The 55,529-nt window shown below is 66.5% G+C and carries 52 protein-coding genes (1 of these 52 cut by a window edge); 27 read left to right on the top strand and 25 right to left on the bottom strand.

The window, feature by feature from the left end; genetic code table 11:
- The first annotated feature begins 107 nt into the window (after nt 1-107).
- From ACTPOI_RS14980 to ACTPOI_RS14935, 10 genes are all read left to right on the top strand, one after another.
- Complete coding sequence (locus ACTPOI_RS14980; protein ID WP_440110158.1) at nt 108-971, top strand: segregation and condensation protein A; 864 nt, start codon at nt 108-110, stop codon at nt 969-971.
- 65 nt (nt 972-1,036) lie between these two features.
- Nucleotides 1,037-2,626, top strand: coding sequence for an L-aspartate oxidase (gene nadB, locus ACTPOI_RS14975; protein ID WP_440110156.1), 1,590 nt, complete (start codon nt 1,037-1,039; stop codon nt 2,624-2,626).
- Entirely contained in the window at nt 2,623-3,258 is a 636-nt protein-coding gene (gene queE / locus ACTPOI_RS14970) for a 7-carboxy-7-deazaguanine synthase (RefSeq protein ID WP_440110154.1), read from the top strand. The genes nadB and queE overlap by 4 nt, the downstream gene beginning before the upstream one ends.
- A gap of 133 nt (nt 3,259-3,391) precedes the next feature.
- A complete protein-coding gene (locus ACTPOI_RS14965; RefSeq protein ID WP_440110152.1) occupies nt 3,392-3,766 on the top strand; it encodes a 6-pyruvoyl trahydropterin synthase family protein in 375 nt (124 codons plus the stop codon).
- 172 nt (nt 3,767-3,938) lie between these two features.
- Nucleotides 3,939-4,610 (top strand): dethiobiotin synthase, encoded by a 672-nt coding sequence (gene bioD / locus ACTPOI_RS14960; RefSeq protein ID WP_440110150.1) that lies wholly within the window; start codon nt 3,939-3,941, stop codon nt 4,608-4,610.
- Between the two features lie 145 nt (nt 4,611-4,755).
- Nucleotides 4,756-5,376, top strand: a complete 621-nt coding sequence (locus ACTPOI_RS14955; protein WP_440110148.1) for a response regulator transcription factor — start codon at nt 4,756-4,758, stop codon at nt 5,374-5,376.
- Nucleotides 5,373-7,172, top strand: coding sequence for a hybrid sensor histidine kinase/response regulator (locus ACTPOI_RS14950; protein ID WP_440110146.1), 1,800 nt, complete (start codon nt 5,373-5,375; stop codon nt 7,170-7,172). Before ACTPOI_RS14955 ends, ACTPOI_RS14950 begins: the two co-directional genes overlap by 4 nt.
- 148 nt (nt 7,173-7,320) lie before the next feature.
- Nucleotides 7,321-7,713, top strand: a complete 393-nt coding sequence (locus ACTPOI_RS14945; RefSeq protein WP_440110143.1) for an MAPEG family protein — start codon at nt 7,321-7,323, stop codon at nt 7,711-7,713.
- The gene (locus ACTPOI_RS14940) at nt 7,701-8,585 is read left to right on the top strand and encodes an alpha/beta fold hydrolase (protein ID WP_440110141.1); all 885 of its coding nucleotides are present in this window, start codon (nt 7,701-7,703) and stop codon (nt 8,583-8,585) included. Before ACTPOI_RS14945 ends, ACTPOI_RS14940 begins: the two co-directional genes overlap by 13 nt.
- Before the next feature lie 66 nt (nt 8,586-8,651).
- A complete protein-coding gene (locus tag ACTPOI_RS14935) occupies nt 8,652-9,011 on the top strand; it encodes a 5-carboxymethyl-2-hydroxymuconate Delta-isomerase (RefSeq protein WP_440110139.1) in 360 nt (119 codons plus the stop codon).
- A 160-nt stretch (nt 9,012-9,171) separates the two neighbouring features.
- On the opposite strand, the gene ACTPOI_RS14930 is transcribed toward ACTPOI_RS14935, so the two are convergent.
- The 3 genes from ACTPOI_RS14930 to nadC all read right to left on the bottom strand — a co-directional run bounded on the left by ACTPOI_RS14930 (nt 9,172) and on the right by nadC (nt 13,063).
- Nucleotides 9,172-11,016 carry a chorismate-binding protein gene (locus tag ACTPOI_RS14930; RefSeq protein WP_440110137.1) on the bottom strand — a complete coding sequence of 615 codons (1,845 nt, stop codon included), beginning with the start codon at nt 11,014-11,016 and terminating at the stop codon, nt 9,172-9,174.
- Nucleotides 11,017-11,087: 71 nt separating this feature from the next.
- The gene (gene nadA / locus ACTPOI_RS14925; RefSeq protein WP_440110135.1) at nt 11,088-12,218 is read right to left on the bottom strand and encodes a quinolinate synthase NadA; all 1,131 of its coding nucleotides are present in this window, start codon (nt 12,216-12,218) and stop codon (nt 11,088-11,090) included.
- On the bottom strand, nt 12,215-13,063 hold the full coding sequence (nadC, locus tag ACTPOI_RS14920) for a carboxylating nicotinate-nucleotide diphosphorylase (RefSeq protein ID WP_440110133.1): 849 nt from the start codon (nt 13,061-13,063) through the stop codon (nt 12,215-12,217). The genes nadA and nadC overlap by 4 nt, the downstream gene beginning before the upstream one ends.
- A gap of 278 nt (nt 13,064-13,341) precedes the next feature.
- Here nadC and ACTPOI_RS14915 point away from each other — a divergent pair, with 278 nt between their 5' ends.
- The 3 genes from ACTPOI_RS14915 (at nt 13,342) to panC (ending at nt 18,834) form a co-directional block, all read left to right on the top strand.
- Entirely contained in the window at nt 13,342-16,779 is a 3,438-nt protein-coding gene (locus ACTPOI_RS14915; RefSeq protein WP_440110131.1) for an EAL domain-containing protein, read from the top strand.
- 117 nt (nt 16,780-16,896) lie between these two features.
- Nucleotides 16,897-17,829, top strand: a complete 933-nt coding sequence (gene panB, locus ACTPOI_RS14910) for a 3-methyl-2-oxobutanoate hydroxymethyltransferase (protein ID WP_440110129.1) — start codon at nt 16,897-16,899, stop codon at nt 17,827-17,829.
- Between the two features lie 162 nt (nt 17,830-17,991).
- Nucleotides 17,992-18,834 carry a pantoate--beta-alanine ligase gene (panC, locus tag ACTPOI_RS14905; RefSeq protein ID WP_440110127.1) on the top strand — a complete coding sequence of 281 codons (843 nt, stop codon included), beginning with the start codon at nt 17,992-17,994 and terminating at the stop codon, nt 18,832-18,834.
- A gap of 167 nt (nt 18,835-19,001) precedes the next feature.
- Here panC and ACTPOI_RS14900 read toward each other — a convergent pair whose 3' ends face one another.
- From ACTPOI_RS14900 to ACTPOI_RS14880, 5 genes are all read right to left on the bottom strand, one after another.
- Nucleotides 19,002-20,111: a zinc-binding metallopeptidase family protein gene (locus tag ACTPOI_RS14900; protein ID WP_440110125.1), complete on the bottom strand. Its 1,110-nt coding sequence runs from the start codon at nt 20,109-20,111 to the stop codon at nt 19,002-19,004.
- A gap of 268 nt (nt 20,112-20,379) precedes the next feature.
- Nucleotides 20,380-20,697 (bottom strand): BON domain-containing protein, encoded by a 318-nt coding sequence (locus ACTPOI_RS14895; protein ID WP_440110123.1) that lies wholly within the window; start codon nt 20,695-20,697, stop codon nt 20,380-20,382.
- Between the two features lie 190 nt (nt 20,698-20,887).
- Entirely contained in the window at nt 20,888-21,292 is a 405-nt protein-coding gene (locus ACTPOI_RS14890; RefSeq protein ID WP_440110121.1) for a hypothetical protein, read from the bottom strand.
- 66 nt (nt 21,293-21,358) lie between these two features.
- A complete protein-coding gene (locus ACTPOI_RS14885) occupies nt 21,359-21,523 on the bottom strand; it encodes a DUF1328 domain-containing protein (RefSeq protein ID WP_069104980.1) in 165 nt (54 codons plus the stop codon).
- 449 nt (nt 21,524-21,972) lie between these two features.
- On the bottom strand, nt 21,973-23,379 hold the full coding sequence (locus ACTPOI_RS14880; protein WP_440110119.1) for a sensor histidine kinase: 1,407 nt from the start codon (nt 23,377-23,379) through the stop codon (nt 21,973-21,975).
- 136 nt (nt 23,380-23,515) lie between these two features.
- Between ACTPOI_RS14880 and ACTPOI_RS14875 the strand changes: the two genes are divergently transcribed.
- On the top strand, nt 23,516-24,148 hold the full coding sequence (locus ACTPOI_RS14875) for a response regulator (RefSeq protein ID WP_008903433.1): 633 nt from the start codon (nt 23,516-23,518) through the stop codon (nt 24,146-24,148).
- A gap of 124 nt (nt 24,149-24,272) precedes the next feature.
- Here the strand turns inward: ACTPOI_RS14875 and ACTPOI_RS14870 are convergent, their stop codons facing one another.
- The 4 genes from ACTPOI_RS14870 to gpmA form a co-directional block, all read right to left on the bottom strand.
- Nucleotides 24,273-24,698, bottom strand: coding sequence for a response regulator (locus ACTPOI_RS14870; RefSeq protein WP_440110116.1), 426 nt, complete (start codon nt 24,696-24,698; stop codon nt 24,273-24,275).
- Between the two features lie 111 nt (nt 24,699-24,809).
- Complete coding sequence (locus ACTPOI_RS14865) at nt 24,810-25,559, bottom strand: HesA/MoeB/ThiF family protein (RefSeq protein ID WP_440110114.1); 750 nt, start codon at nt 25,557-25,559, stop codon at nt 24,810-24,812.
- An 87-nt stretch (nt 25,560-25,646) separates the two neighbouring features.
- Entirely contained in the window at nt 25,647-27,083 is a 1,437-nt protein-coding gene (locus tag ACTPOI_RS14860; RefSeq protein WP_440110112.1) for a S41 family peptidase, read from the bottom strand.
- Between the two features lie 134 nt (nt 27,084-27,217).
- Entirely contained in the window at nt 27,218-27,961 is a 744-nt protein-coding gene (gpmA, locus tag ACTPOI_RS14855) for a 2,3-diphosphoglycerate-dependent phosphoglycerate mutase (RefSeq protein ID WP_069104976.1), read from the bottom strand.
- Between the two features lie 73 nt (nt 27,962-28,034).
- Between gpmA and ACTPOI_RS14850 the strand changes: the two genes are divergently transcribed.
- From ACTPOI_RS14850 to ACTPOI_RS14835, 4 genes are all read left to right on the top strand, one after another.
- Entirely contained in the window at nt 28,035-28,442 is a 408-nt protein-coding gene (locus ACTPOI_RS14850; protein ID WP_440110109.1) for a rhodanese-like domain-containing protein, read from the top strand.
- 41 nt (nt 28,443-28,483) lie between these two features.
- Nucleotides 28,484-28,744 carry a glutaredoxin 3 gene (grxC, locus tag ACTPOI_RS14845; protein ID WP_300472820.1) on the top strand — a complete coding sequence of 87 codons (261 nt, stop codon included), beginning with the start codon at nt 28,484-28,486 and terminating at the stop codon, nt 28,742-28,744.
- A gap of 107 nt (nt 28,745-28,851) precedes the next feature.
- Nucleotides 28,852-29,310 (top strand): protein-export chaperone SecB, encoded by a 459-nt coding sequence (gene secB, locus ACTPOI_RS14840; RefSeq protein WP_440110107.1) that lies wholly within the window; start codon nt 28,852-28,854, stop codon nt 29,308-29,310.
- Between the two features lie 56 nt (nt 29,311-29,366).
- On the top strand, nt 29,367-30,380 hold the full coding sequence (locus ACTPOI_RS14835) for an NAD(P)H-dependent glycerol-3-phosphate dehydrogenase (RefSeq protein WP_440110105.1): 1,014 nt from the start codon (nt 29,367-29,369) through the stop codon (nt 30,378-30,380).
- A gap of 360 nt (nt 30,381-30,740) precedes the next feature.
- On the opposite strand, the gene lysA is transcribed toward ACTPOI_RS14835, so the two are convergent.
- Entirely contained in the window at nt 30,741-31,994 is a 1,254-nt protein-coding gene (gene lysA / locus ACTPOI_RS14830; protein ID WP_440110103.1) for a diaminopimelate decarboxylase, read from the bottom strand.
- A gap of 112 nt (nt 31,995-32,106) precedes the next feature.
- Here lysA and ACTPOI_RS14825 point away from each other — a divergent pair, with 112 nt between their 5' ends.
- Nucleotides 32,107-33,042, top strand: coding sequence for a LysR family transcriptional regulator (locus ACTPOI_RS14825; protein WP_440110101.1), 936 nt, complete (start codon nt 32,107-32,109; stop codon nt 33,040-33,042).
- A gap of 182 nt (nt 33,043-33,224) precedes the next feature.
- On the opposite strand, the gene coaD is transcribed toward ACTPOI_RS14825, so the two are convergent.
- The 4 genes from coaD to ACTPOI_RS14805 form a co-directional block, all read right to left on the bottom strand.
- On the bottom strand, nt 33,225-33,728 hold the full coding sequence (coaD, locus tag ACTPOI_RS14820) for a pantetheine-phosphate adenylyltransferase (protein WP_069104969.1): 504 nt from the start codon (nt 33,726-33,728) through the stop codon (nt 33,225-33,227).
- Between the two features lie 220 nt (nt 33,729-33,948).
- Nucleotides 33,949-34,668, bottom strand: a complete 720-nt coding sequence (gene rsmD, locus ACTPOI_RS14815) for a 16S rRNA (guanine(966)-N(2))-methyltransferase RsmD (protein ID WP_440110098.1) — start codon at nt 34,666-34,668, stop codon at nt 33,949-33,951.
- The gene (locus ACTPOI_RS14810) at nt 34,665-36,011 is read right to left on the bottom strand and encodes a M16 family metallopeptidase (RefSeq protein ID WP_440110096.1); all 1,347 of its coding nucleotides are present in this window, start codon (nt 36,009-36,011) and stop codon (nt 34,665-34,667) included. Before ACTPOI_RS14810 ends, rsmD begins: the two co-directional genes overlap by 4 nt.
- Nucleotides 36,012-36,033: 22 nt before the next feature.
- Entirely contained in the window at nt 36,034-37,467 is a 1,434-nt protein-coding gene (locus ACTPOI_RS14805; RefSeq protein WP_440110094.1) for a M16 family metallopeptidase, read from the bottom strand.
- 28 nt (nt 37,468-37,495) lie between these two features.
- Here ACTPOI_RS14805 and ftsY point away from each other — a divergent pair, with 28 nt between their 5' ends.
- Both ftsY and ACTPOI_RS14795 read left to right on the top strand, forming a co-directional pair.
- Nucleotides 37,496-38,914: a signal recognition particle-docking protein FtsY gene (gene ftsY / locus ACTPOI_RS14800; RefSeq protein ID WP_440110092.1), complete on the top strand. Its 1,419-nt coding sequence runs from the start codon at nt 37,496-37,498 to the stop codon at nt 38,912-38,914.
- Between the two features lie 160 nt (nt 38,915-39,074).
- A complete protein-coding gene (locus ACTPOI_RS14795) occupies nt 39,075-41,756 on the top strand; it encodes an EAL domain-containing protein (protein ID WP_440110090.1) in 2,682 nt (893 codons plus the stop codon).
- 23 nt (nt 41,757-41,779) lie between these two features.
- Here the strand turns inward: ACTPOI_RS14795 and cutA are convergent, their stop codons facing one another.
- Both cutA and ACTPOI_RS14785 read right to left on the bottom strand, forming a co-directional pair.
- Nucleotides 41,780-42,142 carry a divalent-cation tolerance protein CutA gene (gene cutA, locus ACTPOI_RS14790; RefSeq protein WP_440110088.1) on the bottom strand — a complete coding sequence of 121 codons (363 nt, stop codon included), beginning with the start codon at nt 42,140-42,142 and terminating at the stop codon, nt 41,780-41,782.
- A gap of 251 nt (nt 42,143-42,393) precedes the next feature.
- Nucleotides 42,394-42,870, bottom strand: coding sequence for a hypothetical protein (locus tag ACTPOI_RS14785; RefSeq protein ID WP_440110086.1), 477 nt, complete (start codon nt 42,868-42,870; stop codon nt 42,394-42,396).
- A 139-nt stretch (nt 42,871-43,009) separates the two neighbouring features.
- On the opposite strand from ACTPOI_RS14785, the gene ACTPOI_RS14780 reads away from it, so the two are divergent.
- Both ACTPOI_RS14780 and ACTPOI_RS14775 read left to right on the top strand, forming a co-directional pair.
- Nucleotides 43,010-44,296 (top strand): SDR family oxidoreductase, encoded by a 1,287-nt coding sequence (locus ACTPOI_RS14780; RefSeq protein WP_440110084.1) that lies wholly within the window; start codon nt 43,010-43,012, stop codon nt 44,294-44,296.
- 3 nt (nt 44,297-44,299) lie between these two features.
- Nucleotides 44,300-44,764, top strand: coding sequence for a DUF2269 family protein (locus ACTPOI_RS14775; protein WP_440110082.1), 465 nt, complete (start codon nt 44,300-44,302; stop codon nt 44,762-44,764).
- A gap of 82 nt (nt 44,765-44,846) precedes the next feature.
- On the opposite strand, the gene ACTPOI_RS14770 is transcribed toward ACTPOI_RS14775, so the two are convergent.
- From ACTPOI_RS14770 to ACTPOI_RS14760, 3 genes are all read right to left on the bottom strand, one after another.
- Nucleotides 44,847-45,059, bottom strand: a complete 213-nt coding sequence (locus ACTPOI_RS14770) for a DUF3606 domain-containing protein (RefSeq protein ID WP_440110080.1) — start codon at nt 45,057-45,059, stop codon at nt 44,847-44,849.
- 101 nt (nt 45,060-45,160) lie between these two features.
- Nucleotides 45,161-46,210, bottom strand: coding sequence for a patatin-like phospholipase family protein (locus ACTPOI_RS14765; RefSeq protein ID WP_440110078.1), 1,050 nt, complete (start codon nt 46,208-46,210; stop codon nt 45,161-45,163).
- 65 nt (nt 46,211-46,275) lie between these two features.
- Nucleotides 46,276-46,440: a hypothetical protein gene (locus tag ACTPOI_RS14760; RefSeq protein WP_440110076.1), complete on the bottom strand. Its 165-nt coding sequence runs from the start codon at nt 46,438-46,440 to the stop codon at nt 46,276-46,278.
- A 280-nt stretch (nt 46,441-46,720) separates the two neighbouring features.
- Here ACTPOI_RS14760 and ku point away from each other — a divergent pair, with 280 nt between their 5' ends.
- The 4 genes from ku (at nt 46,721) to ACTPOI_RS14740 (ending at nt 53,423) form a co-directional block, all read left to right on the top strand.
- The gene (gene ku, locus ACTPOI_RS14755; protein WP_440110074.1) at nt 46,721-47,602 is read left to right on the top strand and encodes a non-homologous end joining protein Ku; all 882 of its coding nucleotides are present in this window, start codon (nt 46,721-46,723) and stop codon (nt 47,600-47,602) included.
- A gap of 89 nt (nt 47,603-47,691) precedes the next feature.
- On the top strand, nt 47,692-51,093 hold the full coding sequence (gene ligD / locus ACTPOI_RS14750) for a DNA ligase D (RefSeq protein ID WP_440110072.1): 3,402 nt from the start codon (nt 47,692-47,694) through the stop codon (nt 51,091-51,093).
- 210 nt (nt 51,094-51,303) lie between these two features.
- Nucleotides 51,304-52,245 carry an RNA polymerase sigma factor RpoH gene (rpoH, locus tag ACTPOI_RS14745; RefSeq protein WP_440110070.1) on the top strand — a complete coding sequence of 314 codons (942 nt, stop codon included), beginning with the start codon at nt 51,304-51,306 and terminating at the stop codon, nt 52,243-52,245.
- A gap of 149 nt (nt 52,246-52,394) precedes the next feature.
- Nucleotides 52,395-53,423, top strand: a complete 1,029-nt coding sequence (locus ACTPOI_RS14740) for a Bug family tripartite tricarboxylate transporter substrate binding protein (protein WP_440110068.1) — start codon at nt 52,395-52,397, stop codon at nt 53,421-53,423.
- 177 nt (nt 53,424-53,600) lie between these two features.
- On the opposite strand, the gene ACTPOI_RS14735 is transcribed toward ACTPOI_RS14740, so the two are convergent.
- The 3 genes in view from ACTPOI_RS14735 to ACTPOI_RS14725 are tightly spaced (at most 50 nt apart) and all read right to left on the bottom strand, a layout consistent with a single transcriptional unit that may run on beyond the window.
- Nucleotides 53,601-54,170 carry an SCO family protein gene (locus ACTPOI_RS14735; protein ID WP_440110066.1) on the bottom strand — a complete coding sequence of 190 codons (570 nt, stop codon included), beginning with the start codon at nt 54,168-54,170 and terminating at the stop codon, nt 53,601-53,603.
- 50 nt (nt 54,171-54,220) lie between these two features.
- Nucleotides 54,221-55,123: a heme o synthase gene (cyoE, locus tag ACTPOI_RS14730; RefSeq protein ID WP_440110064.1), complete on the bottom strand. Its 903-nt coding sequence runs from the start codon at nt 55,121-55,123 to the stop codon at nt 54,221-54,223.
- Nucleotides 55,120-55,529, bottom strand: the 3' end of a protein-coding gene (locus ACTPOI_RS14725; RefSeq protein WP_440110062.1) for a COX15/CtaA family protein. 772 nt of this gene lie beyond the right edge of the window; only the last 410 of its 1,182 coding nucleotides appear in the window; the start codon falls outside the window, past its right edge; the stop codon is at nt 55,120-55,122. Before ACTPOI_RS14725 ends, cyoE begins: the two co-directional genes overlap by 4 nt.

Below are 55,529 nucleotides of genomic sequence, written 5' to 3'. Positions count from 1 at the left end.
TGACTGACACACCGACAGCTGCCCGCAATGGGAGCTTTTGCAGCCAAACCGGCCCCAGGTGCTTGTTCTGATTGCACCTTTAGCTATCATTTAAATAGCAAATACCCATGACCACTGCGAGCGAAGCCGAGGCTTCCGGTTTGCCCGGCGCGCACGCACTGGGCCCCGACGGCATGCCGCTCGCGGTGGACCAGGTGGCTCTGGCGCGCCTGTATGGGGAGCCCCTGTTTGCGCTGCCACAGGACCTGTACATCCCGCCCGATGCGCTGGAGGTCTTCCTTGAGGCCTTCGAAGGCCCGCTCGATTTGCTGCTTTACCTGATCCGGAAGCAGAACTTCAACATCCTCGACATCCCGATGGTGGGGGTGACCAAGCAGTATCTGGCGTACGTGGACGAGATCCGCAGCCGCAACCTGGAGCTGGCGGCTGAGTACCTGCTCATGGCGGCGATGCTGATCGAGATCAAGTCGCGCATGCTGCTGCCGCCCAAGAAGCAGGAAGGCGCCGACGAACCCGAAGACCCGCGCGCCGAGCTGGTGCGCCGCCTGCTCGAATACGAGCAGATGAAGATGGCCGCCATGCGCCTGTCGCACATGCCGCAGTACGGGCGCGATTTTTTGAAGGCACAGGTCTACATCGAGCAGAGCCTGCAGCCGCGGTTTCCGGACGTACACGTGGTGGAGCTGCAGGACGCCTGGCGCGACATCTTGAAGCGCGCCAAGCTGGTGCAGCACCACAAGATCACGCGCGAAGAACTCTCGGTGCGTGAATACATGAGCATGGTGCTCAAGACGCTGCAGGGCCGCCGCTTTGTGGAGTTTGAAGAACTGTTCCACCCCGAAGACGGCAGCACCGTGCTGGTGGTCACCTTCATCGCACTGCTGGAGCTGGCCAAGGAGACGCTGATCGAGATCACGCAGGCCGAAGCGTTTGCGCCCATCTACGTGCGCCTGGCCTACACGCCCGCCTAGCGCCCACCCGTTGCCCATCGCCCTGGCCGGTGGCCACGGCGTAACCCTTTCCTCCCACGCAAGCCATGGCATCCCACGACTTCGACGTTCTCATCGTAGGCAGCGGCCTCGCAGGCCTTTCGGCCGCCCTGCACCTGGCGCCCACGCACCGTGTGGCGGTCATCACCAAGCGCACGCTCAAGGATGGCTCCAGCGGCTGGGCCCAGGGCGGCATTGCTGCCGTGCTGGCCGATGACGACAGCTTTGCCGCGCACATCGAAGACACGCTGGTCGCAGGCGCGGGCCTGTGCGACCTGGCCACCACGCGCTTCGTGGTCGAAAACGCCCCGGCATCCATCGCCTGGCTGCGCCAGCTGGGCGTGCCCTTCACGCTCGAGGGCGACCAGCTGCACCTGACGCGCGAAGGCGGCCACAGCGCGCGCCGCATCGCCCACGTGACCGACGCCACCGGCGCCGCCGTACAGCGCACGCTGATCGACGTGGTGCGCGCCACACCCGGCATCACGCTGTTCGAGCAACACACGCTGGTGGACCTGATCACCACGCGCAAGCTGGGCCTGCCGGGCCACCGCTGCCTGGGCCTGTATGCGCTCGACAGCGACACCGACGAGGTGGTCACCTTCCGTGCACCGCAAACCATTCTGGCCACGGGCGGCGCGGGCAAGGTGTATCTGTACACCACCAACCCCGACACCGCCACCGGCGACGGCATTGCCGCCGCATGGCGCGCGGGCTGCCGCGTGGCCAACATGGAGTTCATCCAGTTCCACCCCACGGGCCTGTACCACCCGCACGAAAAGTCTTTTCTCATTAGCGAAGCCGTGCGCGGCGAGGGCGGGCAGCTCAAGTTGCCGCCCTCCGCCGGCGGCACGCGCTTCATGCTCGACCACGACCCGCGCGCCGAACTGGCCCCGCGCGACGTGGTGGCCCGCGCCATCGACTTCGAGATGAAAAAGCACGGCCTCGACTGCGTGCACCTCGACATCTCGCACCAGAGCCCCGCGTTCCTGCAGGAGCACTTTCCGAACATCCTGGCGCACTGCGCATCGCTCGGCATCGACATCACCAAAGAGCCGATCCCCGTGGTGCCCACCGCCCACTTCACCTGCGGCGGCGTGCTGACCGACCTGGCGGGCCGCACCGACCTGCCGGGCCTCTATGCCGTGGGCGAAGTCGCCTGCACGGGCCTGCACGGCGCCAACCGGCTGGCCAGCAACTCGCTGCTCGAATGCATGGTGTTTGCGCGGGCTGCCGCCCAGGCCATTGCCGCCGCACCCGCGGCAGATGCACCTGCCGTACCCGCCTGGGACGCGAGCCGCGTGCAGGACGCCGACGAGTCCGTGGTCATCTCGCACAACTGGGACGAGCTGCGCCGCTTCATGTGGGACTACGTGGGCATCGTGCGCACCAACAAGCGGCTGGAGCGCGCCGCGCACCGCATTGCGATGCTGCAGGGCGAGATCCAGGAGTTCTACGCGCACTTCCATGTCACGCGGGATTTGCTGGAGCTGCGCAACCTGGTGCAGGTGGCCGACCTGATCGTGAAAAGCGCCCAGCTGCGCCGCGAAAGCCGGGGCCTGCACTACAGCCGCGACTACCCCGAAGTGGCCGCTCCTGCGGCTCCTACGATCCTGGTTCCACCGGTGCCCCGATGACCTACAGCGTCAAGGAAATCTTCTACACCCTGCAAGGCGAAGGCGGACAGGCGGGCACGCCTGCCGTGTTCTGCCGCTTTGCCGGCTGCAACCTCTGGACCGGCCGCGAACAAGACCGCGCGCAGGCCGTCTGCCAGTTTTGCGACACCGACTTTGTGGGCACCGATGGCACGCTGGGCGGCAAGTTCGAGACGGCGGCCGATCTGGCAGCGCTGATCGCCGCGCAATGGCCCGCAGGCGCAGGTCACCGCCTCGTGGTGCTGACGGGCGGCGAGCCCCTGCTGCAGGTGGATGCGGCGCTGGTGGACGCCCTGCACGCGCAGCAGTTCCGCATTGCCGTGGAGAGCAATGGCACCATTGCAGCGCCCGAGGGTATCGACTGGCTGTGCATCAGCCCCAAGGCGGGTGCGCCCTGGGTACAGCGCAGCGGGCAAGAGCTGAAACTGGTGTGGCCCCAGCCCGGCTTTGATCTGCAGGCGCTGGAGCAGACCACGCAGTTCACCCACCGCTTTCTGCAGCCCATGGACGGCCTGCTGCAGCGCCAGAACATCGCCGCGTGCATCAGCGCCTGCATGGCCCGGCCTGCCTGGCGATTAAGCCTGCAGACCCACAAGCTCACCGGCATCCGCTGAGAGAGGCCCACAAAACTCCCCTGGCGTCGTTGTCCCGCCTTGTCGTACGACTTGTACTGCCTGCGGCGGAACGCCTAGCCAGGGCCGCTTCGCTGAGTTTTGTTAGCCTCTCTAACCCCGTCTTGATCATCGTATGTTGTTCACCATCTCCCAGCGCTTCTTCTTTGACGCCGCCCACACCCTGCGCCGCCAGATCGAGGCCGAAGGCAGCCGCCGCGTGCACGGGCACACCTACCACGCCGAGGTCTCGCTCACCGGCCCGCTCGACCCTGCCACCGGCATGGTGCAGGACTTGGGCCTGCTGCGCCGCGGCCTGGAGAGCGTGCGCGAGCAACTCGACCACCACATGCTCGACGAAGTGCCCGGCCTTGGCACGCCCACGCTGGAAAACCTGTGCGTCTTCATCGCCCAGGCGCTGCCAGCCGACCTGCGCGCCAGCGTGAGCCGCGTGCGCGTGTGGCGCGAGGCGCTGGGCGACAGCTGCGTGCTGGACTTCCCGCGGCCTTGATGTACCACCGGCCACACCGAGGCCCTCACCCCCTTGATACCAAAAGCCGCACCTCGCCAAACCAAGGTGGTGCTCGTCATGGGGTCGCTGGTGCGTTGACCCGGCACCCTCGGCAGGCGCTTTGCAGATAGGCCACTGGCAGGCTACCCAACACCCCGCACAAGGAAGTCTGATGATTGGATGTTTTGTGACTGGCACCGACTCGCGCGTCGGCAAGACGCTGGTTTGCGCCGGGCTGCTGCATGCGCTGGCAGTACACCACCCACGCGTCGTCGGGATGAAGCCGGTTGCAGCGGGTGTGGTGCCCTGGGGCGAGGACTGGGCCAGCGAGGATGTCATTGCATTGCGCGCCGCCTCCACCGTGGCCGTAGCACCCGCACTGGACAACCCGGTGCTGCTGATGGACCCGCTCCCTCCCCATATTGGCGCAGGCCGGGCGGGGGTGCAGATCGACATCCAGGCCATTGCCCAAAGCTATCAGGCACTGGCCGCCCAGGTGGATGCTGTCGTGGTAGACGGTGCGGGTGGCTTTCACACGCCGCTGACACACACACTCACCGATGCTGACCTGGCACAGTTGCTGGCCCTGCCCGTTGTGCTGGTCGTCGGACTGCGGCCGGGCTGCCTGAATCACGCTTTACTCACAGCCGAGGCAGTGCGTGCGCGTGGATTGCGGCTGGCAGGCTGGGTGGCCAATCACATCGACGCGGACCTGCTAGCGCCGGACGAGCATGTTGCATTCCTGAGCGCCCGGCTGGGTGCCCCCCTGCTGGCAGAGGTGCCCTACGACGAATATCCTGAGCCTCGCACGCTGATGTTCAACTTGCCCGCCGACTGGCGCTGAACGCGAAAGACGACAGGACTGCACAGGTCAAAGTCGCGTGTGCCGTTAGCTCCCGGCGAAATGAGACTTCGCAATTCGGCCACCTTCACCCCCTGCAGCGCAGGCCCAACGCGGTGAATCCGTCGCGCACCCCACAATCGGCTCCATGAAACTCCTGCTGGTGGACGACCATCCCCTGTTCTGCGTGGGATTCGCGCACGCGCTCGCTCACGTGCTGCCAGACGCGCTGCTGTTGACGGCGCCCACGCTCAATGCAGGGCTGCAAGCCGCAGCGGGCGAGCAGGATCTGGACCTGGTGCTGCTAGACCAGCGCCTGGGTGCCGATACGGGCATCCAAGGCCTGCGGCTGTTTGCGGAGCAGTATCCCCTCGTCGCCCGTGTGGTGATCTCGGGCGACGAGGACCCGGCGCTGGCTACCGCAGCCCGGGCCGCTGGTGCCAGCGGCTTCCTCGGAAAATCCCGGTCGGTGCCTGCACTGGCGACGGCCCTGCAGTGCATCGCGCAAGGCGGCGTGGTGTTTGATGGCCTCTCGGCAGTGCACGCCAGCGCCACGCAGGAAGCCAGCCCTTGCCCGCCCACTGCGCGGCAGCGCGAGGTGTTGACACTGCTGGCCCTGGGGCACCCTAACAAGCGTATTGCACAAGAGCTGCGCATCGCCGAGCGCACTGTCAAGCTGCATGTCACCGCGTTGCTCGTCAACCTGCAAGCACGCAACCGCACACACCTGGTCATGGTGGCCCGCCAACAGGGGCTGCTGCCGCAATGACACAGCCCGAGCGCACCCCGGCGGCCCTGGACGCCCTGGACGCTCAGGGCTTGGATACGCTGTACCGTGGCGCGCACATGGCCGCACTGGTGGGCGTGGTGGAGGCGTTTTTTTTGAGCGTGCTGTTCTGGCGCGATGTGCCCGCAGCGCCCATCGCCCTCTGGCTTGCCGCCTTTGCGGCCGTGCGGGGTCTGCGCATTGGCCTTGCGCTGGCGTATGGCCGAGCGGGGGCTGTGCAGCCAGAGCGCCATGCATTCTGGGCTCGCTGGGTCGTGGCCAGCGCACTGGCGCAGGCTCTGGCCTGGGGGGCTGGCAGCTGGGTGCTGCTAGCCCCTCACAACGTGGTGGCCGAAATGGCCCTGCACATTGGCCTGGCGGCCGTGGTGCTGGGCAGCATTGCTCATCTGGCACACCACCCGCCTGCGCTGGCAGCGTATGTCGCCGGTGTGTTCGGCCCGCTGGCCGTGCGCGATGTGCTGGTGGGGCAGCCGCTGCACTACGCGCTGGCGCTGGCATCGATCCTGATGGCCTTGTACGTGTGGCACAGCGGCAAGGCCCAGGCCCACGCGATTGCACAGGCCAGAGCGCAGCGCCAGGAAAAGCTGGCCCTCATTCATGCCTTGCAGCAAGAAAACGAGGCCAGGCGCCTGGCACAGGCCGACGCAGAGGCGGCTCACGCCTCCAAAGCGCGCTTTCTGGCCACCGTCAGCCACGATCTGCACCAGCCCCTCAATGCCATGGGCCTGCTCACCCATACCCTGCGCCACGCTCCTGCAGCATCCAACCCCGAGAAGGTGCAGGAGCTGTCGGGCGCCATCGCCGAATGTGTCGGCAGCATGTCGACGCTGGTGGAGGGCCTGTTGGAACTTTCGCGCCTGGATGCACGCACCCTCACGCCCCGTCCTTCGGCCTTCGCGTTGCAGAGCTTGTTCGATGAATTGACTGGCAACTTTGCAGCGGTGGCACAGGAGCGCGGGCTAGACCTGCAGGTGGCCAGCACCCCGGCGATCGTGTGGGGCGACCGCGCCCTGCTGGCACGCGTATTGGCGAACCTGGTGTCTAACGCCATCCGCTATACACCTGCTGGGTTCGTGCGGATGGATGCAGCACACGAGAACGGGACCTTGCGACTGGGCGTGCACGATTCCGGGGTGGGCATGGATGCGGCCGAGCTGCCCCGCATCTTTGATGAGTACTACCAGATCGACAACCCGCAGCGCAACCGCAGCCAGGGGCTGGGCCTGGGGCTGGCCACTGCCAAGCGGCTGAGCGACCTGCTGGAGCTCGACCTGTCGGTGCGGTCCACCCTCGGCCAGGGCAGCTCCTTCAGCCTGTGTGTGCCAATGGCAGACCCGGCCCAAGCCACCTTGCCGCAAGAACATGCCGCAGAAAGCCCCGCACGCAGACCCCTTAGGGGCGGGCGCATTCTCGTGCTGGAAGATGATGCCGATTCACGCAGGGCCCTGTGCGGGCTGCTCGCAGCGTGGGGCTGCGACGTGGTCGAAGCCGGCGATCTGACCACCGCGCTGGCGCTGCTGACCCATGCAGATTCGCCTGCGGCATCGATCGACGCTCTGGTCGTAGACATGCGCCTGCCGGGGGGCGACGACGGCATTGCTGCCATTGCCCGCATTCGCCATGCCTTGGGCCACGCGGCCCCGGCGTTGCTGGTCACTGCCGATGCCCATCAGCCCGATGTGCGGCAGCGTGCCGCAGCGGCTGGTCTGCCCTTGTTACCGAAGCCGGTGGCGCCAATGAAGCTCCGCGCCTTTGTGCAAAGCCAGCAGCCCGGCTGACCTGCCCAGGCCGGGTGAGAGTGCGACACCGCCGCCCACCCAGGCAAGGCACTGTGTCGCGCATGCACACACCTGCCCTTTGGTGCTATTGGCGCGGGGGCCGGGGTTTTCTAAGCTTGCCGCTTCTCTACTGGCACTCCATTTATCCATGTCAACGCTCCATTTGGCAGCCACCACCCTGGTCACACTGGCGCTGCTGCTGACCGCACTGTCTCTGCATGTGTCACGCCTGCGCCTGCGTTATCGACAAACCTGGGGCGACGGAGGCCACAAGGAGCTGGCTACAGCCATTCGTACGCACGGCAACACGCTCGAACAGGGATCGCTGTTTGGCCTGCTTTTGCTGGCCCATGCCCAGCTTCCAGACGCGCCGTTTTCGGCGCTGGCTGCGGTGTGTGCGGTGTTTTTGCTGGCGCGGCTGCTGTACTGCGCGGGCGCATTCACCCGCCGGCTGCCGTGGCGGCAGGCGGCACATGCCGTCACGCTGCTCGCCCAGCTCACGGCCTCAGGGCTGCTGGCACGCGCCACATGGACGGCCTGACACCCCGCCTGCGGCGCTGGCAAGCGCAAGGCAGCACGGTCGCGCTGGGCAGGCATCGCCTGTTCGTTGCGCAGGCAGGACATCAGGGCAGCGTGGTACTGCTGATCCATGGCTACCCTACCAGCTCGTACGACTGGCACCTGCTCTGGGAACCGCTTGCCACAAGCCACCGCCTCATCGCGCCTGACCTGCTGGGCATGGGGTTTTCCGACAAGCCCGCGGACCATGCGTACGGTATCGAAAACTATGCAGACCTGCTGGATGCACTGCTGGATCGGTTCGACGTGCGACAACTGCACATCGTTGCCCACGATCTCGGGGTGAGTGTGGCCCAGGAGATGCTGGCGCGGCGGCAAACGACATCATCATCGCAGCGCGTCCTGTCGCTCACCCTGCTCAACGGCGGCGTATGCCCCGAGGCCTACCAGCCGCGCTTACTGCAGCACCTGCTGTCATCCCGCTGGGGCCGCTGGATCGCGCCACGTATCCCGCAAAAGGCGTTTGAGCGAACCATCACGCGGCTTTTCGGGGCACAGACGCTTCCCTCTGCGGCTCTGCTGGAAGAGTTCTGGGCGCTGGTCAACCTCCACAACGGACGCGCCATCAGCCACAAGACCGGGCGCTTCTACATCGACCGCATGGTCCTGCGCGACCGTCTGGTGGAGCCACTGCTGCGACAGGTGGTGCCCGTGCGGCTGATCAATGGCGCGGCCGACCCGAACTCGGGCGCGCACATGGTGCAGCGCTATCGCACGCTGGTGCCCGATGCCGACGTGGTGTCGTTGCCGGGCATCGGCCACTGGCCGCAGATCGAGGCGCCAGAGCAGGTGATACACGCATTGCAACAATTCCTGCAATTGCATGACCAATAGGCAAGCTTCAGACGGTTCTGGTCGTCGGCCTTTAAACTGCAGCCCTGCCCCAGACCGGAAATCACCATGCCCCACCTCACTGTCGAATACTCCGGCAACCTGCCCCACTTCCCGGAAGCTGAAACGCTGACCGCGCTGAACGCCACGCTGTGCGCGCACCCTGAAGTGCAAGACGAGGCCGACCTCAAGACCCGTTTCGTGGTGGCCGACAGTTTCGAGATCGGCACTGCGCCCGCCAACCGCGCGTTTGTGCATGCCCAGTTGCGCCTGCTTTCCGGCCGCACGCCCGAGGCCAAGAAGGACCTGTCAAACCGCATCGCCGCCGTGCTGCGCGACCTGACGCCGCGCCCCCAGGGCGTGATGGTGCAGCTGAGCGTGGAAGTGGTCGACATGGACCGTGGCTCGTACGCCAAAGAGCGCATCTGACGGCACCCGCGGTGGCAAGCATCACCAGCCGGGAGTCACTGGCCATCCATCGCTATGTTTTTGATAGCTATCCAGGCAGATAGAGAAAGCGCCATCGGCACAAAACGCTCATTTTTAGTCTGAATGCAGCCTCAAACGCCGCTGGAAGCACCCAGCGCGTTCAGTGCTGCAACGTCGCTTCCAGCCAGCCGCGCAGGCTGTTGACGAAGGCCCAGGCCTCCACCCGCGGCACATCATCCACACGCAGCACGGCCTCGGCCACGTGGCCTTCAGCCAGGGCCACGGCGCGGCCCACGCCGGGCAGCAGCCCGCTGGCCAGCGGCGGCGTGATCCAGCGGCCGTCCAGCAGCGCGGCGATGTTGCCGAAGGTGGTTTCGGTGATCTCGCCCGCCTCGTTCCACAGCACGGTGTCGAAAACTCCCGAGCCCGCGGCAGGTGCGAACGCCGCGTAGTGCGCGCGCCGCGTGGTCTTGTAGCGCACGAACTCGCTGTGGGCCTCGGCAAACGGGCGGTCGGCCAGTTGCAGGCGCACGGGCACGGCCGTGGGCTGCAGGGCAAACACTTCAAACTGGAACTGGCCGTCGGCTGCCAGCAGCAGGCGCACACGCCAGTCACCGTCCAGGTGGCGCAGGGATGCGATCTGCAGCTCTTGCCGGGCCGCGTGGACGCTCCACGCAAATCCGAAGTGCGCGGCCGCCTCGCCCATGCGGCGCATGTGCCGGTCGGCGTGCAGGAACTTTCCGTCGTGCAGGCCCAGGGTTTCCACAATTTCGAACGGCATGCTGGCTCGCTCCACAAAGGCGCGCTTGTGGCGCCACTCGTGCCATTCTGCATCGGGCTGCGCATCGGCCGTGATGCCGCTGCCGATGCCGCAGGTGGCGCGCAGCGTGTGCCCGTCGCCATCATGGGTGCCCTCGCGGGTGGCCGCGCGCCGCAGTACCACGGTGCGGATCGGCACGTTGAACGTGGCAGCGACCGCGTGCACGCCATCGGCCCCCGGCGGCCCGGCCGGCCGCACCACGCCAACTGCGCCGCAGTACACGCCGCGCGGCGCGGGCTCGAGCGCGCAGATCATCTGCATGGCGCGCACCTTGGGCGCACCGGTGACCGAGCCGCAGGGGAATAGCGCTGCAAACACGTCGGTCAGCGTGGTGCCGGTGCGGGTGCAGGCGCGCACGTCCGACGTCATCTGCCACACAGTGGGCAGCGCCTGGGTGGCAAACAGGGCCGGTACGCGCACGCTGTGCGGTGTGGCAATGCGCGAGATGTCGTTCCTCAGCAGGTCCACGATCATCACGTTCTCGGCGCGCTCCTTGGGCGCTGTCCGCAGCTGGGCGGCGTTCTCCTCGTCTTGCGCAGGGGTGCGGCCGCGTGGTGCGGTGCCCTTCATGGGGCGGGCCAGGATCTCGCCTTCACCCGTGTTGCCTGGCCCGTCGGCGACCTCGCGCCAGTCAAAGAACAGTTCGGGCGAGACCGACAGGATCTGCTCGTCGCCCGCATGGATGTGCGCGGCATAGCCGCCGGGCTGCGCGCGCTGCAGGGCTGCAAACAGCGCCTCGGGGGTGCCGTGCAGCGCGCCATGCAGCGGCGCGGTGTAGTTGACCTGGTAGAGGTCGCCATCGCTAATCGCCTGCTGGATGCGGGCCAGCGCGGCGTCAAAGTCGGCACGCGCCAGGCTGCCGGCCCAGTCCACCTGCGCGGCGCTCCCGGGGCTGGCGGATTCGGGCCAGGGCTGGGGTGCGTCGTACACGCCAAACCAGGCCAGCGGCCCGTCGGCGGCGTGGGTCTGCAGGGCAGCATCGAAAGCGGGCGCGGCCTCGTAGCGCACGTGGCCCACGCACCAGTGGCCGCGCCGGGCGGCGGCATGCACCGCATCGAGCACACCGCGCACCTGCCCCAGCGTGCGGGCCACCAGTACCTGGCGCGGCGGTCCGAACGCGTGGCGCAGGGGCTGCGCGTCGCCGCTCAGCGCCTGCGTGAAGTCGATCAGCGAAATATCGGTCAAAACTACCTCAGGCCCAGGTATTAATTGCCCTGATAGCTATATATTTTGTAGCAAAAAAGACCGCCCGTGCGCTATGCAGCACCCAGATGCGGCACCAGGGTGGCCGTGGGCTGCCCGTTCCTGAGGGCGGCGGTGAAAGCCAGCATCCGGTCGATGGGCTGGCGCGCGCGCGGGATCAGCGCGGCATCGACGTGCACGGCGTTGGCCCCCGTCTCCAGCACACGGGCCACGTCGGCCAGGCCGTTCATCGCCATCCAGGGGCAGTGCGCGCAGCTCTTGCACGTGGCGCTGTTGCCAGCGGTGGGCGCTTCGTAGAAAGTCTTGCCGGGGTTGAGGCTGCGCAGCTTGTGCATCATGCCGTTGTCGGTGGCCACGATGTATTCGGTGGCTTCCATCTCGCGCGCGGCCTTGAGGATGGCGCTGGTCGAGCCCACCGCATCGGCCAGGGCCACTACGTCGGCCGGGCTTTCGGGGTGCACCAGCACCTTGGCGCCGGGGTGCTCCTTTTTCAGCAGCTCCAGCTCCAGCGCCTTGAACTCGTCATGCACGATGCAGGCGCCGTTCCAGAACACCATGTCGGCACCGGTCTCGCGCTGGATGTAGGCGCCCAGGTGGCGATCGGGGGCCCACAGGATTTTCTGGCCTGCCGCCTTGAGGGCGCTGACGATCTCGAGCGCGCAGCTGGAAGTCACCAGCCAGTCGGCCCGCGCCTTCACCGCGGCGCTGGTATTGGCGTACACCACCACCGTGCGGTCGGGATGCTGGTCGCAAAACGCGCTGAACTCGTCGATGGGGCAACCCAGGTCGAGGCTGCAGGTGGCGTCGAGGTCGGGCATGAGCACGGTCTTCTCCGGGCTCAGGATCTTGGCCGTCTCGCCCATGAAGCGAACGCCGCTCACCACCAGCGTCTGCGCGGCGTGGTCGCGGCCAAAGCGGGCCATCTCCAGAGAGTCGCTCACGATGCCGCCGGTTTCCTCGGCCAGGTCCTGCAGGTCGGGGTGCACGTAGTAGTGCGACACCATCACGGCGTTCTTTTCTTTCAGCAGGCGGCGGATCTTGTCTTTGAGCGCCGCGCGCTCGGTCTGCGTGGGCTCGGGCGGCACGCGCGCCCAGGCGTGTTTCGTGGAGCAGACGGAGCCTGCGGAGGCCTCGTCGGGCTTCTCGTATTCCACATCGATGCGGTTAAGGGTAATGGTGCTCATGCCAGCTCCTGGAGGCGCATGGAAAAATCGGTGGCCTTCACATCCTTGGTCAGCGTGCCGATGGAGATGCGGTCCACGCCCGTCTCGGCGAGCTCGCGCAGTCCGGCCAGGGTCACGCCGCCGGAGATTTCCAGAATGGCGCGGCCCGCATTGATGCGCACGGCCTCGCGCAGCGTGGGCAGGGGCATGTTGTCCAGCAGCACCATCTTCGCGCCCGCGTCCAGCGCCTCGGCCAACTGCTCCAGCGTTTCCACTTCGATCTCGATGAACTTTGCCTGCGCGGCCACGGCCTGCGCGGCTTTCAGTACGGCGGTCACGCCACCGGCAGCGGCAATGTGGTTTTCCTTGATCAAGACCGCGTCGTGCAGGCCGATGCGGTGGTTGGTGCCGCCGCCCACCCGCACGGCGTACTTTTGCGCCAGGCGCAGGCCGGGGATAGTCTTGCGCGTGTCCACGATGTGGGCGCGCGTGCCGGCCACCACGTCCACATAGGTGCGCGTCTTGGTGGCCACGGCCGACAACAGCTGCAAAAAGTTGAGCGCGGTGCGCTCGGCCGACAGCAACGCGCGGGCGTTGCCCTCCAGCTCCAGCACCACCTGGTCGGGCTGGCAGCGCTGGCCTTCCGCTACGTGCCAGGTGATCTGCACCGTGGGGTCCAGGGCGCGCAGCGCGGCCTCGGCCCAGGGTACGCCGCAGATCACGGCGGCTTCGCGGGCAAGGATGCGCGCACGGGCGCGGCGGGCGGGGTCGATCAGGCCGGCGGTCAGGTCGCCAGTCCCCACGTCTTCGGCCAGGGCGCGTTCCACATCGGCTTGGGCCAGCGTGGCCACTTCGTTGTCTGTCATCGGGGTGTGCACAGTGGTTGGGTTCCGGATGCATTGTCGGCCGGGAAAGCCGAAGCCCGCCGCGAAAGCCGCGGGCGCGTTGGGGGGCGAGCATAACGGCTACCGAAAAACCGCTCCGTCAGCCCGCTACTGCCAGACAAGCCATACGTCAAGTTTTTTCCACAGCATGCCTGCGGAGAAGACACAGTGCGTGGCGCCAGACCGCCGGGCGGGGGAGAATGCGGAAGTCTTCCCGCAACCAGGTCCGCGACAACGCAGCGGCAACTTCAGGATCACTTGTGTCAGCTGCGCCAATTCCACCTGATGAATCCCGGCGGCTTGGCTCGCTGGAGCGGCTACGGATTCTGGATACACCTGCCGAAGATGCCTTCGATGCATTGGTGGAGGCCGCAGCCGCGGTCACGGGCAGCTCCATCTCGCTCATCAGCCTGGTCGACACCGACCGGCAATGGTTCAAGGCCAACCTGGGCCTGCCGGGCGTGGAGCAGACTCCGCGCGAGGTCGCCTTCTGCGCCCATGCCATCCTGGCCGATGAGGTGTTCGAGGTGCCCGATGCCACCGCCGACCCCCGCTTTGCCGACAACGCCCTGGTCACGGGCAAACCGGATATCCGGTTTTATGCGGGCGCCCCGCTGACGCTGAGCGACGGCACGCGCGCCGGAACCCTGTGCGTCATCGATCAAACGCCAAGGCATCTGACCGGGGCACAGCGGGACATCCTGCGCATGCTTTCACGGGCGGCCGTGCAGCTGCTCGAAGGCCGGCGTGCCCTGCTGGAGGAACGGGCCCTGCGGGCCGAAGCCAGCAGCGCCGCAGTGCTGATGGCCGACAGCGAGGCACGCTACAAGGCGCTGAGCGATGTTTCCCCGCTGGGTGTGTTTGCCACCGACCTCGACGGCCTGTGCAGCTACACCAACGAACGCTGGCAAAGCATCTTCGGCCTCACACTGCAGGAGAGCCTGGGCCAGGGCTGGGGCAGCACATTGCACCCGGACGATCGCGCCCGGGTCATTGAACAGTGGCAGGAATTTGCCCGCAGCGGCACCGAGCTGGACATGGAATTCCGGGTGCTGCGCCCTGACGAAAGTGTGCGCCACGTGCGGTCGCGTGCCCGCCCCACATCGGACCTGGGGCCGCAGCTCGCACCGGGCTATGTCGGCTCGGTGGAAGACGTGACTGACCAGCGCGCCATCGAGCGTGCGCTGCAGCAGGAGCGCTGGCGCCTGGCCTCCATTCTGGAAGGCACCGGTATCGGCACCTGGCAGTGGAATGTGCAGACGGGCGAGGTGCGCGTGGATGTCACATCGGCCCAGAAACTCGGATACACGCTGGACGAGCTCACACCCACCACCGGCGAGTTTCGCCGTGCCATATCGCATCCTGATGACGTCGATGCCAACCAGCAGCACCTGAAAGACCACCTGGAGGGACGCACGCCGCGCTATGAATCCGAAGTACGCCTGCGGCACAAGGACGGACACTACGTGTGGATCGAGGAGCGCGGCCGCATCACCACGTGGACGCCCGACGGAAAGCCGGAATGGCTCTACGGGGTCACGGCCGACATCACCGAGCGGAAGATGCAGGCCCTGGCGCTGCAGCGCAGCCAGGACCTGCTGAGCCGCACCGGCGCGGTTGCCGGCGTGGGCGGGTGGGAGCTGGATCTGGCCACGCGCAAGCTCACCTGGTCGCCCCAGACACGCAAGATCCACGGCGTTGCGGATGACTACGAGCCCGACCTGGAAACCGCCATCCATTTCTATGCGCCCGAAGCGCGGCCCGTGATCGAGCAGGCCGTGGCCCAAGCGCTGGCAGGCGGCAGCGGATGGGATCTCCAGTTGCCACTCATCCGCGCCGACGGAGAGCGCATCTGGGCGCGTGCCGTCGGCAGCGTCGAGTTCTCGCACGGTGCAGCAGTGCGCCTGGTGGGCGCTTTCCAGGACGTGACGCACCTGCACAAGCTGACGGCCGAGCTGACCGAGCAGCACGAGCTGATGCGGGTCACGCTGCAGTCCATCGGCGATGCGGTGATCACCACGGACGCCCGGGGCGTGGTCACCTGGCTGAACCCGGTGGCCGAGCGGATGACGGGCTGGAGCACGGCCGAAGCGCTGGGCCAGCCGATCACCCAGGTCTTTCACATCCTGCACGGGGAACAGCGTACCTCCGTAGAAAACCCCGTGCTCAGCTGCCTGGAGACCCACCTTCCCAGCGGCCTGGCAGGGGACACCGTGCTGGTGTCACGCGACGGGTCCGAGCGGGCCATCGAAGACTCAGCCGCTCCCATCCGCCGCGACACGGGCGAGGTCCTCGGTGCGGTGCTGGTGTTCCATGACGTGACAGAGCAACGCCGCCTGAGCGGCGAGATGACCTACCGGGCCACGCACGATGCGCTCACGGGGCTGCTGAACCGCACCGAGTTCGAGCACCGGCTGCAGCGCCTGCTGGCGAGCGCCGATGAACACGGAGCCGAGCACGCCCTCCTGTTTCTGGACCTGGACCAGTTCAAGCTGGTCAATGACGCCTGCGGGCACTCGGCCGGCGACCAGCTGCTCCAGCAGGTCAGCCGCCTGCTGACCGAAACCGTGCGTTCCCGCGACGCGCTGGCCCGCCTGGGCGGCGACGAGTTCGCCGTGCTTCTGGAGCGCTGCCCTGCCGAAAATGCCGTGCAGGTGGCGCAGAAGATCTGCGACCGCATTGACGAATACCGCTACCAGCACGATAACCGCCGCTTCCGCGTGGGTGCGAGCATCGGGCTGGTTCCGATCAACGGCAATGTCTCGGGCAGCGCGGCGGCGCTGCAGGCCGCAGACGCCGCCTGCTACGCCGCCAAGGAAGGCGGCCGCAACCGCGTGCATGTCTGGGTGGAAACCGACACTGACGCCACTGCCCACCACGGCAATGCCCAATGGGCCACCCGCATCGAGCACGCGCTGGACGAGGACCGTTTCGTACTGTTCGCGCAACGCATCCACGCGGCCGGCGATGCTGCCTCGGCAATGGCCGTCGGCAAGCCCGCTTCAGACGCCGCGGGCCTGCACTGCGAGATTTTGCTGCGCATGCTGGACGGGGACGGCTCCATCATTTCTCCGGCGCTTTTCATCCCGGCGGCCGAGCGCTTTCATCTGGCCTCACGCATGGACCGCTGGGTGTTGCGGCACACGGTGGATGCGCTCAAGGCGTTGCCGACGCTGGACGGAGTCCACATGGTGTGCATCAACCTGTCGGGCCAGTCCATTGGCGACAGGGCATTCCACCGGCAGGCCGCCGAGCTTCTGACCGCAGCAGGCAGGCAGATCTGCCAGCGACTGTGTCTGGAGATCACGGAAACGGCTGCGATCACCAATCTGGCCGATGCCGCCGTCTTCATCGGCCAGATGCGCAACCTGGGGGTTCGCATCGCGCTTGATGATTTTGGCGCTGGTGCCTCCTCTTTCAGCTACCTCAAGAACCTGCACGTGGACATCCTCAAGATTGACGGCCACTTCATCCGCGACCTGGTGGAAGACCCGCTGGATGACGTGGCTGTGCGCTGCTTTGTGGACCTTGCGCGTGTGCTGAACCTGCGCACCGTGGCCGAATTCGTCCACAACGCAGCGGTGCTGCAGCGCGTGCACGAGATCGGGATTCACGACGCACAGGGGTTCTTCCTGCACAGGCCCGAACCGCTGCAGCGCGTGCTGCAGCCCACCCACCTCGCCGAAGCCGCCACCTGACCCGCTGCAGGCCGCCTGCGGCCCCTGACCACCGCTCATGGCCCATGGCCGCGGTCGCCATTGCCGCCGTCGCATAGACTCGCGGCAATTTTTTTCCCCGCGACGTGCGTCAAAGCGATGAACACACCCCAGGCAGACACTGCAACAGTGAAGGCAACGGCGGCAGATGCCGCCACAGCGACAGCGCCTACCGGCACCCCCTACGGCACGCTGCCGCCTGCCTCGCCGCTGCCGCAGCGCCGCCCGGTCAGCCTGCCGCGGCTGGCGCAGATGCGCGAGGCAGGCGACAGGATCACCATGCTGACCGCGTATGACGCCACCTTCGCCGCCGTGGCCGACGCAGCGGGTGTGGAATGCATTCTGGTGGGTGACTCACTGGGCATGGTGTGCCAGGGGCTGCCTAGCACCGTCGGCGTGACACTGGACACCATGGCCTACCACACCGCCAGCGTGGCCCGCGGCCTGCACCGCGTGCAGGGCACGGCCTGGCTGGTGGCCGACCTGCCCTACGGCACCTATGCCGAGAGCCGCGAACAGGCCCTGCGCAGCGCCTGCACGCTGATGCAGGCGGGCGCGCACATGGTCAAGCTGGAGGGCGGTGGCTGGACAGCGCCCACGGTCGAGTTCCTGGTGCAGCGCGGCGTGCCGGTATGCGCCCACCTGGGCCTGACGCCACAGACAGTGCACGCCCTGGGAGGCTACCGCGTGCAGGGCAAGACCGACGACGCGGCGCGCACCCTGCGCAACGAGGCACACGCGTTGCAGGACGCCGGTGCCGCCATGCTCGTGCTCGAGATGGTGCCCGCTGCGCTGGCCGCCAACCTCACGTCCGAGCTGCCGCACTGCCACACCATCGGTATCGGCGCGGGCAGCGGCACGGCCGGCCAGGTGCTGGTGTTGCACGACATGCTGGGCATGAACCTCGGAAAAATGCCGAAGTTCGTGCACAACTTCATGCAGGACGCCGGCAGCGTGCGCGGCGCCATCGAGGCGTATGTGCAGGCGGTCAAACAGGGCCGCTTTCCTGACAACGCTGTACATGCCTGGTAGGCCTCTGCCAGCCCAGGCCTGACCGACGCAAGTCTTTCAACGCGTCACGCAGGGCTGCGGCAGGATCGGCCCGCAACGCTGCCAGCAGGCTTGCGCAGCGGGCGTCGTGTCATCCAGCGGCAGCCGTCACCCCCCCTCCATCGACATCAGAACCCCACCCCCATGCTGATCGCCCACACCATTGCCGAACTGCGCGAAGCCCTTGCATCGCACCGCCACCCGGCGTTTGTGCCCACCATGGGCAACCTGCACGAGGGTCACATTGCCCTGGTCCGCCAGGCGCGCCCGCTGGGCGATGCCACCGTGGCGAGCATCTTTGTGAACCGCCTGCAGTTTTTGCCGCATGAGGATTTCGACAGCTACCCGCGCACCTGGGAGGCCGACTGCGCCGCCTTGCGCGCAGCGGGTTGCGATGTGCTGTTTGCCCCGCGCGAAGCCGACCTGTACCCCGAGCCGCAGACCTTCAAGGTCCACCCCGACCCGGCTCTGGCCGACATGCTGGAGGGGCACTTTCGCCCAGGCTTCTTCGTGGGCGTGAGCACGGTGGTCATGAAGCTGTTTGCCTGCGTGCTGGGTGCCAGCGGCGGCACAGCGGTGTTTGGCAAGAAGGACTACCAGCAGCTCATGGTCATCCGCCACATGGTGCGGCAGTTTGCGCTGCCGGTACAGATCGTGGCCGGCGAAACCAGCCGCGCGCCAGACGGCCTGGCGCTGAGCTCCCGCAACGGCTACCTCAGCCCTGAGGAGCGACAGGAGGCCGTGGCCCTGTCGCAGGCTTTGCGGCAGCTGGCGCAGGCCTGGTCCTCGGCCACTTCGCCTGCCCCTGCACTCGAAGCCCAGGCCATGCAGGCGCTGCAAGTGCGGGGCTGGCAGCCGGACTACCTGACTGTGCGTCGCCGGTCCGACCTGGCGGCCCCCACCGCGCACGATGGTCCGGGCAACCTGGTCGCGCTGGGCGCAGCCCGGCTGGGGAGCACCCGCCTGATCGACAACCACGAGTTCTGACACCAGCGCAGGTACCAGACGCATCGCGGCATGACCGCGCCCATCAGATACTATTATTTTTGTAGCACGAGGTGCAATAAATACCTGGACTTGGAGCCGTTATGGCTCAAATTCGGCCCCCAATGCCCATCAGGCGGCCGGGAATGACGCCGGGGAGGCCTCTCCGTTCACCCCTGGCTGCCGCCCTGGGGAGCGCGGCGCTGAAACTGGGCCTGCACGAGGTCATGCACAAAGCGCAGCTTCACCATGGCGCCGGAAGACAGCGCAAACGGGTAGGCATCGTCCTGCCCCAGACTGCGGTTGAGGCTGTTGAGCATCAGCGTGAGGGGCACCCACTGGCGCACCATGTCCTGGAACAGGGGGCGGGGCACGGCAAACGGGTCGGTCACATGGTGCCGCGCAGGCGAGTTCGGGTCGGGCACCGTCACGCCGGTCTGGTAGCTGGCGGCCGTCTCCAGCAGGTCAATCATGTGCAGGTAGTGCGCCCAGGTCTCGGCCCAGTCCTCCCAGGGGTGCGAGGCGGCGTAGGCGCTTACATGCCGGGCGGCCCAGTCGCCCAGATCCATGCCGCGGGCATAGTGCGCATTCAGCGCGGCCCCGTAGTCGGCGCGCTCGTCGCCGAACACGGCGCGAAACCCTTCCAGCTGGCCACCGTCGCGCACGAGCTGGTCCCAGTAGAAATGGCCGGACTCATGCCGCAGGTGGCCAATGAGCGTGCGGTACGGTTCACCCAGGGCAATGCGGCGCCGCGCGCGCTCTTCGTCATCGGCCTCGGCCACGTTCAGGGTGATGGTGCCGCCCAGATGCCCGGTGATGACGGGCGGCCCGCCCGGCAGGTCGGCCAGGAATTCGAACACCGGGCCCGCAGTGCCCGGCACGGGCTCCAGCCCGAGCCGGGCCAATGTGTAAAACAGCTGCCGCTTGGCGGCCTCGACCTGCTTCCACCGGCGCAGATTGCTCGCGTCTGACAGGTCGGGCAGCACGCGGGTCTGCCGGCACGAGACGCACAGGTCGGCAAAGTCGTTGGCAGGCACGGCAAAGTTGCACGCCTGCAGATTGGTGTGGTGCCGGCACATGCGGTACAGCCGCCCGCTGTACTCCGATGTGCCACGACGGCCCCTGCGACGCCACAGGTCGGGCCCGTCCTGCGGAGCAGGCGTGAGCGCCGCCATCGACATCTGGTCGGGCAGAAAGGCCAGCTCGCTGCCGCAATGCAGGCAACGGACGCTGTCGAAAAAAACCAGATGACCGCAATGGTCGCAATTGAAAACCCGCATGTGCCTGAGCTTATACCCATCCGCGCGGCAACCCGATGCCACCACGCTCGCGCGCACTATTGCGCCCATGAAAAAAGGGCAGGCCATGGACTGTGTGCCCAAAGCCTGCCCCCCGGTGACCGTCAACGCCCCACTGCGTGAACCTTCGAGACTTCTCCAGCGACCGGCGCATGGGAGGTCAGTCGACCGCCACGCTGTGCACGGTTCATCGCCCAGCCCGAAGGCCGCGCGATCCCGAACGCCAGCGATCAGGACCGATCAGGACCGATCACGGACGCACAACGATGCTGTTGCGCACTTCGCGCACATTCTTCGTGTTGCGGGCAATGTTTTCAGCCTGCGTCTTTTCGGTCTGCGACTTGGCAAAGCCCGACAGCTGCACGGTGCCGTTGAGGGTCTCGACGCTGATCGACGTTGCCGAAACGTTCTTGTCTTCAGCCATCTTGGCCTTCACGGCGGCGGTGATGCCGGCGTCGTCTACATACGAACCAGCGGTTTGCTGATTGCGGGCGACCGAGCAACCGGTGGCCGTGACGATGGTGAGGCCAGCAACAGCGGCGAAAGCGAGAGCACGTGCGTATTTCATGATTTTTTCCTTGGGGACGATGGTTGGAATGCGGGTGCGCAAACACTGCATGTTTGCCGGCCTGTTGCACCCTCCGTGGCCGGCAAATGCGGGGGCGGCGTTGTCGCGTGCGGTGAAGTCATCGCAAACGGCAACCGCCGGTGCCAGGGCATGCACATCACAGTGTGCGCCGCACCCGGCAGCATTCGGGTCAGTAGGTGCTGGTACGGCGGTCGCGGCTACGCGACATCCAGAACATCAGCGTGGCCAGCGCGGCGCCAGAGGCAGCCGCAATCATTACGGCCTTGCCGGGCTGCTGCTCCACATAGCGCGTGGTGGCATCGGCCGCTTCCTGCAGCTGGCGGCGGGCCTTGGCGCTGGTTTCGGCGCAGTAATCAATGCTGCGCGAGGCAAGCTCCTGGGCACGCGCTGCCAGGTCGTCAATGATCGGGTCAGCCTTGCCGCGCAGGGCATGTACGCCCTCTTCCGCCTTTTCCAGGGTGCTGTGCGCAGCCTGACGGGTGGACTGCACCGTGTCCTGCGCGCTCTTCAGCGCATCATCAGCAAGGCTGCGGGTAGCGGGAGTGGATGTGTTGCCAAGGTTGTCATTGTTCATTGAACTGCTCCTGAGGAATTTGGGAAGGGGTCTTGTGGGGGGATGGGTCAGCGGCACGCGGTGCCGTCAACCCTTTCGCACCAGGCTGAGGACAAAGGTCACCACAGCCATGATCACGAACACAAAGAAAAGAATCTTGGCGATGCCGACTGCACCGGCGGCAATGCCACCAAAACCAAAGATGGCGGCGATCAGCGCGATCACCAGAAAAACAACTGCGTAGTGCAACATCTCGCTCTCCTCATGAAAGGGGCCGGCTTCGCGGCGGTAGGGGCACGCCCTCTCGGCGTCTGGAGTCCAATGTAGGCGTGCCCGGTAGCGGGCGATGCCATCCCCCGGCGCGGGGGTGTGTCGGCATCGCGGGGGCAGCGTCTGTAGGAGAGCGCCTACCGCGCACGGCCATGGCGCGCGGAACGATGTTGCATGGAAGATGAGTGGCAAATGGCCTCTGCTGTTACGCGGCGCATCGCGTTGTGTATGCCGGGTGACCGCATGGGTGACAGCGCCGCGGGGCCACCGATGCATCTTGCACTCGCATCCCTCCCCAGTAGGCACACGCCTTGATCCATCGTGCCCCAAGCGCTCGCAGCGTTGGCGAACCCTCTGCCTGGCAAAAACCGCCGCAGAGCCCTTACAAAATGGAAACAGTTTGTATTTGTCTCTGCGCCGTTTTCGGGGGCCTAAACGGGCTCCGAACCGGTCGTTTTGGGCAGGTCTTCGGAACCCGCACCCAGCGGCAAAACAGCCGACATGAGCGTACCGTTTCCAGGCCGCGAAGTGATCGAAAGACGCCCGCCCGCGGCCTCCACCCGGTGGCGCATTCCGGACAGACCGTGGGAGGTCGGGCGCACCGTGGCAGGGTCAAATCCCTCGCCGTTATCGCGCACCTGCACGGCCACATGCGTGGGGTAGCCGTGTACCGACACCAGCACCTTCGTGGCCTTGGCGTACTTGCCGATGTTGGTGAGCGCCTCTTGCACCATGCGGTACACCGTGAGCTGCGATGCATCGGGCAGCTTCACTGCTTCCAGACTCGTTTCGACCTCGATACCGGCGCGCTCGGCGTACTCACGCGTGAGGATTTCGATGGCCGCCGTCAGGCCCAGGTTCGACAGCGATGAAGGCCGCAGGTCTTCGATGATCCGGCGCTTGAGCGCAATGCCGCTGTTGAGTGTTTCGGTCAGGTGCTTGAGCCGTTCGGACACATCAGGCGAGGTCGTGTCGATCTTCGATTTGAGACGCGCCACATCAAGCTTGGCCGCCGTGAGCAGCGCGCCCAGTTCATCGTGCAGCTCGCGCGCAAGATGCCCGCGTTCTTCCTCGCGAACCTGCTGCAGGTGGCTCGCAAGCTCCGACAGCGTGGCCGTGCGCTTTTTCACGAGCACTTCCAGGCGGTCGCGTTCGCGCTCAAGCAATGCCTGCTCGCGCTGGTTCATCAGCAGCACGGCGTGCGCCTGGCGCAGGTACATGTAGAAGGCCAGCAAGCCGATCGCGGTCACGGTGGCAATGCCGATGCGCGAGAGCATCAGGGACTGCTCGATCTGCTGGCGGCCAGCCTCCAGCCGCATGTCGCTGCGCTTGAGAAGCTCTTGCGCATGGGTGCGAATTGCGTCCATCTGCTCGCGCCCGAGGTCGGTGTGCAGGACGAACTTCCACGCGTCTTCATTACCCTGCCTGCGCAGCCGCACGCTCAGTTCCATCTCGGCCAGCTTGCGCGAAATCTGCCGCGACAGGTACGCAAATTCCTGCATGTCGCTGGGCTCTGCCATGAACTGCGTGCGCAGGTTGTCGAGGTTGGAATGCACGGTGGAGACCGCCGCGCTGTAGGGTGCGAGATAGGTTTCATCGCCGGTCAGCAGATACCCGCGCTGCCCGGTTTCGGCATCAAGCATGCTCTGCAAAAGCGTGCTCACGTTCTTGCGTGCGAGCAGGCCGAACTCCATCTGCTGGACCGCGTCCTGCGAGCGCATGTGGCCCGTTTCATTGATGCCTACCAGCACCATCGCGGCAAGCAATGCCATGGGCAGACTGAGCGCCATCTGGCGTACTTTTGGCAACCAACGGAGGGTGTGCTGTTTGAGATTCATGCGCTCTATTCTGGATAATGAATGCTTATGTTTCGGTCGTCGTCACACCCTGTTGCAGGGCGCGGCGTGCGGCTAGCGACGCTGTACAACCAATACGCATCGGGGCTGGCTTTGCTGCCCCGCGAAAGAGAGACCGATGATCAAGATAGGCATTGTGGATGACCACGCGATTGTTCGCTCCGGCCTGCGGCAGTTCCTGTCGGAGCATGTGGACCTTCGTGTCGAGGGAGAGGCCGGCAACGGGCGCGAGGCCATCGACCTGGTGCGCAACAAGGAAATCGACGTGCTGCTGATGGACCTGTCGATGCCGGGGCAAAGCGGGCTTGATGCACTGGCCATGCTGCGCGCCAAGGCGCCGGACATGGGCATCCTCATCCTGAGCGGCTACCCCGAAGAGCACTACGCCATCAATCTGATCCGCCAGGGAGCGAGCGGCTACCTCAACAAGGAATGCGAGCCGTCGGAAATCGTGGAGGCCATTCGTACCATTGCGCTGGGCCGCCGCTACCTCACGCCCGCTGTGGCCGAACTGCTGGCGCAACAGCTCAATCGCAAGGACGACGCACCGCCGCACGAGCAGCTGTCGGAGCGCGAGTTCCAGGTGTTCTTGAAGCTGGCCAAGGGCGAGACGGCGGGCGACATTGCCAAGGCCTTGTCGCTGAGCGTGAAGACGGTGAGCACCTACCGCACGCGCCTGATGGAAAAGATGAGCCTGTCGTCCAACAGCGATCTCACGTACTACGCACTGAAGAATCGCCTGATCGACTGACATGGGGAGAACTCAGCCGGGGCCCGCCCGGCTGGGACACCCCGACCGAGAGCAGACCAAAACAGAAAAGGAAGAGAAAAGGAAAACGCGCACGACACCCGCCTGAAGTTTGGCGGGGAGCGCGTCAGGCAGAGTGGCCGGACATGGCCATGGGCTTGCCCGAATCGGCGCCCGAATGCCCGCTGCTGTGCTGGATGCAGTAGTCCACCAGGGCATCGATCTCGTTGGATTTGTCGAACACCGCGTCCACGCCCAGCTGGGCACAGCGCATGCGCACATCGGGCGTCGCATAGTTGCTCAGCACCACCATGCGCTGGCCGGGCCTCCTGGCGCGGCATGCAGCCAGAACCCCGAGGCCGCTTCCCTGCCGCAGAAACAGATCCACGATGGCGAGGTCCCACTGGTCTCCGTGGGCGCTCAGCCAGGTTTTGCCCTCGTCTTCCGTCTCTGCAACACCTACCGCTTCCACTGACGCCAGTTCCTCCAGCGTTCCAATCAGGTTCTCGCGGATGGTGGCGTTGTCTTCAACGATGTAGGTGCGGAGTTTCACAGGGGATCCATTCATGCAACCGTGCAAGGCAACCACGGCTGAATGCCTAATTTAGGCGCTCATCGAATTTCATTTTGCCAGCCATGACGGGCGGGGTATGTAGGAGCGGTCCTACCGCGCAACACATACCGGGCAATCGGGCGCACGCTGCATGCGCATCGTGCTCCACTCCATGGAACGGCCATCGAGCATCAGCATGCGCCCTGCCAGGCTGGTGCCGATACCTGCCACCAGCTTGAGGGCTTCGGCGGCCTGCATGGCGCCCACCACTCCCACGAGCGGCGCAAAGACGCCCATCGTCGAGCAACGCACCTCTTCAAACTCCGCATCAGGCGGGAAAATGCATGCATAGCACGGGGCAGCATCGGCCCGCGGATCGAAAACGCTGATCTGCGCATCAAAGCGTATGACGGCACCCGACACGAGCGGCACGCGGTGGCGCACGCAGGCAGCGTTGACCGCCTGGCGCGTGGTGTAGTTGTCGCAGCAATCGAGCACCACCGTGGCCTGCGCCACCAGCGTGTCAAGCAGCGCTGCATCGGCGCGCGCGCGCACCGCACTCACCTGCACTTCCGGGTTGATGGCAGCCATCGCCTGTGCGGCCGACTCCACCTTGGGCATGCCTACCCGCGCGGTGGTGTGCGCAATCTGCCGCTGCAGGTTCGTGAGGTCGACCTCGTCGTCATCCACCAGCGTGATGCGCCCCACGCCTGCCGACGCCAGATACAGCGCTGCAGGCGACCCCAGGCCACCGGCACCGATTACCAGCGCGTGCGCGTCCAGCATGGCTTGCTGACCTTCGATACCCACCTCGTCAAGCAGGATGTGGCGCGAGTAGCGCAGGAGCTGGTCGTCGGTCATGGGCGTGTGTAAAGACAGAAAGAAGGGGGCGTGAAAAAGGCCGGCTTCCGCAGGAAGTCCGGCCTTTCAGGCTGAGCGCGCGAAAGCTCAATTCTCTTTCTTTTCTTCCTTGCGTTCGGTGAGGACCTTGCTCACCAGCACCGGACGACCCTTGAGCTGATTGAGCGCCTGCACCAGCTGGAAATCCTTGTCGCTGCCGAACTCGGGCGCCTTGCGGTCGGTCGCGGGTTTTTTGGACTCTTCTTCCAGACGCTTGCGCGCTTCCTCGCGCGCCTTCTCGCGGGCCAGGTCCTTCTTTTCTTCGCCCTGGCCGCTGCCCAGGTGCTTTTCGAGGTCGGCCTCGCGCATGCGCAGCGACGCGAAGATGTTGCCCTCTTCCGACTCGTCGATCATCACGTCGGGGACGATGCCCTTGGCCTGGATCGACTTGCCACTCGGGGTGTAGTAACGCGCCGTGGTCAGCTTGATGCCCGTCTCAGGCCCCAGGGGGCGCACGGTTTGCACAGAGCCCTTGCCAAAGGTCTGGCTGCCCATGATGGTGGCGCGCTTGTGGTCCTGCAGGGCACCGGCCACGATCTCGCTCGCAGAAGCCGAGCCTTCGTTCACCAGCACGACCAGCGGCACCGACTTGAGCGCAGCGGGCAGGCGCTTGAGCGGATCGCCCCCGCCGCGGCGCTGATAGAAATCGGGCGAGGCCTTGTAGGTGGCCTTGCTGTCGGCCAGCTGGCCGTTGGTGGTCACCACCGTCACGTTCGCCGGCAAGAAGGCGGCCGATACGGCCACGGCGGCATCGAGCAGGCCACCCGGGTCATTGCGCAGGTCCAGCACCAGACCCTTGAGGTTGGGTTCCTGGCGATAGACCTCCTCGACCTTGCGCACAAAGTCGTCCACCGTGCGCTCCTGGAACTGCGAGAGGCGGATCCAGGCGTAGCCGGGCTCGACCACCTTGCCCTTGACGGACTGGGTCTTGATCTCTTCACGCGTGATCGTGACCGGGAACGACCGGTTCTCGTCCTTGCGAAAGATGGTGAGCGTGACCTTGGTGTTGGGCTCACCGCGCATGCGCTTGACGGCCTCGTTGATCGACAGGCCCTTGACTGCGGTATCGTCGATCTTGGTGATCAGGTCGTTGGTCATCAGGCCCGCGCGGAACGCGGGCGAGCCTTCGATGGGCGAAACGACCTTGATGAGGCCCTCTTCCTGGGTGATCTCGATCCCCACGCCGACAAACCGGCCCGACGTACCCTCGCGGAATTCCTTGAAGGACTTCTTGTCGAAATACTGGGAGTGCGGATCCAGGCTTGCGACCATGCCGGTGATGGCGTCGGTGATCAGCTTTTTATCGTCCACCGGCTCCACGTAATCGGTCTTGACGAGGCCGAACACCGCAGACAGCTGCTGGATTTCTTCCAGCGGCAGGGGGGCCATGGCGCCGCGCGCCACCGTCTGGAGTGACACCGTGGTGAGCGCGCCTGCCACCACCCCCACCGATACCCATCCCGCAATTTTCAGTTTGTGGCCCATGCAACACCTTTTACCGGTACAAAAATCAATATACACCTTGGAGAGCCCGAAGCCGCCCCGGTTCCGCGCAGGCCCGCACTTTCAAAGGGCTGGCAGGCGCAAAACACCTCATCCAGCCCAGCTTTACACGGCCTTTACGCTTTGCCCTGCGAAGCCACGGCCGCTGCTGCCTTCGCGGCCGCCTCCGCGTCGCCCAGATAGTAGTGGCGGATGGGCTTGAGGTCGGCGTCCAGTTCGTATACCAGCGGAATCCCATTGGGAATGTTCAGGCCGACGATGTCCGACTCGGAAATGCCGTCGAGGTACTTGACCAGGGCACGGATGGAGTTGCCGTGGGCGGCCAGCACCACGCGCTTGCCCGAGCGGATCGCCGGGGCCATGGCCTCGTTCCAGAAGGGCAGCACGCGCTCCACGGTGTCCTTGAGGCATTCGGTCAGCGGCACGCTGCCTTCGGCCAGGCCAGCGTAGCGGCGGTCGCTGCGCTCGCTGCGGGGATCGCCGGCTTCCAGGGCGGGCGGGGGCGTGTCATAGCTGCGGCGCCACACCAGCACCTGCTCGTCGCCGTATTGCTTGGCCATGTCGGCCTTGTTCAGGCCCTGCAAGGCACCGTAGTGGCGCTCGTTCAGGCGCCAGTCCTTCACCACCGGCAGCCAGGTGCAGTCCATTTCGTCGAGCGTGTACCACAGCGTGTGGATGGCGCGCTTGAGCACGCTGGTGAACGCCAGGTCGAACTCGTAGCCCTCGGCCTTGAGCAGCTTGCCCGCAGACATGGCCTGCGACACGCCGGTAGGCGTCAGGTCCACGTCGGTCCAGCCGGTAAAGCGGTTTTCAAGGTTCCAGGTGGATTCGCCGTGGCGGATCAGAACGAGTTTGTACATGGGGTCCCCAGGGAAATGCGGGTCAAAATCAAGCATTCTAAAATTACGGCGTTCGCCAACCCTAGGAAACCTTGTGAAATTCATCATCGAAAACTGGTACCTGCTCGTCGTCGCGCTGGCATCGGGCAGCATGCTGCTGTGGCCCACGCTCAAAAGTGCAGGGGGCGGCTCCCTGACGCCGGCCGGTGCCGTGCAGCTCATCAACCGCGAAAAAGCCGTCGTCATCGACGTGTGCGAGACCGAGGAGTTCGCGCTGGGCCATGTGGGCGGCGCCAAGAATGTGCCGCTCAACCAGCTGGAAGAGCGCCTGCCCGGCCTGGTGAAGAACAAGGCCGTGCCCGTGGTGCTGGTGTGCGCCAGTGGCGCGCGCTCGAACCGTGCAGTCGGCATCGCCAAGAAGCTCGGCTACGAAAAGGCCCAGGCCATGGCCGGCGGCATGAAGGCCTGGCGCGAAGCCAGCCTGCCGGTGGAAAAAGCCTGAAGCGCCCTTACCTGCACTGTTTCAACGCACAGGAGTTCGCCATGCAACCCGTGAAGATGTACACCACCGCCGTCTGCCCCTACTGCATACGTGCCAAGCAGATCCTCAAGTCCAAGGGCGTGGAGCAGATCGAAGAGATCCGCATCGACATGGACCCCACCGCCCGCAACCACATGATGGAGATCACCGGCCGCCGCACGGTGCCGCAGATCTTCATTGGCGACACCCATGTCGGCGGCCACGATGACCTGGTGGCGCTGGACGGCCGCGGCGGGCTCATGCCGCTGCTGGGCGCCGCCTGAACCCGTTCGACGGGGCTGCATAATGCGGCCCCATGTGCCCGCTGCGGGAGCCTTTCCGCGGCGGGTTTTGTTTTGCCAGCATTCCGTAAAAGCAAAGAGACTTCACCATGGCCGATCAAGAAAATCCCGTCTTCCAGATCCAGCGCGTCTACCTCAAGGACATGTCGCTGGAGCAGCCCAATTCGCCCGGCATCCTGCTCGAGCAGGAACAGCCCAACGTGGACATCCAGCTCGGCGTGGAAGCCACCCCTGTGGCCGAAGGCGTGTTCGAAGTGGCCGTGACTGCCACCGTACAGACCAAAATCAAGGACAAGACCGTGTTCCTGGTCGAGGCCAAGCAGGCAGGCATCTTCGAGATCCGCAACATCCCCGAAGACCAGATGGGCCCCATCATGGGCATCGCCTGCCCGCAGATCGTCTACCCCTACCTCCGTGGCAACGTGGCCGACATCATCAACCGCGCCGGCTTCCCGCCTGTGCACCTGGCTGAAATCAACTTCCAGGCGATGTACGAGCAGCAGCAGGCCCAGGCCGCCGGCCAGCCTTCGCCCATCATCACGCAATAATCAGCAATTTGGGGTCTTTTCGACCCCAAGCGCTTGATTCATAAGCGCTTGCAGCTATGAAAATCATAGTATTGGGCGCCGGCGCCTGGGGTTCTGCTGTGGCCATGAGCGCGGCCCAGCACCCGGCCGGGCACGCCGTCACGCTGTGGGCGCGCGATGCCGCCCAGGCCGACCAGATGCGCCGCGGGCGCAAAAACGCCCGGTACCTGCCCGGCATTGCCTTTCCCCCTTCCCTTGCACTGGCCGATGGCGATTTCGCTGTGCTGCTGCGCGATGCCGATCTGGTCATCGTGGCCACGCCCATGGCGGCGTTGCGGGGCATGCTGCACTCGCTCAGCACAGTGCGCGCACCCGTTGCCTGGCTGTGCAAGGGTTTTGAGGCAGCCCCTGCGAACGAACCGGACGCATTCGGGCTGCTGGCACACGAGGTGCAGGCCGAAGTTGCGCCTGGGCTGCTGGCGGGCGTGCTGAGCGGGCCGAGCTTTGCGCAGGAAGTGGCACTGGGCCAACCGACTGCGCTGGTGGCCGCCAGCCCGCATGAGGCCGTGCGGCAGGCACTGGTGCAAGCCTTTCACAGCCCGAGCGTACGCGTGTACGCCAACGAAGACATCGTGGGCGTGGAGGTGGGCGGCGCCGTGAAGAACGTGCTGGCCATTGCCACCGGGTTGTGCGACGGGCTTTCGCTGGGGCTCAATGCCCGGGCTGCGCTCATCACGCGGGGCCTGGCCGAAATGACGCGACTGGGGCTTGCGCTGGGCGCGCGGCCCGAAACCTTCATGGGCCTGTCGGGCCTCGGTGACCTGGTGCTGACCGCCACGGGCGACCTCTCGCGCAACCGGCGTGTGGGCATGCTGCTGGCAGAAGGCAAGACGCTGGCACAGGCGGTGGATTCGCTCGGCCATGTGGCCGAAGGCGTCTACAGCGCCCGCACCGTGGCGCGGCGCGCGGCGCACCTGGGGGTCGACATGCCCATTACCCGCGCAGCGGTGGCACTGCTCGATGGAGAGATCACGCCAGCCGCTGCTGTGGCGCTGTTGATGGGGCGCGGGCCTGCTGCTGAAATGGCTTGAGCGGGTGCAGCAGCGCTGCAGGCAGACCCGCACCGCACAAAAAAGCCGCTGCTCCAGGCTGGAGTCAGCGGCTTTTTGGTGTGCGGGATACCGGTATGCCTGCCTTGCGGCTGCACCACCGGCCGGCACCAGGTTTGTTCGCGTCAGAACACGCCGAACAGCATGAGCAGCAAAACAACCGAGAGGGGTACGCCGAGCAACCAGGCAATGATGGGCATGGAGATCTCCTGAAAAAGGGTGGTGGGTAAAAGGTGTCTCTACCTTAGGGCCCCACCCTCGGCCTCCGTGTGCGCCAGCGCTGCGCCTGGCCGTAGTCCCGTGCCTACTGCTGCACAGCCCTTGCCGTCCCGGGGCGGCGTGCTACAGGCCCAGTTCCAAGGCCAGCAGTTCGTCCACCGTCTGCCGGCGGCGGATCAGGCGGGCCTGGCCGCCATCGACCATCACCTCGGCAATCAATGGGCGCGTGTTGTAGTTCGATGACATGGACGCTCCATACGCACCCGTGTCGTGGATCACCAGAAGGTCGCCCACCTGCGCCCCGGGCAGCTCACGCGGCAGCACCACGCCGCCGTCGCCCTGCGTGAACACATCGCCCGACTCGCACAGCGGGCCGGCCACCACCGTGGGGTGCGCGGCGCCCGTGGCGCCATCGCGGCGCAGCACGCTCATGCCGTGGTAGCTGCCGTACATCGACGGGCGCATCAGCTCGTTGAAACCCGTATCCAGCAGCACGAAGTGGTTGCTGCCCGCGTTCTTGGTGGCGCGCACTTCGCCCAGCAGCACGCCCGATTCGGCCACCAGGTAGCGGCCGGGCTCGATCTCGAGGCCCAGCTTGTGGCCCACCACGGCCTCGGCCTGCTGGCGCGCGGCGTCCCACAGGCCGTGGTAGTGCTGCGTGTCCACCACCGGCTCGCCCGCGCGGTACGGAATGGACAATCCTCCGCCGGCCGAGATGGCGTGCAAGTCGTGCCCGGCGGCATGCGTGGTCTTGACCAGGTTGACCATGGCGCCGCACACCTCGGCCAGGTGGCTGTAGTCCACGCCCGAGCCAATGTGCATGTGCAGGCCCACGAGCTTGAGGCCGTGCTGCGCAATCGCCGCCAGCGCTGCGGGCAGGTCGGTGTGCCAGATGCCGTGCTTGCTCTGCTCGCCGCCCGTGTTGGTCTTGTTGCTGTGGCCGTGGCCAAAGCCGGGGTTAATGCGCAGCCACACCGCATGGCCGGGCGAGCGGGCGCCCAGCTGGTGCAGCATGTCGATGGAGCCGGCGTTCACGGGCACGCGCTGCTGCACCACGAACTCCAGGGTGGCGGCATCGAACAGGTCGGCCGTGAAGACGATGTCCGAGTGACCCTCGGCATCCCAGCCGGGCTGATAGCCGGCCGCCAGCGCGCGTTGCATTTCGCCGCGCGACACGGCATCCACCTTGACGCCCTGCTCGCGCATCAGCGAAAGGATGTGGATGTTGGAACACGCCTTTTGTGCAAAGCGGATGGTCTCGAAGTTGGACACCTGCGCGATGCGCTGGCGGATGGTGGCCGCGTCGTACACCCACAGCGGGGTGCCAAACTGGTCAGCCAGGGCCCACAGCTGGGCGGGCGAGAAGGGGTTGGACATGCGCAGAACTCCGGCAAGGCAGGACAAGAACAGCGGCGATCATCGCGGCAAATCTTCATTCAGTCCAATACCCTTTTGCGGACCATCCATTCAATCTGGATATGCTTTGGCCATGCCCGACACCAGCCAAGCCCCGCGCATCTCCCACCGCCACATCGAAGTCTTCCGCGCCGTGATGGCCGCTGGCAGCGCCACCGGTGCCGCAGAGCTGCTGCACAGCTCGCAGCCCACGGTGAGCCGCGAACTGGCGCGGCTGGAGACGCTGCTGGGCTACGCCCTATTTGAACGTAGCCAGGGCCGGCTACGCCCCAACGCGCGGGCGCTGGCGTTGTGGGATGAGGTGCAGCGCTCGTGGCAGGGGCTGGAACGCGTGGTCGAGCGCGCGGTGGCTCTGGGCCGGCCCGATGCGGTGCAGCTGTCGGTGCTGTGCCTGCCGGCGCTGGCGCACGCCCTGCTGCCCGGTGCCGCAGCCCGGCTGCTGCAGGCGCGGCCGCTCACGCGGCTGTCGGTCACGCCGCAGGAATCGCCGCTGCTCGAAGAATGGATGAGCGCCCAGCGCTTTGACCTGGGACTGTGCGAGCAGACCGCGGCGCCACCGGGCACCGGGGCCGAAGTGCTGCTCACGCTCGATGAGGTGGCGGTGCTGCCCGCCGGGCACCGCCTGGCGCAGCGGCCGGTGCTGCAGCTGCATGACTTTGCCGGTGAGCCGTTTGTGAGCCTCTCGGCCGACGACCCCTACCGCCGCCTGATCGACGCGCGCTTTGCCGAGGCAGGCGTGCCACGCACGCTGCGGGTGGAGACGCACAGCGCCGCTGCCGTATGCGCCATGGTGGAGCACGGGCTGGGCGTGGCCATTGTCAACCCGCTGACCGCGCTGGCCTGCGCCAGCGAACGGCTGGTGCTGCGGCGGCTGGCGTTTTCGATCCCGTTTTGCGTGGCGGCCCTGTGGCCGCAATACCGCCCCGCCCTGCCCGAGGCGGCGCCGCTACTGCAGGCCCTGAAGGACGAAGCACAGGCTGTGGCAGGCCGGCTGGCGGCGCTGCCGTGAGGGCACAGGGAGATTGCGGGATGGCCAACACGGCGCTCGGCCAACCACGGACTGCTATTCAACTAATAGCTATCAGGCCAACCAATACAAGCGCCAGCGGCCTGTTTGACCTGAAATCGGCACCCCAGGGCGGTCCCACGGCATCAGCGGGCCCGCCCGGCACGCGGCGTGGTTGTCGCAGCTCAGCCCGGTGGCGACATGCTGCGCACCTTCACCGCCAGCCGCTCCTGCACGGAGGGCGAGACGAACTTGTGCACTTCGCCGCCCAGCACGGCGATCTCGCGCACAAAGGTACTGCTGATGAACTGGTATTTGTCGCTGGGCGTGAGGAACACGGTTTCCACCTGCGGCATCAGGCTGCGGTTCATGCCCGCCAGCTGGAACTCGTAATCAAAGTCGGTCACGGCGCGCAGGCCGCGCACCATGGCCTTGCCGCCGCGGGCCACCACAAAGTCGCGCAGCAGGCCCGAGAAGGACTCCACCTGCACCTGCGGGTAGGGCTTGACGGCCTCGCGGACCATGTCGATGCGTTCTTCCAGCGAGAACAGGGTCTTCTTGTGATGCCCGGCCGCCACGGCCACGATCACATGCTCGAACAGCTGCGTGGCACGGCGAACCACGTCTTCGTGTCCCAGGGTGATGGGGTCGAAAGTGCCGGGGTAAACGGCAATCACGTTCTGGGCCATGGCTGGTTGTCTCCTCGATGGCGAATGGTCGTTGGCACCGGGGACAGAGCCAACCGGGCTGCGTGCGCGCATTATGCAGTGCGGTGCAGCACGAAACGGGCGCCCGGCCTTCCCGTTTGACGAGGGCCAACGCCGTGCCGTGAGCGCCGTCAGCGCACGGCACCCTGCGCAGGCTGCCGGCCATGCGCCGCTCGATCAGCAGCGCGAAGAACCGCCGATGTCAGGCCGCCGCAGCCCCGGCGCCCAGCGGGCGCAACAGGTGGGCGTGCACCGCACCGGCCTTGAGGTGCCGGTACAGCGCCAGGCCCAGCGGCGCCAGGCGCTCATCGGTCCAGGCAGCGGGGGCCTCCAGGTAGATGAATCCACCGGCAGCCACGGCACCCGCAGCAGCCTTGAGCGCGGGGTCGAACAGCTCGCTGTCAAACGGCGGGTCCAGCAGCACCAGGTCGAGGCTGCCGGGCGCCGCCTGCCCCAGGGCGGCCACGCCGTCGCCGCGCTGCACGCGCACGGCGGTGGCCTCCAGCTTCTGCTGCAGCTTGTGCAATTGCGCCACCAGCGCAGCGTCGTTTTCCACCAGTTGCACGGCGGCGGCGCCGCGGGACGCGGCCTCCAGCCCCAGCGCACCGGTGCCGGCAAACGCATCCAGGCACCGCCAGCCGTCCAGGTCCTGACCCAGCCAGTTGAACAGCGTCTCGCGCACGCGGTCAGGCGTGGGGCGCAGGCCAGGGCGGCTGGCCACCTGCAGGCGCGTGCGCTTCCACAGACCGCCAATGATGCGGATCTCGCCCGCGCCCTTGGGTGCGGCAGCTGCGGCGGCTGCCGCCTTTTCACGGGCTGCAGCCTTTGCGCTGGCTTTAGAGGCGGGTATGGCGGGGGCCGCTGTCTGGGCCTTGCGGATCTCGGCGTTGATGGCGCTCACGCGCAGGGTGGAGCGGCTCATGGCTTGCCCCCCACCACCACGGTCACCATGCGCTCGGGCTGCAGCTTGCGGGCCATGGCGGCACGCACGTCGGCCACCGTCAGGGCCTCCACCTTTTTCGTCCACTCGTCCAGGTAGTTCAGCGGCAGGTCGTTCCAGGCGATGTTGGCCACGTTGCCCAGCAGTTTCTTGTTGCTGTCGATGCGCAGCGCAAAGCCGCCGATCAGGTTGTCCTTGGCGGCGCGCAGCTCGGCCTCGGTGGGGCCCTCGGCCACGTAGCGGCTGATCACGTCGCGCGACACCTTGACGGCCTGCGCCGCCTGGTCGGGCCGCGTCTGCAGGCCCACGGTGAAGGCCCCGGCGTGCAGGCCCCCCGCAAAGTAGCTGTACACGCTGTAGCTCAGGCCGCGCTTTTCGCGCACCTCGCTGGTCAGGCGCGAGACAAACCCGCCGCCGCCCAGAATGTGGTTGCCTACCAGCAGGGCGAGGAAGTCCGGATCACGCCGGGCAAAACCGGGCTGGCCGATCAGTACATGGGCCTGGGCCGAGGCAAACGGAATATTCTGCTCCACCGGCGCGGTGAGCGCGGCGATTTCGCCCACAGGGGGCAGCGGTGCGCAGCCCGTGCTGGCCGGCAGGCGCGACAACAGCGTGGCCACCAGCGTCTGCGCCTGCGCGCGCGACACCGCGCCCACGATGCTGACCTTGGCCCGGCAGCTGGCCACCAGCTGGGTGTGAAATGCCTGCATGTCGGCCACGTCGATGCGCATCAGCGTGTCTTCGGTGGTCCGGGTGCCGTAGGGGTGGCTGCCGTACACGGCAGCGGCAAATGCCTGCCCCGCCACCGTGGCGGGGCGGGTGTTGGCCTCTTTGAGGCTGGCGATCCAGCGGGCGCGGTCGCGGGGCCACACGTCGGCAGGCCAGCTAGGCTCGCCGATCTGGCGGGCGGCCAGTTGCGCGGCGCGCGCCAGCAGCGGCGGGTCGGTCAGCGACCGCAGCGAATAGTGCAGCGCATCGTTGTCGGCGCTGGCGTCAAAGCTGGCACCCAGGTCGGCCCAGGCTTCGCCCAGCGCGTTTTCGTCCAGCGCGGGTTCGGCGCCCGCCGCCTTCACGCCCTTGGATGCCATGTTGGCCACGGCACTGGCCAGGCCGGCCTTGCCGGCAGGGTCGCGGCGGCTGCCGGCGTCAAAGTCGATCTGCACGTCCACCATGGGGATGACCGGGCTTTCGACCAGCCACACCTTGGCGCCGTTGGGCTCCGTCCAGTGCTGGATGGGCAGCAGCGCCCAGGCAGAATTTGCATAAAACAGGGCGGTAGCGCTGGCAATTATTGCCTTGGCTGCTACGTTTTTTATAGTAATCATGTGCGGTGGCGGCAAGGCGCGTTCAACGGATGGCGGTGCCAGGTGGCAGCGTGGGACGGGCGCGCGGGGCATCCAGCGGCTGCGGCAGCAGCGTGGCGGCCGTGAGCTGGTCGTCCCCAAAATATTTGGCGGCCACGGCCTGCACCTCGGCAGGCGTAACCGTGCGCAGCAGGGCCAGCAGCTTTTCGTTGGCATCCAGCGGAAAGCCCTGCACCCAGTTGCCGCCCAGTTCCTGCGCCTGGTTCATCACCGAGTCGCGCTCGTACACGGTCGATGCAATCCACTGCGTCTTGACGCGGTTGAGCTCGGCCTCGCTCACGCCGCCCTGGGCCACGCGGACCACCTCGGCGCGCAGGGCTTCTTCGACCTGCGCGGCGGTCTTGCCCTGCGCGGGCACGCCGGTCAGCATGAACAGGCTGGGGCCGCGGCCTGTGACCATGGCGCCGCTGCTCACGGTGTCGGCCACACGGTTGTCGCCCTGCGTGAGCGCGCGGTCCAGCCGGGCGCCGTCGTAGCCGCTGAACACGGCGGCAAGCACCATCAGGGCCAGCGCGTCGCGGTCGTTCGCGTCCAGGTTTTCCACGCGCTCCAGGCCCGGTGTGCGAAACGCCAGCGCCACGTAAGACTGCTCGGCCGGGGCCTTCACGGCAATGCGGCGCAGGCCGCGCTGCTCGGGCTCAACACGGGGCTTGCGGGCCGGCACGGCGCGGGCGGGCAGGCTGCCGTAGTACTTCTCGGCCAGGGCGCGCACCTTCTTCACATCCACATCGCCCGCCACCACCACGGCGGCATTGGCAGGCGCATACCACTGGCGGTGAAACGCGCGCACGTCTTCGGGCGTCATGGCATCGAGGTCGCTCATCCAGCCCACGATGGGCCGGCGGTAGGGCGATGCGATGAAGGTGGTGGCAAACAGCTGCTCGGCCAGCAGGGCGCGGGGCTGGTCTTCGGTGCGCAGGCGGCGCTCTTCCTTCACCACCTCGATCTCTTTCTTGAACTCTTCGTCGGGCCACTGGTTGTTGGCAAACCGGTCGGCCTCCAGCCGCATCACGTCTTCCAGGCGGTGCGAGGGGATCTGCTGGAAGTAGCCGGTGTAGTCGCGGCTGGTGAAGGCATTTTCGCGCCCGCCCAGCGCTGCCACCTGGCGCGAGAAATCGCCGGGCTTCACGGTTTTGGAGCCCTTGAACATCATGTGCTCCAGAACATGGGCCACGCCCGTGGTGCCGTCCACCTCGTCCATGGAGCCCACACGCACCCAGAGCATGTGCACCGCGGTGGGAGCCCGGTGGTCGGGCTGCACGATGAGCTGCATGCCGTTTTTCAGCGTGAACTGCTGCGCACCGGAGGCCGTGGCCGGCGCGGATGGGTTGGGTTGGGAGACCGGGGTGGTGTCCGCAAGGGCGGCTCCGGCACAGAGGCTGGCCGCAAGGGCCAATAGGGTGAAAGCGCGTTTCATAGAATGCACTGATTCTAAGAACCCGCCAATGTTCAGTTTTTTCAAGAAAAAGCCTACCCCCGCGCCCACCGAGTCTCCTGAGCCGCCCGCGGCGCAGCCGCCCTCACCCGCCGCCGCGCCTGCACCCCTGGCTGACTCCGACCCGGCCAGCGCCGTAGCGCCGTTGGCACCGGCGCCTTCACCGGAGTCTTCGATAGCTGAGCCCGCGCCAGAGGCAGCAGCCCCGGCTGCATCAGGTATCGCAGCAGTGCCGGGCTTTGGCTGGTTGCGCAACCCGTTTGGCTCGCGCGCCCCCGAGGCAGCGCCTGCCCCCGCTGCAACGACGCCGGAGGTGGCCGATGCACCGGCCCCGGCGGCACCCGTGGCACCCGTAGCGCCCGTCACGACGGCCCCAATCCCCGCACCGTTGCCGGCTCCCGCCGCAAGCCCCGCGGCCTTGCCGCCCACACCAGCCAGGCCCGCGTCTGCGCCCCCTGCTGCCCCGTCGGATGTCTCGGTGCCTGCACCCGTTGCCGCATCGCCCACGGTACCGGCCCCCGCCCCGGCCGAACGCAAGGGCTGGCTCGACCGCCTCAAGTCCGGCCTGCGCAAGACGGGCACCAGCATCACCACGGTGTTCACCGGCACCAAGATCGACGATGCGCTGTACGAGGAGCTGGAAGAAGCCCTGCTGATGGCCGACACCGGCGTGAAGGCCACCACGCACCTGCTGGAAGACCTCAAGCGCCGCGTGAAGGAGGCCAAGGCCACCGACCCGGCAGCGGTCAAGGGCCTGCTGGCCGACGCGCTGGCCGACCTGCTGCGCCCGCTCGAAAAATCGCTGGTCATCGGCCTGCACACGCCCACCGTGATCATGGTGGCGGGCGTCAACGGTGCGGGCAAGACCACCTCCATCGGCAAGCTCACCAAGCACCTGGCCGACGAAGGCGCCGGTGTGCTGCTGGCCGCGGCCGACACCTTCCGCGCTGCGGCGCGCGAGCAGCTGGGCGTATGGGCAGACCGCAACACGGTCGAAATCGTCAGCCAGGAAGGCGGCGACCCGGCTGCCGTGAGCTTTGACGCCGTGACAGCTGGCAAGGCCCGTGGCAAGGATGTGGTGCTGGTCGACACCGCCGGCCGCCTGCCCACCCAGCTGCACCTGATGCAGGAGCTGCAAAAGATCAAGCGCGTGGTGACCAAGGCCGACGCCACCGCCCCGCACGAGGTGCTGCTGGTGATTGACGGAAACACCGGCCAGAACGCGCTGGCGCAGGTGCGGTCGTTTGACGACGCGCTGCAGCTCACGGGCCTGATCGTGACCAAGCTCGACGGCACGGCCAAGGGCGGCGTGCTGGCGGCTATTGCCCAGGAGCGCCCGATTCCGGTGTACTTCATCGGGGTGGGCGAAAAGCTCGAAGACCTGGAAACCTTCAACGCCCGCGAATTCGCCCAGGCCTTGCTCTCCTGAGCCCACGCCACCGTGCGTCCATTGCGCCATGGGCGCATGGACAGCGTCGCACCGCGCTGCCCCCCCCCGTGCACGAAATGGCCCGTCAGGGCCATTTTTACGTTTACGAATGCTTGCATTTCCCGCATGATGAGATTTGGTGACTCATCCGGGAGGCTCATTGTTCATCGCCCTGGTCAAAGCTGCTGCCCTGCTGCTGGCGCTGTGCTACCTGTACGGCTTCAACCTGCGCTTCTGGCGGGGCCGCCCGCTGGCGGCGCAGATCGCTTCGGGGGTTCTCTTCGGCGGGATCTGCGTCATCGGCATGCTGACGCCCATCGAGCTGCTGCCCGGTGTGATCTTCGATGCGCGATCTGTGGTGCTCAGCATGGCCGGCCTCTTCGGTGGCCCGCTGATCGCGGGCATAGCCACCGTGATGGCTATGGCGGCACGCATCTGGCTGGGCGGTGGCGGAACCGAGGTGGGCGTCACCGTCATCCTCATGTGCACGGCCATGGGGCTGGCCTACCGCGCAGCGCACGCCCGCCAGTGGATCTCGGTAGAGCCATTGCCCCTGCTGGCGTTCGGCCTGCTGGTGCACGTGGCCGAAATCACCGTGTTCCAGTGGCTGCCGCCCGAGGCAGTAACGCGGGTCAACGAGCACCTGGCGCTTCCGTTTTTGCTCACCTTCACGCCGGCCACCATGATCCTGGGCCTGCTGCTGCGCGATGCGCAGGCGCGCATTGCCACCGAGCGTGCGCTGGCCGATACCGCAGCGCGGCTGCAGGCCATCACCCGCGCCATCCCCGACGTGCTGTTCGTGCTCGATGCCCAGGGCCGCTACGTAGAAGTGCTTTCGCCCGACGATGAACCGCTGACGAAACAAGCCAGCGACCTGCTGGGCAAGCGCATGCACGATGTGCTACCCGCGGCGCAGGCAGACCGCTTTCTGGCGCTGGTACGGGCCACCTTGCAAACGGGCACCACGCAGAGCATCGAGTACGACATCCACACGCGGTCAGGCCCCCGCGCTTTTGAAGGGCGGGCCCAGCCGCTGCAGGGCCGCGCCGACGCTGAGCCCGCAGTGGTCTTTTTGGCGCGCGACATCACAGAGCGCAAACGCACCGAGAACGCACTGCGCGAATCGGAGCTGCGGTTCCGGTCACTGCTGCGCACCATCCCGTCCATTTCGGTCCAGGGCTATCTGGAAGACGGCACCACCAGCTACTGGAATCAGGCCTCCGAGAAGCTCTACGGCTACACGTCCGACGAAGCGCTGGGCAGGAACCTGCTGGACCTGATCATCCCCGCGCACATGCGCGACGACGTGCGCGCCCACATGCGGCACATGTTTGCCACCGGCGAAGTCATCCCTGCGTCTGAAATGCAATTGCACCGCAAGGACGGGTCGCCCGTGGACGTGTTCTCCAGCCATGCCTTCATCGAGGTGCCGGGCCATCCACCCGAGATGTTCTGCATCGACATCGACATCTCTGGCCGCAAGGCGGCGGAGGACGAGGCACGCCACCTGGCCTTCTACGACGCGCTCACGCAGCTACCCAACCGCCGCCTGCTCGTAGACCGCCTGCGGCAGGTCCTGGCCACCAGTGAACGCACAGGCGACAACACCGCCGTGCTGTTTGTGGACCTGGACAACTTCAAGACCCTGAACGACACGCGCGGGCACGAGGTGGGGGACCTGCTACTCAGACAGGTGGCCGCGCGCCTGCGCGGCAGCGTACGCGAGCAGGACACGGTGGCACGTCTGGGAGGTGACGAATTTGTGGTGGTGCTGCAAAGCCTGAGCCCCGATGCGCAGGAGGCCGCAGCGCACTCGCGCGTGCTGGGCGAAAAGCTGCTGCACGACCTGCGCCAGCCCTACGACCTGGCGGGGTACGAGCACCACATCACCGCCAGCATTGGCGTGACGCTGCTGCGCGACCACCTGGCCCCGCTGGACGAAGTGCTCAAGCAGGCCGACATGGCCATGTACCGCGCCAAGGATGCCGGGCGCAACACGCTGCGCTTTTTTGACCCCGACATGCAGCAGGCCGTGAACCGGCGCGCGCTGCTGGAGAGCGAGCTGCACACCGGCCTGCGCCTGTCGCAGTTTCTGCTGCTGTACCAGCCGCAGGTGGACAGCGCCGGCCGCGTGACCGGAGCCGAGGCCCTGGTGCGCTGGCAGCACCCCGGGCGTGGCATGGTGCCGCCATCCGAGTTCATACCGCTGGCCGAAGAAACCGGGCTGATCCTGCCACTGGGCGACTGGGTGATGGAGACCGCCATGCGCCAGCAGGCGCAGTGGAGCAGCACGCCTGGCCTGGCACACCTGCAGCTGGCCATCAACGTGAGTGCGCGGCAGTTTTTGCAGGAAGACTTTGTGGACCAGCTTCTGGCCATGGTGCGGCGCACCGGCGCGAACCCCAACAACATCAAGCTGGAGCTGACCGAAAGCCTGCTGCTGGACAACGTGGACAACGTGATTGCCATCATGAGGGCGCTGAAAGCGCACGGGCTGGGCTTTGCGCTGGACGACTTTGGCACCGGATATTCGAGCCTGAGCTACCTCAAGCGCCTGCCGCTCGACCAGATCAAGATCGACCAGGGCTTTGTGCGCGACGTCTTGCTGGACGCGACCGACGCGGCCATCGCTCGCTCGATCATCGGGCTGGCCGACAGCCTGGGGCTGAGCGTGATCGCCGAAGGCGTGGAGACCGAAGAGCATTACCGGTTTCTGCTGGCGCACGGTTGCAAGGCGTTCCAGGGCTACCTGTTCGGCCGCCCGCTGGCGCTGGATGCGTTCGAGCGGCAGGCACTGGCTGCACCGCCACAACCTACCCACGAAAGCTGCTACGTGATCTGACGCGCGTTGATGCAAACGCGCGGCTAGGCCTGCACTGCGGGCGCTGGCACCACCACTTCCGACCGCACCCACTGCGCGTAGTCGGCAGATGCCAGCAGCGGCTGCACCACCAGCTGCGGCAGTGTGTACGGGTGCTGTGAACGCAGCAGCGCAAAGAGGTATGGCACGGCATCGTGGATGGTCTTGCACAGCACGCGCAACTCGCGGTCTTCCTGCAGCGCTCCCTGCCATCGATAGTGCGAGCTGATGGGCTCCAGCTGCACGCAGGCCGCCAGGCGAGCCTGCAGCACCGCCTGGGCCAGATTTCGCGCCTCTTCGTCGTTGGCAACGGTGGTGGTCACCATGCACACCTCCAGCAGCGCGAGCGGGGGCACGTCAGGGGCCATGGGAGTCTCCGGGGTGAGGGGCTGCGCAGTCTGCCACGGCATGGAGCGAGGCGGCAACGGGTCAGGGGCGCTCTGCACCGATCAACGCGGAATCTCCGGAGTCACCTCGTTTGCTATTTATTTGATAGCAATACAGGATGATAAAACGTCGGCTACAGGCATATTTGACCAAAAATTGGTGTCCGGCGAGCCTCCAGGACCGCCTCGCCATCCCTCACGCCGTGGGCAGCGGCGCAACAGTCTGCCCGCAACTACCGATCACCACGCCCCACCGCCAACGCCCCCGCGGCAAGCCCCGCACCAAACGCGATGTAGACCACTGCCAGCGAACGCTTTGACAAGCGGTGCTCGTACCCTGGCGTAAGCCGCTCGGGCGTGAGGTTGAAGTCCACAAAGCAGGCCACCGCGCTGGTGGCGGCGCTGGCTGCCACAACCACCGAAGGCCGCTGTGCAGCGGGACGCTTGTTCAGCGCCCACGAAAACAGCCCCGCCCAGAAGAGCGACGCCCCATGGTGCGTCAGATAGCCCAGCAGGGTGTGCCGCACGTCCACCCCCTGCTGGTGCAAAGCCTCGCGGTCCCAGAACCAGTGGCTCACGGCGTTGACGGGCGCGGCTGCGCTGCCTGCATCGCGCCGGCCCCGGGCCATGAGGGCCAGGGCCGAGAAGATGCTGCCCAGGCTGCCTGCCGCCAGGGTGCGTGCGATGAAGGGCGAAAGAGGTTTGGTCATGGAGCGGTGCAGTGGCTGCGTGTGAACATGCAGACCAGTGTGCGCAAGCCGGCTGTGTCGTCTGTAGGAGAACGGGCAGCATGCGAATACGCCGTGTTCCCGCGCAGCGGAACGGGCCGCGCCACCTAGCATGGCCGCCATGCACATCCTCATCACAGGCGCGTCGGGCCTGATCGGCAGCCATCTGGCCCGCGCGCTGGCGGCACGCGGGCACCGCGTCATCGCCGCGGGCCGCCACGCTGCGGAACCGGGCAGCACCGCATGCACATTGAGCGTGGACTTTGCCCAAGCCCCCGGCCGCAACTGGTGGGCGCCCCGGCTGAATGCGGTGGACGCCGTGGTCAATGCCGTGGGCATCTTCGAGGAGCATGGCACGCAGACGTTCGAGGCCCTGCACGAACGGGCACCCATCAGCCTTTTCGAAGGCGCAGCCGATGCTGGTGTGCCGCTGGTGGTGCAGATCTCGGCCCTGGGCAGCGACGCACAGGCCGAGACGGCGTTTCACCGCAGCAAGCGCGTTGCCGACGATGCCCTGCGGAGCCTGCCGGTGCGTTCGGTCATCGTGCAGCCCTCGCTGGTGTATGCACCGCTGGGGTCCAGCGCCCGGCTGTTCAACCAGCTGGCCACCTTGCCCCTTGCGGTGGTGCCCTCGGCACGCGCTGCGGTGCAGCCAGTGCATCTGCACGACCTGGTGGATGCGCTGGTGCGGATCATCGAAAGCCCGCCTGCCCAGTCGTGCACCGTGGCCGCCGTGGGGCCAGCGCCATGGCCACTGGCGGACTATCTGGCCGCCCTGCGCCACGCGCTGGGCATGCGCCGCCGCGCCTGGCGCATGGCCGTGCCCGGCGGCTGGATCGTGTGGGCCGCTGCGGTGGCGCACAGGCTGGGCAGCCGCACCGTCAACGCCGATGCCGTGCGCATGCTGCTGCGCGGCAACACGGCCGACGTCAGCGCGTTTGCAGCGCTGCTGGGCCGTGCGCCGCGCGGAGTCGACCAGTTCTTTGAATCAGCAGATGAACGCGAGGCTGCCCGCGAGCGGGCGCAGATGCAGACGCTGCTGGCACTCATGCGGGCGAGCCTGGCGGTCGTGTGGATCCTGACAGGCATCGTGTCGCTGGGCGCCTACCCGGTGCAGGCCAGCCTGGACCTGCTGGCCGACTTTGGCCTGCGCGGCCCGCTGGCCACCGTGGCGCTGTACAGCGGCGGCCTGATCGACCTGGCACTCGGCGTGGCCGTGCTGCTGGCCCCCGCGCACGCACTGGTGCATGTGTGGCGGGCGCAGCTGGCAGTGGTGCTGGGCTACACGTTGCTCATCACCGCCCGCATGCCGCACTGGTGGTTGCACCCGTTCGGGCCTATTTCCAAGAACCTGCCGCTGCTGGTGGGCATCGGCATGCTCATGGTCGTGTCGCGCCGAAGGAGCTGACACATGGAATACCTGGTGCTCAAGTGGCTGCACATCCTCTCTTCCACCGTGCTGTTCGGCACGGGCATCGGGTCGGCCTTTTACCTGCTGGTGGCCAGCCTGAGCCGTAACGTGGCGTTTGTGGCGGCCATCACGCGGTGGGTGGTGCGCGCCGACTGGCTGTTTACGGGCACCACGGCCATCCTCCAGCCGGTGACCGGGCTGTGGATGGTGCACATGGCGGGCATCCCATTGCGCACGCACTGGGTGATGTGGTCGCTGGCGCTCTACGTACTGGCGATCGCGTGCTGGCTGCCGGTGGTGTGGCTGCAGATGCGGCTGCGGGATATCTCGGCCCGGGCGGCGCAGGCGGGCCAGCCGTTGCCACGCGCCTACTGGGTGTGCTTCGGGTGGTGGGTGGGCCTGGGGTTTGCGGCGCTGGCGACCTTTCTGGCCATCTTCTGGCTGATGGTGGCCAAGCCGTCGTAGGCTGAACCTGCCCCATGAAGGGCTGACGTTTCTGCGGCACTGACGTCGCAGCCCGTCGGGGCTCAGTTCGGCAGATAGCGCATCAAACGCCGCCCTCGCCCGCCTGTTCCATGCGGTCGGCGTTGGTGGTGCTGCGGGCGCCTTTCAAGTGCATTTCCACATCGGCGGCCTTGTCGCCTACCTTGGCGACGGCATCGCGCAGCTGTTCTTCGGTGGTGTCAAGTTCCTTCTCCCAGCGGGCGAGCGATGCGGCGTCTTCAAGGTCGATGCGGTCGGGCTGTGCGGCTTCGTTCATGGTGTGTCCTTTCAAGATGGGGTTTCGCCACCCAGCCTATGTGCCGCGCGGGGCCAGACCTGTAGGCCAAGGGAGCGCCGTGGTGAGTGCCGAGGCACCGTCTACCCCTGCGTAGCCAGCGCGGGCACGCCTTGCGCGAAGGGCTCGAAAGGCGCGAGGTACCGGGTCGCCACATCCACCGATGCCCGGTGCCCCAAGTGGCGGGCGTGCGCGCCCAGCCAGTCCTCGCACGCGCGCCGCCCTTCCTGCCGCAACATTTCGAACACCACGCGCCCCACCGTGCGCTTGATCGACGCCTCGGTAGCCAGCACGCCTGCAGCCTGGTCTGGCAGGCTCAGCACATGCATGCGGATGTCTGCGCCCGCCGCATGGCGGTTGATGGCATCCAACGCCCGCAACTCCGCCACCAGGCCGTTGACCGAGGCGACTTCGTTGATGCGGTTGAGGATGTTCTTGGCCGACAGCGGCACTTCGGCACGTTGCAAGGGCGTGAGCTCGACCAAGAGGATGTCGGTATCGAGCTGTCCCTCATACAGCGGCCACAGGCAGGGGTTGGCGGCATAGCTGCCATCCCAGTACGCCTCGCCATCCACCTGCACGGCCTGGTACGACAGCGGCGCGCAGGCCGACGCCAGCAGTGCCTCGATGGTGATGTCAGCCGGGCCGAACACCCGGGGCGCACCCGTGCGGACGTTGAGGGCGTTCACAAACAGCGGGGTTGCCGCATCGGCATCGCGCAGCACCGCTTCATCGACCACGGTGTGCAGGATGTGCCGCAGCGGCGCCATGCCCATCGGGTTGGTCTGCCAGGGCGAGAGCAGCGGCATGGCATCGTCCCATACGCCCATGCCAGGCTTGCGCAGGGGCAGCGAAAAGAAGGTCATGAGCGCGCCTGCCTGGGCAACCTGCTCCCACAGCGATGCAAGATGCTGCCGCGCACCCGCCCGCCCGCCGCGCGCCATGCCGGTGGCCAGCGCCGCGCCGTTGAGGGCGCCCGCGCTGGTGCCCGTGATGCGGCCGATGTGGATGTGTTCGTCTTCCAGCAGCCGGTCGAGCACGCCCCAGGTGAAGGCGCCGTGGGTGCCGCCGCCCTGCAGGGCAATGTTCAGCGTGGTGGCGCTACGGGGCAGGCGCTTGCGGGGTTCGTTCATGGGAGTCCTTGTGGTGAATGGATGGATGCAGGGGCCTGAGAGGTGCCGATGGCGCCACGGCCACGCTAGGCCGCAGGGCCAAAGCCGAAGAAGCTGGTCGCGGCTAGCGGCTCCTCGGGCGCTGCCGACTGCTGCCTTGGGGTTGCGTCCGCAGCATCGGCCGCTGCGCGCCGGGGCCCCGCATCGAGGTCATCCACCAGCGCCTGCAGGGCCAGCAGGCCATGGGCCATGGCTTGCCTGTAAGTGGCATCGGCCGCAGTCGCTTTGCCGATGGGCCTCCACGCCTCGCCCTCTCGCTCTGTCAGCACCCACCGGAAATCCCGCGGTCGGGGCTCTTCAACATGGACGGCGATGTGGCGCAGTGCAGCAGGCATGGGCCAGCATAGGCAGGCGTCACACGGGCTCCAAGGTGCGTGTGCCTACGGTTGCGGTAAGCGGCTGCCTACACGCACCAGTTGCGCCGCGCAGCACACTGGCCCGATCGGTATTTGCACGGAGCCCAGGTCACACATGGCAACAGGAAGCCGCACGCTCTGGAAGGGCGCCATCACCTTCGGCCTCGTTCACATTCCGGTGGGGCTGCACACGGCCGCTAGCGAACAGGGGGTGGACTTTGACTGGCTGGACAAACGATCCATGGACCCGGTGGGCTACAAGCGCATCAACAAGCGCACGGGCAAGGAGATCGACAAGGACAACATCGTCAAGGGCGTGGAATACGAGGACGGCAAGTACGTCGTCATCAGCCCCGACGAGATCGAGGCCGTATTTCCCAAGACCACACAGACGATCTCGATTGAGCGCTTTATCGGCGCCAACGAACTGCCTTTCGTCTTTCTTGAGCGGCCCTATTACGTGGCGCCCATCAACAAGAGCGACCGGGTCTACGCCCTGCTGCGCGAAACGCTGGCCTCCACCGGCAAGATCGGGCTGGCCAAGGTGGTGATTGCAACCAAGCAGCATCTGGCCGCGCTCGTCCCGTCCGGCCCCGCGCTGGTGCTGAGCCTGCTGCGCTGGGGCGACGAGGTGAAGACACTCGACGCGCTGGAGCTGCCCCCCGCCGGGCGCGGCAATGTGAGCGCGGCAGAGCTGAAGATGGCCAGGCAACTGGTCGAGGAAATGTCGGGCCCCTGGGACCCGGCGGACTTCAAGGACGAGTTCCGCATCCAGGTGATGAAGCTGGTGGAAAAGAAAGCCAAGGCGGGCGAAGGCCAGACCGTGCTGCAGCCCGAGGAAGATGCGCCAGCGCATACGGGCGAAGTGATCGACCTGACGGCACTGCTGCAGCGCAGCCTCAAGGGAGGCGGCAAACCGGCCCGCAAGACCCCTGCCAAGAAGGCGGGCGCCAAGGAGCCAGCGAGCAAGCCTGCCACCCAGAAGAAGGCTGCATGAACGCCGGCATAGCCATCCACACCCTCGGGGTCGGCTCTGCGTGCGCCCGCAACGCGACAACACGACCGTGACGCGCGCAAGGTGATGCGATGCGCGTGGCCACCTGGAACATCAACCACATCCACAAGCGGCTGCAGCAGCTGCTGGACTGGCTGGCCCGCACCCGGCCGGACGTGGTGGCGCTGCAGGAACTCAAGTGCACCGCCGCGGACTTCCCCACGGATGCGCTTGAACAGGCGGGCTACCACAGCATCGTGGTGGGCCAGCGCACCTGGAACGGGGTAGCACTCCTCAGCCGCGAAATCGAACCGCTGCCGGTAGTGACTTCCCTGCCTGACGACCCCGCCGACAAGGAAGCGCGGTATGTGGAGGCCGCCATCGACGGCCTGCTGTTTGCCTGCCTCTACCTGCCCAACGGCAACCCGCGGCCTGGCCCCAAGTTTGACTACAAGATGCGCTGGTTCGAGCGGCTGGAAAGCCGTGCGCGAGAGCTGGTCAGTTCGGGCTACCCGGCGGTACTGCTGGGCGACTGGAACGTGGTGCCCACCGACCACGACATCTACCGCCCCGACACCTGGCGTGAAGACGCCCTGCTGCAACCCGAGCCCCGCGCAGCATTTGCCCGCATGCTGGCACAGGGCTGGACGGATGCACTGGCCCATGCGCACCCCGGTGCGGCGCCATTCACCTTCTGGGACTACCGGCGCAAGCGCTGGGAGCGAGACGCAGGGCTGCGCATCGACCACATCCTGGTGAGCGGGGCGCTTGCCGTGGAGGGCGCGGGTGTGGACCGCGAAGAACGTGGCAAGGAAAGCCCCAGCGACCACGCGCCGGTATGGGCGCAGCTCAAGCCCCGAAAGCCCGCTGCGCGCAGCAAGGCACCGGCGACAAACCCGTCATCACGCGCCAAAGCGCCGGCTCGCCTGACATCGAGAACAGCAGCCCCCGCGCCCCTGTCAGCCTACAACGCCAAACGCGACTTCAGCCGCACGGCCGAACCCGCAGGGATAGCCACCGCTGCCCGCGGTGCGCGCAAGGCAGCCAGCGGCGGCCCGCTGCAGTTCGTCATCCAGAAACACTGGGCGTCACGGCTGCACTACGACTTCCGCCTGGAATGGGGCGGCGTGATGCTGAGCTGGGCGGTGCCCAAAGGTCCCTCGTTCGACCCCACCGTGAAGTCCATGGCCATCCAGGTGGAAGACCACCCGCTGGCCTACAACACCTTCGAAGGGAGCATTCCGAAGGGCGAGTACGGCGCAGGCACCGTGCTGGTGTGGGACCGCGGCACCTGGGAACCTGTGGGCGACCCGGACGACGGGCTGGCGGTAGGCAAGCTGGTGTTCAGGCTGCACGGCGAGAAGCTGGCGGGCGTGTGGGAGCTGGTGCGCATATCGCGACCGGGCGAGAAAAAGCAGGACCAGTGGATGCTGTTCAAAAAGCGTGGCGACGCCTGGGCGCGCCCGCTGGCCGAATACGACGTCATCAAAGCGCTGCCCGACAGCGTCGTGCAAAAACCATTGGGCCCCGTGGAGCAGCGCGAGCCACGGGGCGATCCCCCCAACGCTGCGAAGAGCGGCCCAGCCACGTCGGGAAAAAAGGCGCGGCTCCCTGCCCGGCTGGAGCCACAGCTCGCCACACTGGTGTCATCGGTGCCACCCGGCGACTGGATCATCGAAACCAAGTTCGACGGCTACCGCGTACTGGCCCGGGTGGACGGGGACGATGTGCGCATCTTCACGCGCAACGGCCACGACTGGACCGCGCGGCTGGCCGGGGTGGCCGCGGGCGTGAAGGCACTGGGCCTGACCAGCGGCTGGCTGGACGGCGAGATCGTGGTGCTGAACGACGCGGGCGTGCCGGACTTCAACCGCCTGCAAAACGCCATTGACAGCGCACGCACGGCAGAGATCGTGATGTTCGTGTTTGACGTGCCCTTCCTGGGCGGGATGGACCTGCGCGCGGTGCCGCTGGCAGCCCGGCGAGGCGTGTTGCATCAGCTGTTGACCGCACGGGGCAACACGCACATCCGTTTCAGCGAAGCGTTTGACGCCGCGCCCGCGCAGCTGCTGGGTGCCGCCTGCCAGATGGGCCTGGAGGGCGTCATCGTCAAGCGCCCGGACGCCCCTTATGTGTCTGGGCGCACAGAAACCTGGATGAAGCTCAAGTGCCAGCACCGGCAGGAGTTTGTGGTGCTCGGCTTCACCCAGCGCAGCGGGGCAGCGCGTGAAGTGGGCAGCCTGATGCTGGGCTACCACGACAACGGCACGCTTCGAGCTGCCGGTTCGGTGGGCACCGGATGGGACTCTGCCACGGGCAAGGACCTGCATGCCCGTCTGACCCGGCTGGAAACGCCCCACCCCCCGGTGGCGGCTACCGAGCTGCAGCCCGGCCGGTGGTCCAGGCGCAGGGCGGGCGAAGAGCGCTGGGTGCGCCCTTCGCTTGTGGTCGAAGTGGCGTTTGGCGAATGGACGCCCGACAGCAAGATCCGCCACGCCGTATTCCGCGGCATCCGCACCGACAAGCCCGCCGAAGCCATCGTGCGCGAGGAGGCAGTGCAGTCCGTCGCCAACGCCGCCCCAACGCCCCAGCCCACCCCGGCACCCGCAAAGACCCCCACGTCGTCAGTCCGCATCACCCATGCCGACCGTGTGATCGACCCAACCACCGGCTTGCGCAAGCTGGACCTGGTCCACTACTACGAAAGCGTAGCCCGGTGGATGCTGCCGCACCTGAAAGACCGCCCCATATCCCTGGTGCGGGCCCCTTCAGGCATTACCGGCCAACAGTTCTTCCAGAAGCACCCCGAGACGCGGATGCCGGGTATGCGCGAACTCGACCCCGCCCTCTGGCCCGAGCATGAGCCTCTGCTGGCGGCGGACTCTGCTGACGCGCTGATCTCGGCCGCACAGATGAACGTGGTGGAGTTCCACACCTGGAACTCCACCACCCGCCGCATCGACCAGCCCGACCGGTTTGTGCTGGACCTGGACCCGGGCGAAGGCGTGACCTGGCCCATGCTGCAGGAGGCGGCCGAGCTGACGCGCGTGATGCTCACCGAGCTGGGCCTGGAAAGCTGGCTCAAGACCAGCGGCGGCAAGGGACTGCATGTGGTGGTGCCCATTACGCCCACCCTTGCGTTCCCCGAGGTCAAGGCCTTTACCCAGGCGCTGGTGCGGCACATGGCCAGGGTCATCCCGTCACGGTTTGTGGCCGTGATGGGGGGCAAGAACCGGGTGGGCAAGATCTTCATCGACTACCTGCGCAACGGTCATGGCCAGACCACTGTGTGCGCCTTCTCGGCACGCGCCCGCCCGGGGATGGGAGTGTCGATGCCCGTGGGCTGGGGGCAGCTTCGGGAACTGGAGGGAGGAGCGCAGTGGACCATCGCGACCGCGCGGGAGTACCTGAGCTTTCAGCAGGACGACCCCTGGAAAGGCTTCTGGAAGAAACGGCAGTATCTGGCGCAGGGAATGAAGCTGCTGAAAGAGTGATGCCGCCATATCAAATGCATACAAATCAACGACTTGGCTTTACCTGAGCGCGCTACCGCAGACACGCAGGGCCATCAGACTGGACGCTTTGCGCCGCAACACCTGCCGGCCGCTACCTGTGCAATCCCGTGGAAACGCAGAGGGAACTTCACCCTTAGCACTCACTCGAAGAGAGTGCTAACATCATGGCTTAGAGGAAAGGACGCCGGAATGAACCTTCAATCTGGAACCGCGACAACGACTTTGGCACCTGCGAACGCTTGGGCGCTCGTGCCTCCCCTCGGCAATCTGGACGCCTACATTTCGGCGGTCAACCGTTTGCCCATGCTCTCCCTGGAGGAAGAGCAGTCGTATGCACGCCGTCTGCGGGACGACAACGATGTCGATGCCGCCGGCCGGCTGGTGATGTCGCACCTGCGTCTCGTGGTGTCCATCGCACGCCAGTATCTGGGCTACGGGCTTCCCCATGGCGATCTCATCCAGGAAGGCAACGTCGGCCTGATGAAGGCCGTCAAGCGCTTTGACCCCGAGCAGGGCGTGCGGCTGGTGAGCTACGCCATGCACTGGATCAAGGCCGAGATCCACGAATACATCCTCAAGAACTGGCGCATGGTGAAGGTGGCTACCACCAAGGCCCAGCGCAAGCTGTTCTTCAACCTGCGTTCGATGAAGCAGGGCTTCAAGGCCGATGCCGCCGCAGCCGACGCTGCCACGCATCGCGATACGCTGTCGGACCAGGAAATCGACGCGGTGGCGGCGCAGCTGAACGTCAAGCGCGAAGAAGTCATCGAGATGGAAACGCGCATGTCGGGTGGTGACGTGCTGCTGGACCCCGCCCCGTCGGACGACGGCGAACAGGCGTTTGGCCCCATTGCCTACCTGGCCGATGCCTCGCACGAGCCGACCGCCATGATCGAGTCGCGCCAGCGCGATGCCATGGCCACCGACGGTATCGCCGCGGCCCTGAACAGCCTGGACGACCGCAGCCGCCGCATCGTGGAGGAGCGCTGGCTCAAGGTGAATGACGATGGCACCGGTGGCATGACGCTGCACGACCTGGCAGCGGTGTACGGCGTGAGCGCCGAGCGCATCCGCCAGATCGAGGTGGCCGCGATGAAAAAGATGAAGAAGGCGCTGGCCGAGTACGCTTGACGAAGGTGCAGGGTTGGCCCTGCAAATGCGCGGCCTTCGGTGCAGTGTTGCCTTACCATCGCGTTTCACGGATGACTGCCGAGAGGGCCCCGCAAGGGGCCCTTTGGCTTTCAGCCATTCAGACATGTATCCAGCGAGGAGATCTCCCCTTGTCCGCCCATACCGCACGCACTTTGTCCCGCCGCACCGCACTGGTCCTGGCGCTTGCCACCGCTGCCCCCTGGGCGGCCGCACAGACATCGGCCTCTGGTGCCGCAGCGCTGGCGGCCAAATGGCCCACCAAGACGGTACGGATCATCGTCGGCTTCCCCGGTGGCTCGTCGCCCGACCTGACGGCGCGCACATTTGCCGAGCCGCTGTCCAAGGCGCTGGGGCAACCGGTCATCGTCGAGAACCGCGTGGGCGCGGGCGGCAACATTGGCGCCGATGCCGTTGCCAAGGCGCGCGACGACCACACCATCGGCCTGATGATCAACGGCAACCTGACCATTGCGAAGCTGCTCAACGCAGCGGTGCCTTACGACCCGATCAAGGACCTGGCCCCGTTGAGCCTGATCGGCACATCACCGCTGGTGCTGACCGCGCCCGTGAACCAGCCGGGTGTGCCCGCAACCGCTACCGCACAGGAGTTCTTTGTGGCCGCCCGCAATGGTGGTGACAAATGGAGCTATGGCACGCCGGGCGTCGGCACCGTGGGGCATATCGGTACCGAACTGCTCAAGTCGCGCAGCAACATCAATCCCGTGCACGTGCCCTACCCCGGCTATGCCCAGGTGGCCACCGCCATGCTGGGCGGGCAACTGCAGATGGCACTGATGCCCCCAGCGCTGGCGCAGGCGCAGGTCAAGGCCGGCAAGCTGCGCGCTATCGGCGTGACATCGACCACGCGCAGCGCGCTCGCGCCCGACATCCCGAGCCTGTCAGAGGCAGGCATCAGCAACTTCAATTTGGAGATCTGGAACGCGTTTGCAGCCCCTGCAACCATGCCCAAGCCCATCCAGGCCAAGCTCGCTGCACTGATCGGCGAGATTGCCCGCAGCGAAGAAGTACGCAGCAAGCTTTTCCAGCAGGGCTGGCAAGTGGCGGGCACATCGCCTGAAGGCCTGGCCAACCGGATCAAGGCCGACACCAGCCTGCTCGGCGGCGTGATTGCGATGCGAGGCATCAAGGCGGAGTGACCAGCGTCGCTGAGGCCATTCAGGGCCTCAGCTTGTGCCGGCCTGCGGGGCGCGGCCGTCTTGCAATGGCTACTTGGGTGAAAGCCTCCGTCAAGACTGCCCTGCCACGTTGGGGCGCAGGCGGGGCTGCCAGCGACAGGGGCGCACCGCCCGTTGAAGGCGTGCGTCGGTGAAAGCTCAGCGCGCCTCGCCCAGCAAGGCCTTCACGTCCGACGCCAGCGCCTGCGCGCCGCTCCCGTAGCGGTTGTACACGCGCAGACGGCCGGCCGTGTCGTATACGTAGCTGCCGGCCGAGTGATCCATGGTGTAGCTGGTGGGGGTCTTGCCATCGACCTTCTTGTAGTAGATCTTGAAGTCCTTGGCGACGGCAGCCAGCTGCTCGGGCGTGCCGCGCAGCGCCAGGAAGGTCGGATCAAAGTTGGCCATGTACGCCTTGAGCACTTCGGGCGTGTCGCGATCCGGGTCCACGGTGACGAAGATCCCTTGCAGCCGGTCGCCGTCCGGGCCCAGCATCTTCTTGACTTCGGCCAGTTCCTGCATGGATGTGGGGCAGACATCCGGGCACTGCGTGAAGCCGAAGAACACCACCACGACCTTGCCCGCAAAGTCCGCCATGCGGCGGGCCTGGCCGTGGTGGTCTGTCAGCGGCAGGTCGCGCGCGTACTCGGCGCCGGTGACATCCACACCCCGAAACTCCACCTTTTTCTCGGTACAGGCAGAAAAAAGGGCGGTAGCGCTTATCGCCATTGCCATGACAGCTATAGATTTGATAGTAAATCGACGTTGGAGCATGGCAGTCACAGCACGTAGTGGTCCACCAGCAGGGCTGCAAACAGCACGCTCAGGTGGATCAGGGAAAAGCGGAAGGTCTTGCGGGCCAGCGCATCAGAATAGTTGCGCCACAGTGCGAAGCCGTAGGCACAGAACCCGCCACTGAGCAGCACCGCCGCCGCCAGATAGATCCAGGAGCTCATGCCATAGACAAACGGCATCAGGCAGCCCGCAAAAAGGATCAGCGTGTACAGGAAGACCTGCAGGCGCGTGAACTCGTTGCCGTGCGTGACGGGCAGCATGGGCAGGCCCGACTTGCGGTAGTCCTCCACCCTGTACAGCGCGAGCGCCCAGAAATGCGGCGGGGTCCACAGGAAAATGATCAGGAACAGGATCAGCGCCTCGGGTCCCACGTCGTTGGTCATTGCGGCCCAGCCCAGCACGGGCGGCATGGCGCCTGAGGCACCACCGATCACGATGTTCTGTGGGGTCAGCGGCTTCAGGATGACGGTGTAGATCACCGCATAACCCACGAACGTGGCAAACGTAAGCCACATGGTCAGCGGGTTGACCAGGAAGTACAGGATGGCCGACCCGGCACCGCACAGCACGGCAGAGAACAGCAGGGTCTGCGCATTCGACAGCTCGCCTTTGGCGGTGGGGCGCCACGCGGTGCGCTTCATCTTGGCATCAATGCCCTGCTCGACGATGCAGTTGAATGCGGCAGCAGCCCCCGCCACCAGCCAGACGCCAGCAGAGGCTACGGCCATCAGGCCCAGTTGTGCGCCAGAGGGCAAGCCGGGCACCGCCAGCACCATGCCGATCAGCGCGCAGAAGACGATCAGCTGGACCACGCGCGGCTTGGTCAGCGCGTAGAACTGCGCCAGGCGGGACGGCGGCGAAACCGCCGCGGGGGAAGCAACACTCATGCAGAAACTCTCGGTGCACGCAACGGTGCAGTGGCCGCTTGCGGGTGCGCGGCAACGCGGCTTGACGCAAGGGACCATGTCAGAACAACCACCAACGCCGCGGCGCCGCCAGTATGAAGGACGGCGGCGACCAGCGGCCAGTCCAGCACCACATTGGAGAGCCCGGTGACGAGCTGCAGGGCACCCAGTGCTGCCAGCCAGCGCGCCTGCGCCACCAGCAGACCGCGGCGATGCAGCACCCAGGCCACGCCCCAGATCACGGCCAGCACCAGGTAGGCCATGAGGCGGTGAACATAGTGGATGGCCGTGAGTCCGGCGAAGCTGATGTGGGTGCCGTCCTGCAGCATGCCCAGTTCACGCCATATCTGGAAGCCCTGCGCAAAATTCATCTCGGGCCACCAGCTGC

It is taken from the genome of Acidovorax sp. BL-A-41-H1, from assembly GCF_051942715.1.
Note: the sequence above shows the minus strand (reverse complement) of the source record. Positions and strands in the feature narration are given on the sequence as shown.

Excerpts from the sequence above, each read along its gene's own strand:
- ACTPOI_RS14775 (WP_440110082.1), top strand. The coding sequence starts at position 44,300 with ATGGAATACCTGGTGCTCAAGTGGCTGCACATCCTCTCTTCCACCGTG.
- ACTPOI_RS14785 (WP_440110086.1), bottom strand. The coding sequence starts at position 42,870 with ATGACCAAACCTCTTTCGCCCTTCATCGCACGCACCCTGGCGGCAGGC.
- rsmD (WP_440110098.1), bottom strand. The coding sequence starts at position 34,668 with ATGAGCCGCTCCACCCTGCGCGTGAGCGCCATCAACGCCGAGATCCGC.
- ACTPOI_RS14965 (WP_440110152.1), top strand. The coding sequence starts at position 3,392 with ATGTTGTTCACCATCTCCCAGCGCTTCTTCTTTGACGCCGCCCACACC.
- ACTPOI_RS14825 (WP_440110101.1), top strand. The coding sequence starts at position 32,107 with ATGCCCGACACCAGCCAAGCCCCGCGCATCTCCCACCGCCACATCGAA.
- ACTPOI_RS14865 (WP_440110114.1), bottom strand. The coding sequence starts at position 25,559 with ATGACCGACGACCAGCTCCTGCGCTACTCGCGCCACATCCTGCTTGAC.
- panC (WP_440110127.1), top strand. The coding sequence starts at position 17,992 with ATGCTGATCGCCCACACCATTGCCGAACTGCGCGAAGCCCTTGCATCG.
- grxC (WP_300472820.1), top strand. The coding sequence starts at position 28,484 with ATGCAACCCGTGAAGATGTACACCACCGCCGTCTGCCCCTACTGCATA.
- ligD (WP_440110072.1), top strand. The coding sequence starts at position 47,692 with ATGCGCGTGGCCACCTGGAACATCAACCACATCCACAAGCGGCTGCAG.
- gpmA (WP_069104976.1), bottom strand. The coding sequence starts at position 27,961 with ATGTACAAACTCGTTCTGATCCGCCACGGCGAATCCACCTGGAACCTT.
- ACTPOI_RS14765 (WP_440110078.1), bottom strand. The coding sequence starts at position 46,210 with ATGAACGAACCCCGCAAGCGCCTGCCCCGTAGCGCCACCACGCTGAAC.
- ACTPOI_RS14835 (WP_440110105.1), top strand. The coding sequence starts at position 29,367 with ATGAAAATCATAGTATTGGGCGCCGGCGCCTGGGGTTCTGCTGTGGCC.
- ACTPOI_RS14900 (WP_440110125.1), bottom strand. The coding sequence starts at position 20,111 with ATGCGGGTTTTCAATTGCGACCATTGCGGTCATCTGGTTTTTTTCGAC.
- cutA (WP_440110088.1), bottom strand. The coding sequence starts at position 42,142 with ATGGCCCCTGACGTGCCCCCGCTCGCGCTGCTGGAGGTGTGCATGGTG.
- cyoE (WP_440110064.1), bottom strand. The coding sequence starts at position 55,123 with ATGAGTGTTGCTTCCCCCGCGGCGGTTTCGCCGCCGTCCCGCCTGGCG.
- ACTPOI_RS14760 (WP_440110076.1), bottom strand. The coding sequence starts at position 46,440 with ATGGCCCATGGCCTGCTGGCCCTGCAGGCGCTGGTGGATGACCTCGAT.
- ACTPOI_RS14810 (WP_440110096.1), bottom strand. The coding sequence starts at position 36,011 with ATGATTACTATAAAAAACGTAGCAGCCAAGGCAATAATTGCCAGCGCT.
- lysA (WP_440110103.1), bottom strand. The coding sequence starts at position 31,994 with ATGTCCAACCCCTTCTCGCCCGCCCAGCTGTGGGCCCTGGCTGACCAG.
- nadB (WP_440110156.1), top strand. The coding sequence starts at position 1,037 with ATGGCATCCCACGACTTCGACGTTCTCATCGTAGGCAGCGGCCTCGCA.
- ACTPOI_RS14945 (WP_440110143.1), top strand. The coding sequence starts at position 7,321 with ATGTCAACGCTCCATTTGGCAGCCACCACCCTGGTCACACTGGCGCTG.
- ACTPOI_RS14860 (WP_440110112.1), bottom strand. The coding sequence starts at position 27,083 with ATGGGCCACAAACTGAAAATTGCGGGATGGGTATCGGTGGGGGTGGTG.
- secB (WP_440110107.1), top strand. The coding sequence starts at position 28,852 with ATGGCCGATCAAGAAAATCCCGTCTTCCAGATCCAGCGCGTCTACCTC.
- queE (WP_440110154.1), top strand. The coding sequence starts at position 2,623 with ATGACCTACAGCGTCAAGGAAATCTTCTACACCCTGCAAGGCGAAGGC.
- ACTPOI_RS14950 (WP_440110146.1), top strand. The coding sequence starts at position 5,373 with ATGACACAGCCCGAGCGCACCCCGGCGGCCCTGGACGCCCTGGACGCT.
- coaD (WP_069104969.1), bottom strand. The coding sequence starts at position 33,728 with ATGGCCCAGAACGTGATTGCCGTTTACCCCGGCACTTTCGACCCCATC.
- ACTPOI_RS14875 (WP_008903433.1), top strand. The coding sequence starts at position 23,516 with ATGATCAAGATAGGCATTGTGGATGACCACGCGATTGTTCGCTCCGGC.
- ACTPOI_RS14895 (WP_440110123.1), bottom strand. The coding sequence starts at position 20,697 with ATGAAATACGCACGTGCTCTCGCTTTCGCCGCTGTTGCTGGCCTCACC.
- nadA (WP_440110135.1), bottom strand. The coding sequence starts at position 12,218 with ATGAGCACCATTACCCTTAACCGCATCGATGTGGAATACGAGAAGCCC.
- ACTPOI_RS14880 (WP_440110119.1), bottom strand. The coding sequence starts at position 23,379 with ATGAATCTCAAACAGCACACCCTCCGTTGGTTGCCAAAAGTACGCCAG.
- ACTPOI_RS14735 (WP_440110066.1), bottom strand. The coding sequence starts at position 54,170 with ATGGCGATAAGCGCTACCGCCCTTTTTTCTGCCTGTACCGAGAAAAAG.
- ku (WP_440110074.1), top strand. The coding sequence starts at position 46,721 with ATGGCAACAGGAAGCCGCACGCTCTGGAAGGGCGCCATCACCTTCGGC.
- ftsY (WP_440110092.1), top strand. The coding sequence starts at position 37,496 with ATGTTCAGTTTTTTCAAGAAAAAGCCTACCCCCGCGCCCACCGAGTCT.
- ACTPOI_RS14885 (WP_069104980.1), bottom strand. The coding sequence starts at position 21,523 with ATGTTGCACTACGCAGTTGTTTTTCTGGTGATCGCGCTGATCGCCGCC.
- panB (WP_440110129.1), top strand. The coding sequence starts at position 16,897 with ATGAACACACCCCAGGCAGACACTGCAACAGTGAAGGCAACGGCGGCA.
- ACTPOI_RS14980 (WP_440110158.1), top strand. The coding sequence starts at position 108 with ATGACCACTGCGAGCGAAGCCGAGGCTTCCGGTTTGCCCGGCGCGCAC.
- bioD (WP_440110150.1), top strand. The coding sequence starts at position 3,939 with ATGATTGGATGTTTTGTGACTGGCACCGACTCGCGCGTCGGCAAGACG.
- rpoH (WP_440110070.1), top strand. The coding sequence starts at position 51,304 with ATGAACCTTCAATCTGGAACCGCGACAACGACTTTGGCACCTGCGAAC.
- nadC (WP_440110133.1), bottom strand. The coding sequence starts at position 13,063 with ATGACAGACAACGAAGTGGCCACGCTGGCCCAAGCCGATGTGGAACGC.
- ACTPOI_RS14940 (WP_440110141.1), top strand. The coding sequence starts at position 7,701 with ATGGACGGCCTGACACCCCGCCTGCGGCGCTGGCAAGCGCAAGGCAGC.
- ACTPOI_RS14955 (WP_440110148.1), top strand. The coding sequence starts at position 4,756 with ATGAAACTCCTGCTGGTGGACGACCATCCCCTGTTCTGCGTGGGATTC.
- ACTPOI_RS14780 (WP_440110084.1), top strand. The coding sequence starts at position 43,010 with ATGCACATCCTCATCACAGGCGCGTCGGGCCTGATCGGCAGCCATCTG.
- ACTPOI_RS14770 (WP_440110080.1), bottom strand. The coding sequence starts at position 45,059 with ATGAACGAAGCCGCACAGCCCGACCGCATCGACCTTGAAGACGCCGCA.
- ACTPOI_RS14935 (WP_440110139.1), top strand. The coding sequence starts at position 8,652 with ATGCCCCACCTCACTGTCGAATACTCCGGCAACCTGCCCCACTTCCCG.
- ACTPOI_RS14805 (WP_440110094.1), bottom strand. The coding sequence starts at position 37,467 with ATGAAACGCGCTTTCACCCTATTGGCCCTTGCGGCCAGCCTCTGTGCC.
- ACTPOI_RS14890 (WP_440110121.1), bottom strand. The coding sequence starts at position 21,292 with ATGAACAATGACAACCTTGGCAACACATCCACTCCCGCTACCCGCAGC.